Source organism: Photobacterium sp. SKA34 (assembly GCF_000153325.1).
Taxonomy (GTDB): domain Bacteria; phylum Pseudomonadota; class Gammaproteobacteria; order Enterobacterales; family Vibrionaceae; genus Photobacterium.
The window spans coordinates 9,803-53,736 of the sequence record NZ_CH724147.1 but is presented as its reverse complement, the minus strand read 5'-3'; the positions used below and the strand labels follow the sequence as shown (position 1 = coordinate 53,736).

The following is a 43,934-nucleotide window of genomic DNA, read 5'->3' as shown; positions in this document are numbered from 1 at the left end:
AAAAAGACTAACTTTAAAAAGTTTTCCACATATCCCCCGAGTGACTTATGCATCTCGAGGTAAGCCTTTCTCAATAATCCGTACTAAACGTTTTGTTTTAGTCGGTAAAATTTCGAGAGCGAGTTGAGCTTTTCTTTGTTGTTGTTGCGATAGCGCCCAATCTATATGTGTATCAAGTAATTCACAGATCCCTTGACGTTGCTTAAGTACTCCAACAATTTCTATTTGGTAGGGGGCATTACCCAGTGCAATAGTGATATTTCTTAGCCATTGAATGTGGCCTATCCGACGAATAGCTGAGCCTTCAGTATTTTTTAAGAATGTCGCTTCATCCCAAGTATAAAGAGTCAGCAAATCTTGTTGGTATAAACTGTCACGGCAGTGGTAATCGTGCTCTTCTGTTAATTGGCCATGTCTGTTTATGGGGCAAACTAACTGGCAGTCATCGCAACCATAGATACGGTTACCGATAGCACTGCGGTATTGTTCTGGGATTACACCATCAAATTCAATCGTCAAGTATGAGATACAACGACGAGCATCCACGATTCCTTCTTTAACAATAGCACCAGTTGGACAGCTCGTTATACAAGCGACACATTTACCACATTGATCACTACTTGGTTTATCTATTGGAAGTGGAATATCAACTAATAGCTCACCTAAGAAGAACCAAGAGCCTGCCTGTTCATTTAAGATAAGTGAATGTTTGCCTGTCCAACCAAGCCCTGCTTTTTGTGCCAGAGGACGTTCTAGGATTGGCGCTGAGTCAACAAAAGGTCGGCAACCAAACTGCCCTACGACCTGCTCAATACGTTGCCCTAATTGTTTCAGTCGATTACGGATCAGTTTGTGATAATCACGACCGAGTGAATAGCGACTAATAAACGCTTTTTGAGGTTGCTTAAGAGTTTGGGCAAACTCTGCGTGAGGCGGAAGGTAATTCATTCTTACGCTGATCACGCGGATAGTGCCGGGTAACAGTTCAGCAGGGCGCGCACGCATCATGCCATGACGTGCCATCCAGTCCATATCACCGTGATAGCCAGCATCAAGCCAGCGTTGTAATTCAGCTTCGTGTTGTGACAAATCAATATCAGTGATACCCACTTGTTGAAAGCCCAGCTCTTGTCCCCAAGTTTTGATCTGCTCAGCAAGTTGATGGTAATCGATAGTCATAACCGAACTCTTTTATATAGCGCTAAATGAAAGGGGGGGCGCATTCTAGCATATTCTTGTTTTGATCATAGCGGTGAGAATGTGGATTGCTAAGAATATACGTATAAAATTAACACTGTGCATTTTGATTAGTTATAGTTGTTGGACGTTTATTGAGGGCTTTTACCTATGATCACTCATGATATCCCCTTATCGCTCTATACCGCGGAACAAATAAGGCAAGGTGAACAATTACTCATAGATCAACGAAATAGTGTCACGCTTTATCACTTAATGGAACGTGCTGGAGAAGCAACGTTTGATCTTATGGGTCAGCGGTATCCTCAATGCAAAAAATTATTAGTGTGCTGCGGTAAAGGTAATAATGGTGGTGATGGCTATGTGGTGGCACGTTTAGCACATGAGCTGGGTGTAGATGTGACTGTGTGGGAATTCCCCAATGTTGAACATTTACCTGCTGATGCCCGATGTGCTCGTTCTCACTGGTTGCAATGTAATGGTAAAACGATCACTGATACGCCAACCACAAGTTATGAGTTAATTATTGATGCATTATTAGGGATTGGGGTTAAAGGTGAAGTTCGCTCAGAAATTGCTGATCGCATTCGTTGGATCAATCATCAAATGATGCCTGTGATTGCGGTTGATGTGCCTTCTGGATTATGTGCAAATACTGGCGCAACTTTTGGTGCTGTTATTAAGGCCTCACAAACGCTCTCTTTTATTGGTTTCAAACAAGGACTGACAACAGGGCAAGCAGCAGAATACTGTGGGGAACGTTACTTTTCCGACTTAGGATTTGCTCTGCAATTTGCGCAAGTCATGAAACCATCGGCATTACACGTTACAGAATCTCAGGTACAGCCATTACTTTTTCCGCGCTCTCGTGTTGCTCATAAAGGGTGTTTTGGACGAGTGCTTTGTATTGGTGGTGATCTGGGGATGGCAGGGGCTATTCGATTATCGTCAGAAGCCTGTGCCCGTTCAGGAGCAGGCTTAACCGCGGTGATTACACGACCTGACAATGCACTGTCAATTGTGATGATGAGACCTGAGATAATGGCTATTGGTTGGCAAGAATCTTCAAATATACTTGTTGATAAGCTTACTTGGTCAGATGTGGTTGTATTAGGGCCTGGGCTGGGAACCACTGATTGGGGACAATCCCTCTTTGCGCAGTGTCATCATATTGATAAACCTTGCGTTGTTGATGCTGATGGCCTTAATTTACTGGCAAAAGCACCAGACTACCGAGATAATCGAATTATTACACCGCATCCCGGAGAGGCGGCGCGATTGTTGAATGTTTCTATTGATGAGATTGAAGCCGATCGGTTTGCCGCGGTTCAGCGCTTGCAGCAAAATTATGGCGGTGTTGTTGTTTTAAAAGGGACTGGCAGTTTAATTTATGATGGTAAGACATTATGGATTTGTACTTGCGGCAATCCTGGAATGGCAACAGGGGGGATGGGTGACGTATTATCAGGTATTATTGGTGCTTTACTCGGCCAAGGTTTAGCGTTAGTTGAAGCGGCCTATGCTGGAGTCTGGATTCATAGCCGAGCCGCAGATTTGTGTGCGCAAAGCGGAGAGCGTGGTATGCTGGCATCAGATCTCTTTCCGTTTATTCGTCAATTAGTCAATCCAAGATAAAAACATGCAAACATTTGAAACCTTTCTTGCTGATGAGCAGGCAACAGTAGATTTGGGCCTTAAATTAGCTAAAGCCTGTACGCAACAAACAACGATTTATCTTCACGGCGATTTGGGAGCCGGAAAAACAACGTTTAGCCGTGGTTTTATTCGTGCGCTAGGCCATCAAGGGAATGTTAAAAGTCCAACATATACCTTAGTTGAACCTTATGATCTTGCTCCTTGGCAAGTGTATCATTTTGATCTTTATCGCCTTGCAGATCCTGAAGAATTAGAATTTATGGGAATTCGTGATTATTTCACCCAAGATGCTATTTGTTTAGTGGAATGGCCAGAGAAAGGTGATGGGCTATTACCTCAACCCGATCTTGAATTAGAAATGTGTTATCACGGTGAGCAGAGAAAAGTATTGATCCGCGCCAATACGGAATATGGTGCAACATTGATCAATCATTTGGAGTTGAGTTAATTAGGATGGCGTTACGGACGTATTTAAAGTTCCTGATAGTAGGAGCAGGATTAGTGAGTTCTGCTGCCTCTTGGGCAAATGAACTCAAAGGGGTGAGAATTTGGCCTGCGCCAGATGAAACTCGCGTAGTATTAGATCTGCAAAGTAAAGCAGACTATTCTCACTTTTCATTAGCAGGGCCTTCTCGTTTAGTAGTTGATCTTAAAGATACTAAGATCAAAACTAAACTTCCTATTGCTGTTCAGAAAAGTGATATTTTAACCAAAGTTCGCACCAGTACAGCGCCTGCAAAAGGTACAACACGACTGGTGTTTGAAGTTAAGCGTGGTGTAACGCCAAAAATATTCTCTTTATCGCCAACAGGCAGTTATGGTTACCGTTTAGTTTTAGACTTGCCGAATGGAACGTCTAAAACCATTGGTGCTAAAGAAGAGCAGGCAGAAGAAAAAGCGACGGCAAATAATTTAGCGAAAATGCCATCTGGTACGGCTGATATAGTGGTAGCGGTGGATGCAGGTCACGGTGGTGATGATCCAGGCTCTATTGGTCCAACACGTAAATATGAAAAAACTGTCACACTAGCGGTTGCGAAAAAATTGGCAGCTAAGATCAATGCAACAACGGGTATGCGTGCAGTACTAACTCGCCGTGGTGACTACTTTGTTCCATTGGGTAAGCGTTCAGAAATTGCGCGTAAGAATAAAGCCCTTCTTTTAGTTTCTATCCATGCTGATGGCTTTACAAAACCGCAACCTCGTGGTGCTTCTGTATGGGTGTTAAACACACGCCGTGCGAATACTGAAATAGGTCGTTGGTTGGAGCAAAGTGAGAAACAATCTGAGCTATTAGGCGGTGGTGATGTTTTATCGAGTAATACGAAAGATAAATATCTTGGTCGAGCGGTATTAGACCTTCAATTTAGTTACTCACAAAAAGAAGGTTACGATGTTGCCACCCGTGTATTGCATGAGTTACGTAAAGTGGCACGTTTGCATAAAACGGCTCCGCAATATGCAAGTTTAGCGGTATTGAAATCACCTGATATTCCATCGCTATTGGTTGAAACTGGTTTTATTACTAATCCAACAGAAGAGAGATTACTCAATACGACATCACACCAAAACCAATTAGCGAACGCGGTTTACAAAGGAGTGTTGCAGTATTTTGAGGCAAATCCACCTGAAGGTACTTTATTTGCTTCTCGTTTGAAAGGACGTGGAAGTAAGCATAAAGTGACATCGGGTCAGTCATTAAGCGGTATTGCACAGAAGTATGGCGTGTCGATGGCATCAATCAAAGCGGCGAATAAACTGAAATCAAACTCAGTGAATATCGGTCAAGTGTTGATTATTCCAGGTAACATTAAGACAGCATCGGCTTCGACATCAACGAAAGCGGTGAGTACTACATCGAGCCGTGCTACAGTGAAACCTGTTGCTTCAACTAAAGTGATTGTGCATAAAGTTGTGCGTGGTGAGTATTTAGGCAAGATTGCTGGAAAATATGGTGTTACCATGAGCAGTATTCGCCAACTAAACCACCTTCGATCAGACAATGTTATGCTTGGGCAAAAATTAAAAATTGCCGTTCCTGCGCCGAAATATGTTCAACATAAAGTGAAGCGTGGTGAGTTTTTGAGTAAGATTGCTGATAAATATGGTGTATCTGTGGCAAGTATTCGTGCTACGAATAAGCTACGTTCTGATAAACTAGCTGTAGGACAGACGCTAATCATACCAAGAAGTTAATTATGCCGATTCAGATTTTACCCGCTCGGCTGGCTAACCAGATTGCAGCGGGTGAAGTTGTTGAACGCCCAGCTTCTGTAGTCAAAGAGCTTGTTGAAAATAGTCTTGATGCCGGTGCTACTCGAATCGATATTGATATCGAAAAAGGTGGCAGCCGGCTCATTCGTATTCGTGATAATGGAAAAGGGATCCCTAAAGATGAGCTTGCTCTCGCCCTTAGCCGTCATGCGACTTCTAAAATTACTACTCTGGATGATCTTGAAGCGATAGTCAGTCTTGGCTTTCGTGGTGAAGCGCTTGCCAGTATCAGCTCCGTCTCTCGTTTAACGTTAACCTCCCGCACCCAATCGCAAGAAGAAGCGTGGTCAGCGTATGCTGAAGGGCGAGATATGGACGTACAGTTAAAACCTGCAGCCCATCCGGTAGGTACAACGCTAGAAGTTCTTGATCTTTTCTTTAATACACCTGCGCGTCGTAAGTTCTTACGGACAGAAAAAACAGAATTTAATCATATTGATGAACTGATCAAACGTATTGCGTTAAGCCGCTTTGATGTTGCTATTACTTTGCGGCATAACGGTAAGATCATTCGACAATACCGAACGGCACAATCGCCAATTCAAAAAGAACGTCGACTAGCAACTGCATGTGGTTCAGGTTTTTTACAACATGCATTGATGGTTGAATTAGCGCACGGGGATTTGAAATTATCCGGTTGGGTATGTAGCTCTCAAGGCGCTCGCGCACAAAATGATATTCAGTATTGTTATGTTAATGGGCGGATGATGAAAGATAAGCTGATCAATCATGCGATCCGTCAAGCTTATGAATCGAGTTTACGATCCGATCAGTATGCTGCTTACGTACTGTATATTGATGTCGATCCTCACCAAGTTGATGTGAATGTTCACCCTGCAAAACATGAAGTACGTTTTCATCAAGCACGTTTGGTACATGATTTTATCTACCAAGCCTTACAAAGTGCATTGCAGCAAGGGGCATTAGAAGAAGAGCAGCATCAGTATCAATCACCGATACGAGCAAGTGCTCACAGTTTCGAAGTTGATGAAGATGGTGTGGTGATTGAACCAATCAATTCTGTGACGCAAAGGGTCGCTCAAGCGATAGATGCGACACCGGAATACCCTCATAAATCACCGTTATCGGAATGGAATAAGTCTGCGTCGACTCCGTCATATTCAGCAGGATCTCCTTTTGAGAGTGATATGCATGGCTTAGCGGTATCTGCTGAATATGCGGTAAGTGAAGCGACTGAGCATAGTATATCTACTTCTTATTCGGCTTCACCAAACACGAACAATAGAGAGCATCAGTATGATCATAGCCCTTGTGAGCGACAAGACAGTGATCAAACAGTAAATACAACGAGAACCTCTGATGTTTCATCTGGCGCTTCACGTTCACCTAAACCGGAAGGGCCGACAGCTGCTGAGATCAAGGCGTACCAAAAGCTGTTACAAACGGAAGCGCCAACAAAACACGTCTTAGCTGAGCACCCCATAGAGCATGTTGCGGAGCCGCGTAGAGAGTGGCAAGCAATGCCTTCTAACGCGGTTGTTAAACAACATGCGATAGCGGGCAAAGCAATGGGGCTTGGTAAAGCATTGTGTTTAGTGGCTGAGCGTTACTTACTGATGCAGCAAGATACCGATATTGCCTTACTGAATTTAGATCATGCAGAGTTACTGCGCTATGTTGGACAATTGCGTTTAGCACAAACGGAAGGGTTAAAACCTCAACCGCTTTTGATCCCACTATCGGTACCTGTCGAGAGTGATTTAATTGCCTGTGCTGAACAACATGCGATGTTACTTAAACAATTAGGGGTTCAACTGAAACCAAAAGGGAGAAATGGCATAATAATCATGTCAGTATGTATGCCATTAAGACAGCAAAACTTACAACAGTTGATCCCGAATTTGTTAACCTACCTACTTACAGCTTGTGATGATCCTGAAGCGCAAGGGTGGGACAAATTATTATATTGGTTAGCTGAACAATGTGTTGGTACAGTGGCAAGTTATAGCTTGTCACAAGCCATTCAGCTAGTCTCTGAATTAGAGCAGCTATGGGGAGAGAACTTGGCGGATCATGAAAGCCAATTACTTCGACCGGTAGATATGCAAGCAGCAATAGAAGCATTTAAATAATGATAACTAAGCCACAACCTCAAGCCATTTTTTTAATGGGACCAACAGCTTCGGGTAAAACCGATCTTGCAATTCGTTTACGAGAACAATTGCCTGTTGAGTTGATTAGTGTTGATTCTGCCCTTATTTATAAGGGAATGGATATCGGTACAGCAAAGCCTGATGCGCATGAACTTGCATTAGCGCCCCATCGTTTGATCGATATTCGTGATCCAGCGCAAAGTTATTCGGCTGCAGACTTTCGTGCTGATGCACTTAAAGAAATGGCTGATATAGTTGCAGCAGGGCGAATTCCTTTATTAGTTGGTGGTACTATGTTGTACTACAAGGCTTTATTGGAAGGTTTATCGCCTTTACCTGCTGCAGATCTTGAGGTTCGCGCAGGGATTGAACGAGATGCTACTGAGCATGGATTGCAAGTATTGCATGATGAATTAGTAAGGATTGATCCCGTAGCTGGGGCAAGAATTCATCCCAATGATCCACAGCGATTATCTCGTGCATTGGAAGTTTTCCGAATTTCGGGTAAAACTTTAACTGAGTTAACAAAAACTCAAGGTGAATCTTTACCTTACAAGGTTCATCAATTTGCAATAACCCCCATGGATAGGGCTGTACTGCATCAGCGAATTGAGCTTAGGTTCAATAAAATGATCGAGGCAGGTTTTGAGCAGGAAGTACGTGCGTTGCACGAACGTGGTGATCTTCACCTTGAGCTTCCTTCTATTCGTTGCGTTGGTTATCGTCAGATGTGGGAGTATTTGGACGGGAATTATGACTTAGATGAAGCGGTTTTCCGTGGTATCTGTGCTACCCGTCAATTGGCAAAGCGTCAAATCACCTGGCTTCGCGGTTGGAAAGATTTGACCTGGTTGGATAGTAGTGATGTGGATTCCGCGTTACAAACAGTCACAAACTCAGTTAGATGTGATGTTTGATTAACGTGTATACTCTGAACTGCTTTGCGTATTTTTAGTTTTTGTTCGTTGCTAATACAACTACAAACAAATAAGGAAAAGAAATAATGGCTAAGGGGCAATCTCTGCAAGACCCGTTTTTAAATGCGCTGCGTCGTGAACGAATTCCGGTCTCAATTTACTTGGTAAACGGTATCAAACTACAGGGACAAATTGAGTCTTTTGACCAATTTGTGATCCTATTAAAAAACACTGTAAACCAAATGGTATATAAGCATGCTATTTCAACGGTAGTTCCTGCTCGTCCAGTGAACCATCACCATGCAGGTGATCGTCCAGCAGGTACTGGTCCAGAAAAAACTGAAGAATAATTTATTCTTCCAATAAGGAGTTAGTGGCTTGTTTGACCGTTATGAAGCCGGAGAACAGGCGATTCTTGTTCATATTAACTTCACGCAAGATGGGGAATGGGAAGATCTTAGCGAATTTGAAATGCTGGTCTCCTCTGCGGGCGTCAATACACTGCATGTTGTCACAGGCAGTCGTAAGACTCCGCACCCTAAATATTACGTTGGAGAAGGTAAGGCACAAGAAATTGCCGACGCGGTAAGAACAGCGGAAGCTGATATCGTTATCTTTAACCACTCCTTGTCTCCCGCTCAAGAGCGTAACTTGGAGCAAATTTGTCAGTGTCGTGTACTCGACAGAACAGGTTTGATCTTAGATATATTTGCTCAACGTGCACGTACCCATGAAGGTAAGTTGCAAGTCGAGCTTGCACAGTTACGTCATATCTCAACCCGATTGATTCGTGGTTGGACTCACCTTGAGCGACAGAAAGGGGGGATCGGTCTGCGTGGACCTGGTGAAACGCAGCTTGAAACAGATAGACGTTTATTGCGCGATCGAATTAAAACAATTCTACGTCGTTTAGATAAAGTGGCTAAACAGCGTGATCAAGGAAGACGCGCACGTAATCGTGCAGAAATTCCAACGATCTCATTAGTGGGATATACCAATGCTGGTAAATCCACACTCTTTAATCGGATCACAGATGCGGGGGTTTACGCCGCCGATCAACTGTTTGCAACTCTAGATCCTACACTACGTAAAATTGCAGTGGCTGATGTAGGTACAGCTATTTTAGCTGATACCGTTGGATTTATTCGACATCTTCCCCACGATCTAGTGGCAGCATTTAAAGCTACCCTTAAAGAAACACAAGAAGCTGATCTTTTACTTCATGTGGTTGATGCAAGTGATGATCGCTTCCGTGAAAACGTTGAAGCTGTTGAAACAGTACTAGAAGAAATTGATGCGGGTGAGGTGCCTACTTTAATTATCATGAATAAAATTGATAATTTAGAGCATGCAGAACCTCGCATTGCACGAGATGAAGAGGGAGTTCCTCGTCGCGTTTGGGTTTCAGCGATGGAAGGGCAAGGCATTGACTTGTTGTTCCAAGCATTAACTGAACGCCTCTCCGGTACGATGGTAGCACATACCTTACGTGTACCCCCTGAAATGATTGGGCGTATCCGTAGTAAGTTTTATCAGCTGGGATGTATTTTACAAGAAGAATACGAATCTGACGGTTATTTGATGATTGATATTCGTTTGCCTTTGGCGGAATGGTCTCGATTACAAAAAAGAGAAAGTACTTCGTTAGATGACTTTATCGTTGCTTAATGGATTACTAGAGTGATAAAAACTGTCGTCATATCATATTGATGGAGTTCTATAATGGCGTGGAATGAGCCTGGAAACAACGGCGGCCGTGATGATAAAGACCCTTGGGGTAATAATAATCGCGGTGGACGTGAACAAGGACCACCAGATCTCGATGAGGTTTTTTCAAAACTAAGTCGTAAAGTTGGTGGTGTGTTTGGAAATAAAAAAGGGCCGAGTGGCAGCGGGAGCGCTGTTGGCTTGGGGGCTGTTGCCGTATTAGCTGCGGCGGTTTGGGGTTTTTCTGGTTTTTACACCATTGGCGAAGCAGAGCAAGGTGTTGTGCTACGTTTTGGTAAGTTCGATCAAGTTGTAAAACCTGGTCTGAACTGGAAACCAACGTTTATTGATGAAGTTATCCCTGTCAACATTCAAGCGATTCGTTCTCTTCGTTCATCTGGCTTGATGTTAACGAAAGATGAAAATGTCCTGAAAGTTGAAATGGATGTTCAGTACCGTGTTGATAACGCTGAGAAGTATTTATTTAGCGTAACAAATGCTGATGACAGTTTGCGTCAGGCAACCGATTCTGCACTTCGTGCCGTGATTGGTGATTCAACCATGGATCAGGCATTAACGACCGGTCGTCAGACTATTCGTGCGAATACTCAAGCGGCAATTGATAAAATTATTGCAAAATACGACATGGGTATCCGTGTTGTTGATGTGAACTTCCAGTCAGCTCGTCCACCTGAAGCGGTGAAAGATGCATTTGATGATGCAATCGCAGCGCGAGAAGATGAAGAGCGTTACGTTCGTGAAGCAGAAGCTTACAGTAATGACATTTTGCCAAAAGCAACGGGTCGAGCTGAGCGTCTGAAGAATGAGGCAGAAGGTTACTCTGAGCGTGTTGTTAATGGCGCATTGGGTGATGTAGCACAGTTTGATAAATTGTTGCCACAATACTTAGTGGCGAAAGAAGTGACACGTGAGCGTTTGTATCTAGATACCATGGAGAAGGTGTACAGTAACACCAGCAAAGTGTTAATTGATACTAAATCAGGTGGCAGTAATAATATGATGTACTTACCACTTGATAAGCTGATGTCTCAGTCAAATCAAGCTGACAAGAAAACCGATAATTCAGGTCGTTTAAGCGGTATTGAATTAGAAAAAGTAGAAACTCCAACTCCAGTTGCACCTGCTCCTCGTGCTGATACTGGCCGTCAAGGGAGATATTAATTATGCGTAAGTTAATGATCCCAGTAGTAGTGATTTTTATTGCTCTATTATTGATGTCAGTGTTTGTCGTAAAAGAAGGTGAGCGTGGTATTGTGGTGCGTTTCGGTCGTATCTTAAAAGATAACAATACTGAAATTGCCCGTATTTATGAACCTGGCCTACATTTTAAAGTACCAGTGTTTGACCGTGTTCATGATTTAGATGCGCGTATCCAAACCATGGATGATCAGGCTGATCGTTTCTTAACGGCTGAGAAAAAAGACGTAATCATTGATACCTATGTGAAATGGCGGATCAAAGATTTTGGTAAGTACTACTTAGCAACAGGTGGTGGTAATACATCAACTGCTGAAGCGCTATTAAAGCGAAAAGTAGTCGATAGCCTACGTGCTGAAATCGGTTCGAAAGAAATTAAGCAGATCGTATCTGGAGAAGACAGCACTTCAACACCAACTACAGCGTCTGATATTGCAGAGACTAAAGCCGCAAAAGCAGCTCAAGCGGTAATTGAAGGTGTGGTACCGGTGAAGAAAGTTGAAGGCCAGCGTGATAAAATTATGGCTGATGTACTTGAAGAAACGCGTGAAAGTGCGAAAGATTTAGGTATTGAAGTGGTTGATTTCCGAATTAAGAAAATTAACCTACCAGATGAAATCAGTGAGTCTATCTACCGTCGAATGCGTGCAGAGCGAGAATCAGTAGCGCGTAGTTACCGTTCGCAAGGTCGTCAACGTGCTGAAGAGTTACGTGCACGTTCTGAGCTTGAAGTAGCCACTGTTCTTTCTGAAGCAACACGTAAAGCACAGGTTATTCGTGGTGACGCGGATGCAAAAGCGGCAGAGATTTACTCAAAAGCTTATAGTCAAAACCCAGAGTTCTACAGCTTCTGGCGTTCGCTTAAAGCTTACGAGAAGAGTTTCAACTCTAAAAATGATATATTGGTTGTTGATCCTAACAATGAATTCTTTAAGTACATGAATCATTCAGAACTTAAAGCAAACTAAACCAATAACAACAGACATCTGTTATCGTAAAGACAAGGCCGAGGCCTTGTCTTTTTTTATGGGGAAAAGAAAAATGTCACATGCAATTTGGATGGCACTAGGCTTAGTATTAGTGGTTGAAGGTTTAGGGCCATTACTTGCACCTCGCGGATGGCGAGAGATGGTTAGCCAGTTAAGCCAACAAAATGATAATAATTTGCGTCGTATTGGCGGTTGTTTGGTTGTTGCCGGTGCGGTTATTGCGTATATGATGTATAGGAAGATGTAAAATACATAAGCACACAATCGTGACAATTAGCTTGCAGAAATGATCTACTCGACTAAAAAATGACTGCAAGCTGCATGTTAAGGTGCTAGAATCCTTTTTTAACTACTGATAGATGAAGAAAGATGGCAAATAATGTAGTCGTTCTTGGCACCCAATGGGGTGACGAAGGTAAAGGTAAAATCGTTGACCTACTGACCGAAGATGCAAAATATGTGGTTCGCTACCAAGGCGGTCACAATGCAGGTCACACCCTAGTTATTGACGGTGAGAAAACAGTTCTTCACCTGATCCCATCAGGTATCCTACGTGACAATGTTAAATGCATCATCGGTAACGGTGTGGTGCTTTCTCCTGATGCGTTAATGAATGAAATGGGTCCACTAGAAGCACGTGGCATTCCTGTTCGTGAGCGTTTATTCCTGTCAGAAGCTTGTCCGTTAATTCTTCCTTACCACATTGCCCTTGACCAAGCGCGTGAAGCTGCTCGTGGTAAAAAAGCAATTGGTACGACTGGTCGTGGTATCGGTCCTGCTTACGAAGATAAAGTTGCACGTCGCGGTCTACGCGTTGGCGATCTTTTCAATAAAGAAGCATTTGCTGAAAAGCTTAAAGAAGTGATGGCTTACCATAACTTCCAGCTTGAGCATTACTACAATGCTGAGCCTGTAAGCTACGAAGAAGTGCTAGAAAAAGTACTTTCTCAAGCTGATATCCTAACGTCTATGGTTATCGATGTAACTAAAGAGCTTGATGATGCTCGTCTACGTGGCGACAAGATCATGTTCGAAGGCGCACAAGGTACGTTGCTAGATATCGATCACGGTACTTATCCGTACGTAACGTCTTCTAACACTACTGCTGGTGGTGTTGCTGCAGGTTCTGGCTTTGGTCCTCGTCACCTAGGTTACATTCTTGGTATTGCGAAAGCTTACTGCACACGTGTTGGTGCAGGTCCTTTCCCTACAGAATTATACGATGGTCTAGACAAGCAAGATCCAGTAGGTAAGCACTTAGGTGATGTAGGCCACGAGTTTGGTGCAACAACAGGTCGTCTTCGTCGTACAGGTTGGTTCGATGCCGTTGCTATGCGTCGTGCGGTACAAATCAACTCTATCTCTGGCTTCTGTCTAACTAAATTAGACGTACTAGATGGCTTAAAAGAGCTAAAAATCTGTACTGCGTACAAGACTAAGTCGGGTGAAATCTTAGAAGTTTCGCCAATGGCTGCTGACGAGTACGAAGATCTAGAGCTTGTTTATGAAACAATGCCTGGTTGGAGCGAAACTACATTTGGTGCTAAGTCACTAGACGCGCTTCCACAAGCTGCATTAGATTACATCGCACGTATCGAAGAGCTAACTGGCGTTCCAATTGATATTATCTCTACAGGCCCTGACCGTAACGAGACAATCATCAAAGTTCACCCATATGGTGAATAATTATCGCTGATGCGAATTGATTTAAAACCAGCTTTCGGGCTGGTTTTTTTATATTTTGATAAAGTGAATCCAGCCATATACTCGAGCTATAAACACACCTGAAAGCAAATTATCACTCAGTCAGGGAAAGTTAGCTAAAGTCTTTAGATATAATGTCGATAAAAAGACTATCCCTAGTCTGAGATCCAATGATGATGAAGCTTCCTATCTTATTATTGATGAGCCTGTTATTTATATCTTCCGCTTACGCATTGGACAATGTGGGAGATGCTGTTCCCATTTATAGCGATGATGAACTGATACAACTTTTTGAAACGAATCAGCATCTAAAAAAAGTAAAAACCGATGATTGTCAGCTTGTGCAAGATATTAAAGCCCGTGCTGAGCGAGTAGAGTCACCTTCTTATCAGTTCTTATATGGTGATATGTTGGCTTGGGGCGTGTGTGTTGATAAAGATGTTGAGCAAGGTTTGTATTATATGCGAGCGGCTGCGCAGCAAGGCTTACCAGTAGCACTTGAACAATTAGGGCGTTATTACGCTCATGGGGTGTTATTACAACAAGATAAAGAGCGTGCGATCCCTTATTTACGAGAAGCAGCCGCGCTAGGAAATATTAAAGCGCGCCTTCAGTTAGCTGAACTATTAGTGTCAGATCATGGTAGTCCACTCGATTACGAAGATGCTTATCGCTGGCTGTATCAAACTACGACGGTGAATAAATCGTTATATAACCAACTGAGTACGTTACGCCGAAAATTAGAATTACGTATGCCTGAAAATATTATCGCTCGGGCAAAACAACGTTCAAGTTTATGGTAACTCGTCCAAAACAACCCAGAAAACAGATTAACAAAGCACAGCATTTCGCTGTGCTTTGTTATATAAGCCGCGTTAAGTTATAGAACTTTGTGTGGGCCGAAACATTCGTAGTGAATACGATCTTCAGATACGCCTAATGCTAATAGCTGTTTAGCGACATATTGCATGAAGGCAACGGGACCACAGAAATAAAAGTGCATATTGTTATCACTGAGCTGTGATTTTATTGCGCTGAGGTCCATTAGGCCTTGGTAATCATAATCTTCGGCTGGAAGATCGCTATCAAGTGGTGCGTTATACCAAGTGATATCTTGAATATGGTTGTGCTGCTGCGCGAGTGCTTTTACCTGTTTTTTGTAGGCATGATGTGCGCCATTTTCTGTAGCATGTAGCCAGTTAACAGGTGCTTGGTGATCTGTTAGTGATTCAAGCATTGAAAGCGTTGGCGTTAAACCCACACCAGCGGAAAGTAATGTGACGGGTGTGTTTGCTTCAACATCCAAGAAGAAGTCACCGGCAGGGGCGGCAAGCATTACTTTATCGCCAATATTGATATTGTTATGTAAGTAGTTTGAAACTTTACCGTGAGATTCACGTTTTACTGAAATACGGTACTGATCATCTTGTGGTGCTGAAGATAAGCTATATTGACGGATTTCTTGGTTCTCTAATTCGTCAGCATTAAGGTAGATCCCCAGATATTGCCCTGGTTTATAGCTTGCGACCTTACCGTCATCAGTAGGCTTAAAGGTAAAACTCGTTATAAATTCACTGTCTTGTTGTTTGTTGGTTACTACGAACTCACGAGTACCGCGCCATCCACCGACTTTATTCGCATTTTCTTGATAGATTTCTTCTTCACGATTAATGAAAATATTAGCCAGTAATCCATAAGCTTCAGTCCAAGCGTCTAATACGTCTTGTCCTGGCGCTAATAATTCATCAATGGTTGCGATAAGGTGAGAGCCAACAATATTATATTGCTCTGCGGTGATCATAAAACTGGTATGTTTGTGAGCAATCTTTTCTACTGCTGGTAAAAGCACAGCAAGATTTTCGATATTATTGGCATAAGCACAAATGGCATTAAATAACGCTTCTTGTTGGCTAGAAGGTCCGTTGTTTGCACCATTTTTTTGGTGGCTCATGTTAAAAACATTTTTTAACTCAGGGTTGTGGTTAAACATACGCTGATAGAAATGTTGGGTAACCATAGGGCCTGCTTCTGCAATTACAGGAGCTGTTGTTTTAACAATATCGATCGTTTTTTGACTAAGCATGAGCACTTCCTGAAACATGTATTTATAATGTATGTTATAAGTTGTATCTGATCTGTATCTTTTAGTCAATAAGAAGATTAAAATAACAACAGGAGGAGCCATTGTGCAGTTAACTAGTTTTACCGATTACGGCTTACGAGCTCTGATATATCTTGCGTCGCTACCAGAAGGTGAGCTAACAAGTATTACGAAAGTGACAGAAATATACAATGTGTCACGTAACCATATGGTTAAAATAATCAATAAATTAGGTCAATTAGGCTATATTGAAACGGTACGCGGAAAAAATGGCGGGATTCGTTTAGGTAAGTCAGCTGAATCTATTATTGTTGGCGATGTCGTACGCGCAATAGAACCGTTACAGATTGTTAATTGTAGCGTTGATTTTTGCCATATAACACCAGCTTGCCGATTAAAAGGTGTGCTTGCTGATGCAAGAGAAGCATTTTTGGCTGAGCTAGATAAATATACCTTGTTAAACTTAGTTGAAGATAATGCGCCGTTGCTGAATTTATTAAGCAACCCTAACAAGTTATAAAACATCATTTGGTTATACGTTTAATTAGCATATTCCTCCCAAAATTTAGTGGAGCAGCAGTCTTTATAGCGCTGCTCCCGTCTGATCACCTAAAAGCCAGATATACCTCAGGTATAGGTTGGCCTACAGGAAAAATATAATGTCTAAAGGTACTACCGATTTACCGGTCGACCCTTTTCGCGATCGCGAAGCATCTAATTATGAAAACCCGATCCCAAGCCGTGAACACTTACTTGAAGTGATTCGTGGTTTTAGTACACCGGTTAGTCGTGACCAGTTATTTGCTGAGCTAAAGCTAGAAGGCGATGATCACTATGAAGGCTTACGCCGTCGTTTACGTGCGATGGAGCGTGATGGCCAGTTAATTTTCACCCGTCGTCAATGTTATGCATTGCCTGAGCGTTTAGATTTGATCAAAGGTTACGTTATGGGTCACCGTGACGGCTTTGGTTTCTTACGCCCTGAAGGTTCGCTAGGTAAAGACAATGATTTGTTATTACCGCATCACCAAATGCGTGGTGTGATCCACGGTGATTATATTTTGGCGCAAGCGGGCGGTGAAGATAAGCGTGGTCGTAAAGAAGCGCGTGTGGTACGCGTATTAAAAGAAACCACAGCCCAGATTGTTGGTCGCTTTTTCCTTGAAGATGGCATGGGCTATGTGGTGCCAGACGATTCTCGCATTGCTCAAGATATCATTATCCCACAAGACGTTCGCCAAGGTGCACGCATGGGGAATGTTGTTGTTGTCGAAATTAGCCAACGAGCGACGCGTCAGCACAATGCTGTTGGCCGTATTGTAGAAGTACTGGGCGAAAATATGGCGCCGGGTATGGAAATTGATATTGCGTTACGGACCCATGATATTCCGCATGTATGGCCGTCAGAAGTTGATAAAGAAATTCAACATTTGACAGAAGAAGTGCCAGAAGAGGCGAAAAAAGGCCGTGTTGATTTACGTCAATTACCGCTGGTAACCATTGATGGCGAAGATGCCCGCGACTTTGATGATGCGGTTCACTGTGAGCGTACAACATCAGGTGGCTGGCGTTTATGGGTTGCGATTGCTGATGTGAGCTATTACGTCCGTCATAAATCCGCACTTGACAACGAAGCCGTTAAGCGTGGTAACTCAGTTTACTTCCCTGCACAAGTGATCCCAATGTTGCCGGAAGTACTTTCGAATGGTTTATGTTCACTGAACCCGCAAGTTGATCGCTTGTGTATGGTGTGTGAAATGACCATTTCTGATACGGGTGAGCTAACAGGTTACAAGCACTACGAAGCGGTAATGAATTCTCACGCTCGTTTGACTTACACCAAAGTAAGTAAAATGCTTGAAGGCGATGAGGAACTTCGTCAGCGTTATGAACCACTTGTTCCACATTTAGAAGAGCTTTACAGCATGTTCAAAGTGCTGAAAGCTGCACGTGAAGAACGTGGTGCGATTGAATTTGAAACGGTTGAAACCCAGTTCATTTTCAATGCAGATCGTAAGATTGACCGTATAGTGCCGGCTGTGCGAAATGAAGCACATAAGATCATCGAAGAATGTATGATTTTAGCTAACATTGCCTCTGCTCGTTTTGTTGAAAGTGCAAAAGAGCCAGCTTTATACCGTGTACATGATACCCCAGGTGAAGAGCGTCTCCAGGGCTTCCGTGATTTCTTAGGTGAGCTAAGTTTACATCTTGGCGGTGGCTTAGAGCCAACACCGAAAGATTATGCAGAGCTGGCCAATGCGATTCAAACTCGAAAAGATCGCGAGTTAATCCAAACCATGCTGTTACGCTCAATGAAGCAGGCGATATACCAAGGTGATAATATTGGTCACTTCGGCTTGGCATTAACTGAATATGCGCACTTTACCTCGCCAATTCGTCGTTACCCTGATTTAACGTTGCACCGCGCGATTAAGTACTTAGTCGCGAAGCAAGCAGGTCAGAGTGGCAATACAACACCAACGGGTGGTTTCCATTACTCATTTGATGAAATTGATGCATTAGGCGAGCAATGTTCAATGACTGAACGCCGTGCTGATGACGCAACGCGTGATGTCTCTGATTGGCTGAAATGTGAATACATGCAAGATCACTTAGGCGATGAGTTCGAAGGTGTGATTGCCAATGTGACGGGTTTTGGCTTCTTTGTTCGTTTAAATGAATTGAATATTGATGGCTTAGTTCATATTTCAAACCTAGCTAATGATTACTACCAGTTTGATCCTGTAGGTCAACGCTTGGTGGGTGATAGCTCTGGTGTGGTATATCGCTTAGGCGATACCGTAAAAGTGAAAGTGGCATCGATTAACTTAAACGATCGTCAGATTGACTTTGATATTGTTGGCTCTGAACGTAAGCAACGTGGCGCAGGTAAAACAGCTAAGAGTCATGAGAAAAAACAGCGTTTACGTAAAGCCGATGGCCTACGTCGTCAAAGCCTGAAGGTGTACAAATCAGAAGATGGCGTGGAAAAGCAAGAAGAGCGAAGTGAATCAAAACGTGAACGCTCTTCGGTACGTAAAAAGCTAAAAGAAGGCGCTATTCCATTGGCGGACGAGAAGAACAAACCGAAGCCAAAGAAACGCCGTAAGCCGACGGATGAAAAACCGAAAGCTGAGACTAAAAAGAAACCGAAATCGCGCAAAAAGAAAAAGCAACGTGCGGGAAAAGCCGAACGCGCAGCAAAGAAGAGTTAAACCATGAGTAATGATATGATTTTTGGCATCCATGCCGTGAAAGCAGTGCTAGCATCTGATCCTGTTCGTTTTATTGAAGTCTTTGTACTAAAAGGACGAGAAGATGATCGTTTACTGCCGTTAGTCACTGAGCTGCAATCACTAGGGATTACGATCCAAGAAGCAGGGCGTAAAGCACTGGATGACAAAGTTAAGGGGGCTTCTCACCAAGGTATCGTTGCGCGCGTTCGTCCGGGTAAGCAATACAACGAGAACGATCTTGATGACTTATTAGTGGGTAAAGAAAGTCCATTATTATTGATTTTAGATGGTGTCACCGATCCACATAACTTAGGCGCATGTCTACGTAATGCCGATGCTGCGGGTGCAGTTGCTGTTATCGTCCCGAAAGATCGCTCGGCACAACTGAACGCAACGGCAAGTAAAGTTGCATGTGGTGCGGCTGAAATTATGCCATTAGTACGTGTGACTAATTTGGCGCGTACCATGCGTGCACTGCAAGATAAAGGCGTATGGATTGTGGGTACGGCTGGTGAAGCAACGCATGATATTTACCAAAGTAAGCTGACTGGTCCATTAGCGATTGTGATGGGGGCAGAAGGCGAAGGTATGCGTCGTTTAACTCGTGAAACTTGTGATGATTTGATCAAAATTCCAATGGCAGGTTCGGTATCAAGCTTAAACGTATCAGTAGCAACAGGTATCTGTTTGTTTGAAGCGGTACGTCAACGTAGCTAATATGTTACTTAAAAAAGTAAAGAATGTTGCACATTTAACCTTGTGTCAGTAATTCCACACCCTTATTTAGTTTAACTGGATAAGGGTGTTTTTATTGGGATAGACAAACAGTCAAGGTAACTTGCCTGTGGGCAGGAAAAACCTTGGCGTAGAGCACAGAATTTGCTTGCTTCAATTGATCATTCTCTGTACTATCCATCGTCCAAATTCTCGGTTCTTTTTTTAGTTCCTTGCTTCCCCAGGATAACCGAGCCGACAAGGGAAGCTGAATAATCCGTAAGGAGCAACCTATGCGTCATTACGAAATCGTATTCATGGTGCACCCTGATCAAAGCGAGCAAGTTGCTGGCATGATCGAGCGTTACACTGCTGCTATCAAAGATTCTGGTGGTCAGATTCACCGTCTAGAAGATTGGGGTCGTCGTCAAATGGCTTACCCAATCAACAAACTGCACAAAGCACACTACGTTCTAATGAACGTTGAAGCTGAGCAGTCTGTAGTTGACGAGCTTGAGTCAAGCTTCCGCTTCAACGACGCAGTGATCCGTAACATGATCATGCGTACTAAGAACGCTGTTACTGAGCCATCTCCAATGATGAAGGCTAAAGAAGAGCGTTTCACTAAGCGTGAAGATCGTGCAGAAACTGCACAATCTGAAGGCGAAGCAGCTGCTGAGTAATTTGTATAAATGACCAATCGTCTGGAGTTAGTTGGCACTATAGCTAAACAACCCAAACGAAGCCAGTCTCCTGCGGGCATACCTCATTGTCACTTTGTGCTTGAGCATCGTTCGGTTCAACAGGAAGCAGGCCTACCACGCCAAGTATATTGTTATATTAACGTGGTAGTCAGTGGCAAAGGTCAACAAGTACTCACTCAAGATTTAGTTATCGGAAGCAATGTTAAGGTAGGAGGTTTTATCTCTTATCAAACCGGCCGTAACGGCATTGGTAAATTAGTATTGCACGCCGATCACATTGACATAATTTAGATCAGGAGATAGCCCATGGCTCGTTTCTTCCGTCGTCGTAAATTCTGCCGTTTCACTGCAGAAGGCGTACAAGAGATTGACTACAAAGACGTAGCAACTCTAAAAAACTACATCACTGAAGCTGGTAAAATCGTACCTAGCCGTATCACTGGTACTCGCGCTAAATACCAGCGTCAGCTAGCTCGCGCTATCAAGCGTTCTCGTTACCTAGCACTTCTACCGTACACTGACAAGCATCAGTAATCGGTAGTAGTTTTTAGACTTTTATAGAGGACAAGATAATGCAAGTTATTCTACTTGATAAAATCGCTAACCTAGGTAGCCTTGGCGACCAAGTTAACGTTAAAGCTGGCTACGCTCGTAACTTCCTTATCCCACAAGCTAAGGCAGTAATGGCAACTAAAGCTAACGTTGAAATGTTCGAAGCACGTCGTGCAGAGCTAGAAGCTAAAGTTGCTGAGCAACAAGCTGCTGCTCAAGCTCGTGCTGAAACACTAAACGCATTAGAAGCAGTAGTAATTGCTTCTAAAGCTGGTGACGAAGGTAAACTATTCGGTTCTATCGGTACTCGTGACATCGCTGATGCAGTAACTGCTGCTGGCGTTGCACTTGTTAAGAGCGAAGTTCGTCTACCTGAAGGTGCACTACGTACTACTGGCGAATTCGAAGTTAGCGTTCAGCTAAATTCAGATGTATTCGCAACTATTAAACTAAACGTTGTTGCTGCAGAGTAATCGCTTTTAGCTTTAATAGAAAAAACCAGCCTTCGGGCTGGTTTTTTTATGTCTGAAATTTGAGAAGGAAGAACGTTAGCGTCAATCCCCAGCTTTACTTCATACTGTAAATCAGGCTAACAATAGTACTAGAATCAAAGTTTTTCATATTGTTAGGTACCCACGTGTAATAGGTATAGTTAAAGCCAATACTTAATGCGATGTTATCGGTGATCGAGTTGGTCAGTGATAAGTCATTTTGGATCGTCGTGTTACTATTACCTGTCACAATATTAGTTTTATTTTCAAAAGAGAGTGTTTTTAGCGGTTTCCATGTCATGGTTAATGAGCTTTGTAAAACGGCTTCATTCACTACTTCTGGTTTAACAATATCACCATCAATTTCATCAAGGTTTGGATCTTGATGACGAAAACCAGGACCAATATCGACAAGGGTTTGAAACGTTTCATAGCTAAAGAGACGATAACCGATACCAGCAGAAGCTAATGAATCGACATAATATGGACCATAGCGGTCATCAATATAGCTGCCGCTGCCATATAAGTAATAGCCATCACGGATTAGCATTTGTGTTTTTAAATTTGCTGAAATCTTACGTTTATCTTCTTCACCATTCTTTTTCGCCATTAACAGACTAGTATCTGCATCGGTTTTATAACGGCCTTTAATATATTGCAGATCATAATTAGCGTTTAACGTTTGTGAATCTGAATTACCAGCAAGTGCTGTAAACCCTAGCCCCACTTCACTGGTAAAGTGAGAAGGTGAGACATCTTCTTCGATATCTTGATCGTCAGCAGCATAGGCTGCAGTATTGGCAAGCAGCAATAATGTCAGTAGGTATCTTGCCAAAGTTCCTCCCACGGCAGGTATCTTAAATTGAGTGTTATTGATGATAAATATTATGCGCCCGCATTCTAACTCAAATTTGTCAGCTTTTGGTTAGGAATCGTTACGCTTGACTGTTAGTTAATTTAAAAAGGCGCATAATTAAATAACTATCAGGTTTGATGCGAGTCGTAAGTTTATGACTGCTCAGATCCGATTGTATGGGGTATACTGTTATGCCTTGTTCTTGGCTAATACGCAATTTCTATGGCAGATAATAGTAAACCGAAAAAACCAAAAGATAATCAAATGGACGCCATTAAGATGCCGCCTCACTCTTTAGAGGCTGAGCAATCTGTTCTTGGTGGTTTGATGTTGGATAACGAAAAGTGGGACATGGTGGCTGAAAAGGTCGTTGCCAATGATTTCTATAGTCGTCCACACCGGATTATTTTTCAGGCGACAGCGGCACTATTAGAAGCGGGTCAGCCGCTAGATTTGATCACCCTGTCTGAAAACCTTGAGCAATCAAACACACTTGATGATGTTGGCGGCTTTGCTTACTTAGCTGAACTGGCAAAAAATACGCCGTCTGCGGCAAATATCTTAGCTTATGCTGATATTGTCCGAGAGCGTGCACTTATTCGTGACATGATTGGTGTGGCAAATGAAATTGCCGATGCCGGTTATGATCCACAGGGCCGTACTAGTGAAGATTTACTGGATATGGCTGAAAGTAAAGTCTTTGCTATTGCAGAGCAACGTACCAACGATAAAGAAGGTCCACAAAACGTTGATACGATCTTAGAAAAGACTTTAGAACGTATCGAGATTTTATACCAATCGCCACAAGATGGTGTGACAGGTGTATCGACAGGTTTTACCGATCTCAATAAGAAAACAGCCGGCCTTCAAGGCTCAGACTTAATTATTGTTGCGGCACGTCCGTCGATGGGTAAAACCACCTTTGCGATGAACTTATGTGAAAACGCAGCAATGGAGCAGGAAAAACCCGTACTTATTTTCTCGTTAGAGATGCCAGCCGAACAGATCATGATGCGTATGTTGGCGTCACTTTCGCGTGTTGACCAAACTAAAATTCGTACCGGTCAGCTCGATGATGAAGACTGGGCTCGTATTTCATCAACAATGGGTATTCTTATGGAAAAGAAGAATATGTTCATTGATGATAGTTCAGGCTTAACACCAACTGAAGTCCGTTCACGTGCCCGTCGTATTGCCCGCGATAACGGCGGTATCAGTATGATCATGATCGACTACTTGCAATTAATGCGAGTGCCTGGTCTGCAAGATAACCGTACATTAGAGATCGCTGAGATTTCCCGCTCGTTAAAAGCGCTGGCAAAAGAATTAAACGTACCTGTTGTTGCCTTGTCGCAGCTTAATCGATCGTTGGAGCAACGCGCTGATAAACGGCCTGTTAACTCAGATTTGCGTGAATCAGGTGCAATCGAGCAGGATGCCGATTTAATTATGTTTATTTATCGTGATGAGGTTTATCACGAAGATAGTGCCCTGAAAGGGATCGCTGAAATCATCTTAGGTAAGCAACGTAATGGCCCTATCGGTACCGTCCGTTTAACCTTCCAAGGCCAGTTCTCTCGCTTTGATAATTATGCAGGTCCTGCCTACGATGAAGAGTAAGCGTAAGAATATTATTTAGGATTTTGGATGAAAGCTGCAACCGCACATATAGATACTGAAGCATTAGCCCACAATTTGGGGTTGATCCGTCAACACGCACCAAATAGTAAAGTTTTGGCGGTCGTTAAAGCTAATGCTTATGGGCATGGCTTACTTCGTGTTGCTCAAACGCTTTCGAATGTTGACGCTTATGGTGTTGCCCGTATTGAGGAAGCATTAATTTTACGTGCCGGCGGAATAGTAAAACCTATTTTACTATTGGAAGGGTTTTATGCACCGAGCGATCTTCCAGTATTAGTGACCAATAATATTCATACTGTGGTTCACTCGATTGAGCAATTGGAAGCGTTAGAACAAACTGAGCTTGATAACCCAGTGCAGGTATGGGTAAAAATTGATACTGGTATGCACCGCCTAGGCGTACGTCCAGAAGATCTGACGGATTTTATGGTGCGTTTAAATGCGTGTGAAAATGTCGCAAAGCCACTACGTTTTATTAGCCACTTTGGTAATGCTGATGATTTAAGCTCTGATATTACCTTAAAGCAGCTAGATACCTTTTTAGATTTGACTCAAGATTATCAAGGTGAACGTTCATTAGCCGCCTCAGCTGGTATTTTAGCGTGGCCTGATAGCCAGTTAGAGTGGATTCGCCCAGGGATCATTATGTATGGTGTCTCACCATTTAATGAGTCTGTACGTTTTGCTGCTTCTTATGATTTAAAGCCAGTGATGACATTAACCTCTAGCCTGATTGCTGTACGTGATGTCAAACAAGGTGAGCAAGTCGGTTACGGCGGTATTTGGACCAGTGAGCGAGATACCAAAGTCGGTGTGATTGCGATTGGTTATGGCGATGGTTATCCACGTACCGCACCTAACGGCACTCCAGTGCTTGTAAATGGTCGTATTGTACCTATGGCTGGGCGCGTCTCGATGGACATGCTAACGGTTGATTTAGGGCCTGATGCTCAAGACAAAGTCGGCGATACTGCCACATTATGGGGTGAAGGATTACCTGCTGAAGTTGTAGCAGAGCACATAGGCACGATTGCGTATGAATTGGTGACTAAATTAACACCACGGGTTGCGATGGCATATACGTGATGAATTAAACATTGGACGATAAGCTTTTGCTGGTGTTGGTCGTGTCGCTGAAAGTTACAACCTTCCTGAGTTGCATTCAGAGATGAAGTGGAGCGCAGGTGGCACGATACGTTTTCAAGTCGAAGGTGTTGTTGTCCGAACAGAAATAACGTGGGGCAGTGAAGAAAGCACCTCTAGAGTGATGGTCAATCAGCCGTTCTCGTATTAAATATAAAGCACTTAGCCAGCATTGTTTGGGATAAGTGCTTTTTTGTATACTCAATGTGCTATTCGCCTTGAATAGTGATCACGACTTTGCGGGAGCCGCCATGATCACGGTGCTCACCTAAATAAATACCTTGCCATATACCTAATGCTAAACGTCCTTGTGAAATAGGGATCGCGATACTATTTCCTAGCAATGAACTTTTAATATGTGCAGGCATATCATCATCGCCTTCATAGGTATGTCGATAATAAGGCGCACGTTCTGGTACAAAATGATTAAAGTGTTTCTCCATATCATGGCGCACCGTAGGATCGGCATTCTCATTAATGGTTAAGCTTGCCGAGGTGTGTTGGAGGAAACAATGGACTAATCCAACGGTTAAAGGTCGGATCTCATGTAAATGTTGCACTATTTCCTCAGTGATAAGGTGAAAACCGCGCTTTTGAGGAGTAAGATTAATTGTTTTTTGATACCACATGGCTATTTACCTATAGGTTTAACCTTTTAGTTTGATTAGTTATTCGCATTATTACATTGATGCGAAATACAGGTATGATGCATTCCAAGTTTTCGTGATTTACCGCAATGACAATCTTTTTCTTTTCGCGGCATCATCACAAGTGATCAAAATTATAAATAAGCCTGCCATCATAGGCTAATGAGAAAAATCGGGGATCTTTCGCAGACAATGTATTGGTGCGAAAGATAAACATAACAAAATTAGGATATTTTTATGTTGAAGAACATCAACCCAACGCAAACTCAAGCGTGGCAAGATCTAACCGCACACTTTGAACAAGCTCAAGATTTCCAATTAAGCGACTTATTTGCTAACGATAGCGCTCGCTTCTCTAAGTTTTCTGCGCAATTTGGCTCAGATATCCTACTTGATTACTCTAAAAACCTTATCACTGAAGAAACGCTAACTAAGCTATTTGCTCTTGCAAAAGAGACAGAGCTAGATGTTGCTATTGCAGATATGTTCAGTGGCGAAAAAATTAATCGTACAGAAGATCGTGCAGTACTTCACGTAGCGCTACGTAATCGTAGTAACACACCAATTATGGTTGATGGCGAAGATGTGATGCCTGCTGTGAATGCCGTACTTGAAAAGATGAAGTCTTTCTCTGATCGCATCATCAGCGGTGAATGGAAAGGTTACACAGGTAAAGAAATTACCGATATTGTGAACATCGGTATCGGTGGCTCAGATCTTGGTCCTTACATGGTGTCAGAAGCGCTAGGTGCTTATAAAACGCGCCTAAACATGCACTTTGTTTCTAACGTTGATGGCACGCACATTGCTGAAACGCTAAAAGATCTTAACCCTGAAACAACATTGTTCTTGATCGCATCAAAAACCTTCACGACTCAAGAAACCATGACTAACGCGCTATCTGCACGTGACTGGTTCTTAGCAAAAGCAGAAGATAAAGCACATGTAGCGAAACACTTTGCTGCGCTTTCAACAAACGGTGAAGCGGTTGCTGAGTTTGGTATTGATACTGACAACATGTTCGAGTTTTGGGACTGGGTTGGCGGTCGTTATTCATTATGGTCTGCAATCGGGTTATCAATTAGCTTATCAGTAGGTTTTGATAACTTTGTTGCACTACTTGATGGCGGTCATGCAATGGATAAACACTTTGCAGAAGCGCCCTTAGAGCAAAAGCTACCGGTTATCCTTGCACTTATCGGTATCTGGTACAATAACTTCCACGGTGCTGAAACAGAAGCGATTCTTCCTTATGATCAGTACATGCACCGTTTTGCAGCGTACTTCCAGCAAGGTAACATGGAATCAAACGGTAAATATGTTGATCGTGGCGGTAACCCAGTGGATTACCAAACAGGTCCAATTATTTGGGGTGAACCTGGTACCAATGGTCAACATGCTTTCTACCAGTTGATCCACCAAGGCACGAAATTAATTCCATGTGATTTCATTGCTCCTGCGATTAGCCATAACCCATTAGGCGATCACCATCCAAAATTGATGGCGAACTTCTTCGCGCAAACTGAAGCACTAGCATTTGGTAAGAGCCGTGAGAAAGTTGAAGCAGAATTCTTTGCTGCGGGTAAATCACAAGAAGAAGTGAACGAACTAGCAGAATTTAAAGTATTCGAAGGAAACCGCCCAACGAACTCAATCTTAGTGAAAGAAATTACGCCTTATACACTCGGTGCATTGATTGCGCTTTATGAGCACAAGATTTTCACTCAAGGTGTTATTTGGAATATCTTTAGCTTCGATCAGTGGGGCGTAGAGCTTGGTAAACAATTGGCTAACCAAATTCTGCCAGAGCTAAATAATAAAGAAGAAGTATCAAGCCACGATAGCTCGACTAATGGTTTGATTAATGCATTTAAACAATGGCGAGCATAATCTTAGGTTAATGTACTAAGTCATATGTTTGTATAATAAAAACGCCGCTAAATAGCGGCGTTTTTTTATCTTTTCATTGATGCTTATTACAGTGCAATGACTTCGCTAGCTTGTGGGCCTTTCTGACCATCTGTCACGATAAACTCAACACTTTGGCCTTCACGTAAGGTGCGGCGCCCTTGAGCTTGAATAGCACTGAAGTGTACAAACACATCTTTGCCATCCGTTCCAGAAATGAAACCAAAGCCTTTGTCATCGTTGAACCATTTTACGGTTCCAGTCAGTTTACTCATGTACGTCTTTCCCTTTTAGACAAATAATATACAGTCATCTCGCAGTTATAAGTAACATGATGCGTATGACGTAAACTAGTCTAGATCGAAAAAAGAGCGGAGAGTAGTCTTTTATTTAAGAATGGGATTATTAACAAAAGACTTAATAAATAAGTAGATAGCGTCAAGTAAGGCAAAGAATTTATCGTGTAATTGACGCTATAATTTCATTGGAAAAGACGATATCAATCGAAACAAATTTCGATATAGGCTTTGCCATAGTCTGAATCAAATGGCATTAATATGATCGCATTATCACATTTATGGGTAATGGTATGGCCTTTACCAGAAACAACCGCAGGTGTTGCCATATCAAAGTCATACCCATTTTCAGCCAACGCACGTTTTGCACCACCTGTTACCATATTAGTAATTTCACCAACCATATCAGTAACATCTTCATTAATGCCTGCTGGACGTTCACCTAGCATGCGTTGCATTATTTCAAGAGCCAGATCTTGCTCAAACGTGATTGACATTGACCCTTTAGTTTTTGGGCCTATCATACCGATCAAGCCAGATACATCACCACGCGCAATTTCATCTTTCTTTAGTCTTGGCTTTTGTGGTGTCATTGGCATAGATGCCATGGTGTTGAGCACATTAATCAGAGATGCAAGAAAAGGGTTTATAAATTCTGCGCGCATAATTGTAAGACTTTTCGTTGTAGGTTAAATAATAGGTTTATTACCCTGACATTTTTCACAAATACCATGGCTTTCAACAACATGATGATTAATCTTAAAACCAAGTTTTTCTGATTTTTGACGAAGCAGTTTGGCTAACTCATCATCATGACATTCTTCAACACAGCCACACTCATCACAGATCAATAACTGCGAACAGTGATCGGCATGCCCTAGTACACAGCAGGCAATATAGCTATTTGTGGACTCCACTTTGTGAACAAAACCTTGTGCTAAGAGAAAATCTAAAGCTCGGTAAATCGTTGGCGGCTTTGCTTGCGGTTCTGAAATTTTGAGTTGATCTAATAACTCATAAGCGCTGATTGAGCTATGGTGCTCAATAATCAACGCCAACACTTTTAAGCGCTGTGGCGTAAGTCGAACGCCTCGCTCTTCACAGAGTCGTTGCGCCTTTGTTAATAATTGGGCTTGATCCGCCATAAAACCTCAAAAAACTACAATAACCGTTTTATTTTATCACAGCCTATTTGAAACATATCGTAACTTAGCAATTAAGCCGCAATAAGCTGTAGTGTTTCGTGTAGAGGATCACGTAATAAGAGCAATAAGAATAAGTTAGTACTGATTTTTTTCATTGATGCTTGCGGTGACTCGAAACATTCCTTTTAAGTGTTAATCATCGTTTATACGCTTCAAGGAATAGTGGAGTTAAGTAGAAAGATAGAAGGTTGATTAAATCCACCTGCTTATAGTTACTATTTGGTAATAATCTTTTGTTTTTTAGATGCATTGTTGTTTAAAAGGTAATTATTGATAATGCACCCATCGAAACGCATAAGGCGTTCACAAACATAAAGACACAAGGTTTTATTACTCATGAAAACAGTTATTAAAGCAACTATCGTAGCCGCTATCATCGCTATGTCTTACAACGCTTCAGCAAAAGATGGTGCATTCACAGGTAATGTTCAGTTTCAAAAAGCAGCCGCTAGCAACATAAATGCCGCGCATTACCAAAAACAAGGTACCGCAGAGTGTTCAGACTCAGATGTGGTATTTACACAATCAGCATCACAACTCACAATTGCTGGAAAGTTACTGTCTGCCGCTGATAAATAAGCCGCAGATATCGGCAACAGAGATGTTGCTGAAGTCTGCGACATTATTCTGTTCCTTGCCGATGTTACTCAACCAACCATAAACAAGAACAATTAATGAGGATTTATTCGGTTTTAATGAATGGTTATTACTGGGCTTTTTATGTAAATTTTGCATTAGAAAAACTAATTAAAAATAATATTATTTCTCACTTTTAAAAACTGATTAAACTCCTATAATGCCCCACATCGAAACGCGACCCACGCCTTATAAATACTGTGTTTAGGCAAGGTTGTACATTATATAAAACTTGCTTTATTAAGGAATTCACAATGTCACGTATCATTAACAAAGTTGTTAGCTTATACACTCCAGTTTTCGCTTCTATGTACAAAGCGCAAATCAAATAAGCGTTTAAAGAATTAAAAAAAGGGCGTTGAAGGTAACTTCAACGCCCTTTTGCTATTTGGTTAATAGTTAACTCAAAAATATGCTCTTTGATGCTTATTTTTTGTAATTGAAAAAACAGAAGAAAATGAACTTAACCACCGAACCTGTGGATAAAAAAGTCCTATGTGGCCAAGTCACTTACATACCTGAAATGCTAAAGAAGATTCATGGGGTCTTTGCTCATATTGTATCGGTCGAGCTTTATTTGGCACTCTAAATTCTTATTGTGTTTTGATACAAAAGATCTCATCTGTAAATTTATTCTATAACCGTGGTTAAACAGTCTCCCGTGGGAGACTGTTTAATATATGGCATCTAATACGTAGTAACGTCTAGGTATAAAAAGACCGCCACGATAGGCGGTCATTTAACAGTAAAACTATTTGTACGTACTAAGTGTCGTTACGTTAAATCGAACATCAAATAAACATGGATTTTTTCGCTAAAATCATATGGCATTTCCGCAATCGAAAATTATTTATCAACAACTGATAACCACACTTTTGTTGTCTAGAAAGCATTATAGAAAATAAATAAAACTCCCCCCAAAGCACAAAACTTAAACGTTACGTAAAGTGGTTTGTTCCAATTTTTAAACTTTTTCATGTTTGTGCGGTAACTTTTATGAATAGGGGTTATTTTGTTACCAAGCCCTGTCTTGGTTGAATCTATATTATCGACAAAAAACAAGCTGTTAAACGTTTTAGCAAAGTAGTAATACATTTTTTGGATCAACTTACTTCTTAAAGGACGATCAATATCAGACATCAGTATGATTCGCGGTTTATCGCTATCGTTATGTGTATGATGAGCATAAGTTTCGTCGAAAATAATCGACTCACCGTCGCTCCAAGTGTGCCACTGCCCATCAACTGAAATGGCGCAATCTTCCGAGTTAGGTGTACTTAATCCAAGAGAATAACGCAGACTCAAAGCAAATGGGTCGTGGTGTTTACCTATACGCTTACCTGGATTCAAACAAGCAAATAACGCGAGGTTCATACCTGGAACTTGCTCAATAAGCTCCATCGTTTTTGGTGCGAGCTCTCGAGCGGATGGAATATCACAATCGTATACTTTCAAATAGAAACTGGTCCATCGATTATCTTTGTAAAAACTACTGGCCGGTAGATCATTTTTAATTGCTATATGCCCGCTTTCATACAGAGCTAATGCTTCATCTTTGATCTCTTCCCAATGGTCTTGCAAAATATCAAGTTCAGGAAAATGTTTCCTTTCGACAAAAGGAGTTAATGGAATTTTGGATAGCAAGTAGATAGGAATATTCATTGGTACCATAAAGGTCGAAAAGTCAGACATCTGACGTTTAAAACCCAAACGATCTTTATTTCGGATACGAATAAAAACAATCGAACCAACGTAGAGTGATATAACGAAAAAAGCAAAAATTAGCATAATATTTAAGCGAAATTGTGAGAAAAGAAACAAATACCACACTCTAACTAATAAAGAAAACTTTTAAAGTCGACTTTAATTTTCAAATAAGAAAAATAGATGGTCATTATTCCTATTGTGTTACACGGGATAGTTAGCGACTCAATACAATCTTCAGAACGCATCAAACGCTCCTTACTTGGATTTCTGATGGTTTTGTCTTGCGGACACTCCGAGGACAAGTCACACCAGCGAGACGCGACATTCATTGCAAACCACTCCCTTACACCATCACGTTAAAGCGCCTTCGTGTGAAAAGCCGCAATGCAAGCATCGCTCACACCAAAGCAACGTCATGGTGTTGTCGGGGCGGTTTTCCATTTATTCTGCCGCCGGCTTACTTAGGAGCTTATTTCCAATCCCCATCTTGGGGATGTTTACGCTTCGCGCAAACAAGAGCCTTCGCACCGTAATGGCTCACGCTCTTAGGTTTAACAGCTTTTTTTTGTGGTTCGCTATTACCGTGCCTTTGGGTATCGTGGGTGCTGCGCTTCATAATTACGGCTGCTTGTTCCTCGTCCCTCGCTAACAAAGCAGCCTCAACAAAACCTTGGTGTTTTGGTTCTGTTATATGGCCTTAATGATCTCGTATAATCCGCTAAACACACTTCACCACCACAATGTCTTTAATGTCGGTGTAGTAATTCTCTAGCTCTAGCATTTCTATTTCTCCCTGTCGTTCGTGGTAGCTGCGTTGCTGGCATGCAAATCCGATCACGCCTTTACCAAAGCGATCGCTTAATTGGTCGAGGGTGTTGTTTAAGGTGTCTTTGTTATCAAAGCGATTAAATAACTCGAACTGTTTTACTTCGGCATCAATAAGGCTTGGGGCACCTACACCCACTTTGTATATCGGTTGCTTGGCAAGATTGTTGGGGATCAAATCATCGAATAATGCGCGCAGTTGTTGCAGGGCAAAACTGGTATCGGTTAGGCCGTTTTCGAGTGTGAGTTCACCACGGCGATAAAACGGCGGGCAACGGTCGTATTTTGAGGTGCAGACAAATACGGAAAGGGTTTTCATCTCGCTTTTTTGGTCGCGTATTTTACGCATAACTTCGGCGCAGTGGTGAGCCAACTCTGCAAAAAGGTCGTCTCGGTGATGAAGGCGATCACGGTAGGAAGCGGTAGACCATATCTGTTTTTTCTTTTCTCGCTCAACGGAAATGTCTAAACAGGCGATGCCATTAAGCTCTGAAATCACGTTAGCCACGTTGATGGAATAACGTTTGTGATAGGTTTTGGTGTCGCACTGTTTTAGTTGGTAGGCGGTTAAAATGCCTTCTTGTGTCAGGTGTTTATTCAGTTGTCTGCCAATGTTCCAAAGTTTACCTACGGGCATTTGTTTTAAAACCGTGTCGGTTTCTTTCTCGCTTATTAATACACATTGCCCCTGGTAAGGTTGGCAGTTCTTCGCCGCCCACGAGGCAACTTTGGCCAAGGTCAGGGTTTTGCCTACACCAGCGCCTGTCGGTACGCCGGTTTCTTTGTAAATGGCTTTGCGTAGGGCTTGTACGTGTTCATTCAGATCGACGTTGATGCGGTACAGGTGGCTAACATCGTAAAACACTTCATCCACGCTGTAGCGCATGGAACGGGCATCTTGTATATGCTTTTCAAGGGCTGTCATGAAGCGATCTGAATGGTGAGAAAAGGTGTTGAAGTTGGCTTTATACACAATGCCTTTGTGTACCCGTAAGCGGTCTATTTCTTCCCATATTGGGGTGAATTTTGAAATGCCGATGTTAGTGCTAGCACGGTTAGCGGCAATGGAGATCCCTTGGCCTGTTGTTACCAATAACGGGGTATTTCTCAGGGCTGGCTTGTAGGTAATGCAAGATTCGGCGTAAAAACGTGTGCCATCAAGTAAGCAAATCATAAGGTAACAGGGCGGTGTAATCGTAAGCTGTAACGCACCACGCCATGTAAGCGGGTGTAGTCGTCTGGGTTGATCTGGTGTGGCTGAAAACTGGGGTTATCTGAATACAGGGTTCTGCTGTGTAGGTTTACGCGCTTTACGACAAGATCGTTGTTTAACGAAAGTACGATAACGTCTTCGTTCTCGGGGTTTAGGTGGCGCTCTAATACGAGTATGTCGTGGTCCCAAATGTAGGGCAGCATGGAAAGCCCAGCCGCACGGCACAAGATGGTGGAATGCTCTTGGGTGATCACCAGTTGGTGTAGGTCGAGCTCGGTTAAGTCATGGTGCCATGGTAATAACGGCGGTTGCCTGAAGTGATGGATAGAAAGGGTGATCACGCCTATTACGTGTAAGTCGTCCCACTCTTTGCCTGATGCGGCAATGTGTTGGCATAGTAGGTTCCAACGTGCGATGTGGTTGGAACCGTGTTGCTCAAATACAACAAGGTCGCTGTTTAGGGGCTGTAAGGCACTGTCTATGAGTAGCCAATCCCCTTTGGCGATCCCTAGCTTTTTGTAGGTGTTATCGGCGCCCATTATCCGCATAGATGAATGGCTATGTACAAACATGGTTTGTAGGTTTAGCGATTTTTTGCGAAAGCGAATAGTGGGGTTTTCAAAGCCGGTGATCCCCGCCTGTACGTAAGTGTTAAGTGTAATCATGGTTAAAAATACTGTATACATGTACAGTTATTTTAGTGCTGTTTTGGGTGTGTGGCAAGGTGGGAAGTATCGTGGCCGGCGTGTGAATGAGTCACAGTATCAAGATAGTCGGGAGCTGTTAAACCTTGGGCGTCGTTATTCAGAAATACAGCAGAAGCTAGGGTCTAGTGGGGGTGATGTTAGAGAGTGTTGTTAAATTACAGGTATAAAAAATGCCGGCCTTAGCCAGCATTTTTTTATCTATCCGCGAGGATAAATTAGATAGCTACAACGTTTGCAGCTTGAAGACCTTTTTGGCCTTGCTCTACTTCAAAAGACACTTTTTGGCCTTCAGCAAGAGTTTTGAAACCTTCAGAAGCGATAGCACGGAAGTGAACGAATACGTCAGCACCGCCGTTGTCTTGAGTAATGAAACCAAAACCTTTCTCTTCGTTAAACCATTTTACTAAACCAGTAGTTTTGTTAGACATGTGATGCCCCTTATAAATGTGATTAATTAACCGCTAAAATGCGATGTGCTGAGTGGTTAAATTATTAATGATACTGCCAAAACAAGGGAAACACTGAAGTACAAAACGAAAACGTTGATGTAGCTGAAGGTTTAACTGTGACTTGGTGCCGCATTTAATAACTCTCTAAACAACAGAGCGAGACGAATAATAACAGGTGTTTACTTTTTGTACAGTCTTTTTTGCCGAAATATTCGAAATAGATTATTGATACTACTGTATGGATAAGAGAAAGAAGAGTTTTTACATAATATTTATTAAAAAACACGCAGATTCTCTTCTTATAAAGCTTAAAAATAAAAGCATACGAGCATGGTGTGAGTAGTTCTCGCTTTTACTTTATTGCTTCTGCTTTGGCTTAACTACGTTTTAATGTAGAATCCGCTTTCTTCAGAATATACCTCAAGCAACGTCACTTAAGTATTTAGCGATCGTATCTTTTAGATACAACGTAATGAGGGGAGTAAGATTCTGAAATTAAAAGTAAACCAATCCAAACAGGGTATGAAAATGACAAATGTTGTAGACGAGACAATGAAAAATAACTTGTCAACTCAAAGTGTTACAGGCGATTTTCCAATGCAGCGTTTTTCTGTCGCACCGATGCTGGATTGGACTGATCGTCATTGTCGCTACTTTCACCGTTTAATGAGTAAAGAAGCGTTGTTGTATACCGAGATGGTTACAACAGGCGCGATTATTCACGGTAAGGGCGATTTTTTAGCGTATAACGAAGAAGAGCATCCATTGGCGCTTCAACTAGGTGGTTCAAACTCTATTGATTTGGCGCGTTGTGCTAAGTTAGCGCAAGAGCGTGGCTATGATGAAATTAACCTAAACGTCGGCTGCCCGTCTGATCGCGTACAAAACGGTATGTTTGGTGCTTGTCTAATGGGTGAAGCCGAGTTGGTAGCGCAGTGTGTAACTGCGATGCGTGATGTGGTTGATATTCCTGTGACGGTAAAAACCCGTATTGGTATTGATGATCAAGATTCTTATGAGTTTTTAAAAGACTTTATCCACGTTGTATCTGAGAAAGGCGGTTGTGATAATTTTACCATCCACGCCCGTAAAGCCTGGTTAAGTGGTTTAAGCCCGAAAGAGAACCGTGAAATTCCGCCGCTAGACTACCCGCGAGTTTACCAACTAAAGCAAGATTTTGCGCATTTAACCATGGCAATCAATGGTGGCATTAAAACTTTTGAAGAAATGGAAGCGCATCTAAAACATATGGATGGGGTGATGGTCGGTCGTGAAGCGTATCAAAGCCCATACTTAATGGCGGAAGTGGATCAGCGTTTATTTGGTAGTGAACGCCCTGTTATGAAGCGTCGTGAAGTTGTTGAAGCTATGTATCCATATATTGAAAAGCAACTCGCGAACGGATCTTACTTGGGACATATTACACGCCATATGCTGGGCTTATTCCAAAGTATGCCTGGCGCACGTCAATGGCGTCGACATATCAGTGAGAATGCTCATAAACCTGGTGCTGGTATTGAAGTCGTTCAGCAGGCGTTAGATAAAATTCCTGCTCACTTAGATGTTTAATTACTGAATTGCTCTTGGCGAGATCTACGATAAATGAGTGGATTTGGCCAATACAGAGAAAAAAGGCTAATCCTTGTGGGTTAGCCTTTTTTGTATCTAATTGAAAATTAAGTGATAAGTTTTTATGTCACTTGGCGTGATTTGTGCAATTACATCTAATAGCGATATTGAATAGGATCACTTTCAACACGCTTTGTCGGTTTATGTTGTGAACTTGACAGAAAAGCTTATCGTTGAAAGGTAATAATTGGTTAAGGAGAGGGGTATGTTTGAATTTTTATTTTTGCTGACGTTTGCATTAGTGTTAGTTTTTACGGGTGTCAGTATTATTGGCATGATGATAGCCGTTGCGGCTGGTTTTGCGATCATGGCAGTGGTTGGCATGTTGGGGTTAGTGATTAAGTTATTACCTTGGATTGTGTTGATTGCCATTGCAATTTGGTTGGTGAGAGATAATAAAAAAGTACAAGATTACAAAGATCGTCTATCTCGTACGCGTCGTTATTAATCCGCTGATAAATATATTCAAATAAAACATTATTAATAAAAATAGTAGTAGGTTATTTCTGGCAAATTTTGTTAAAAAATACCATCAAAATAGATAAGAGCGGTGTTTTTTTAGGGTTTCTGGTATAGTTTCGTCGTTTAAAATTATTAATGATGAAGAGCGGAGACTCGACATGAAAAAAGTAATGCTTTCAGTAGCAGTGGCAATGGCAATGACTGCCGCTATTCCAGCACAGGCAGATACCCTTCTAGGTGTTAAAGTAGGCGCAGATGCATGGTTTGCAAATGCGAAAGTTGATGGTAATAAAAGTGATGATACATCAGCCTCTTACTACGCATCTTTTGAACACTTTATTCCTCTAGTGCCTAACTTTATGATTCGTTACAACAATATCGATACTGGTAATGTTGCATTTGAACAAAGTGATTTTACAGCGTACTACGAAATCTTGGATAACGATCTAGTCTCTCTTGATCTTGGTCTTACTGCAACCAAATTTGGTAGTGTGAAGCTAAACAGTGATGATCGTTTTAGTGACTGGCAGCCAACTATTTACGGTAATGCGGAAATCGGTATTCCAGCAACACCATTAACAGTATTTGCTCAAGCAAACGCGGGTAAATATGATGGTACTCGTCTATTTGACGGTCAGGCTGGTGTGAAATACACAATCGGTCTAGTGGCGGCAGATCTAAACATCCGTGGTGGTTATCGCATGATGGATTACGATTTCGATAAAGCGAAGAATACTGGCGATGTTGATTTAAATGGTTGGTTCGCAGGTGTTGAAGTCGACTTCTAAGTCTTCTTAAGCTAACTAATTAATAAAAACCACGACACTGTCGTGGTTTTTTTATTGGCTGTTTCTAGGTTTTTGTACCATTTTTAAGTGTATAGATTCCATCTTTTATACTGAACTAATAAAAGTGGCAAAGGATAGGGAGTAAGGCTATGACGCTGACTGAGCTACAACACCTTTATGTTAGCCAAGAATTGGTTGAGGCAGTGGTTGAGCCTTCAATTGGTGATGGTTATATCGTCGAATTTCGTCACCGTCGGGGTGGCTTGGTTCCTTTAACTGACGGGGCTGGCAGTGAACGTTGCTATAGTGATATTGATAGCGCAACTCAACAAGCTTTTGAAGTAGGGTTTCATCAAGTTAGAATTGCTGATGAATACTAAAACTGATCATATTTCCTGCCAATAAAGGCGAGATAATCCTTATTGCTTGATGGCAAAATAACGATTATTTCGCATTCACTTTTCTTCTTAACCTTTAAAAAGGTTATAAAACATTCTTATCTATTCTTTCTTGTTATTACACGAAATGGCTAATCTAACAGTACGCAATGAATAGGGATCGTCGTGTCATGTTAGTGAAGGAATTATCGGCTTTAGCTAGTCCACTTAATGATCAGCAAATAGATCAACTGAAGCAAGCAGCGGCAGAATCGTCGCCACAACAGCTTGCGTGGATCAGTGGCTACTTTTGGGGATTAAGCCAAACCCAGTCTCAATCAGCTGCAGATCCTGCAGTCCAAAATAATGTACTGGCTGCCGCAAAACCAGCCGGTAAACTCACCATCATTTATGCCTCGCAAACCGGTAACGCCAAAGGTGTTGCTGAAGCGTTAAAAGAAGAAGCACAAGCGGCTGATATTGCTGCTCAAGTGTTTTCTGCCGGCGACTATAAAGGTAAAAACCTCGCTAAGGAAACCCACGTGATTATCGTGGCATCAACCCATGGCGAAGGTGAAGCACCTGATGATGCTATTGAATTACATGAGTTTTTACAATCTAAGAAAGCCCCTAAATTGGCAGATCTTAATTATGCTGTGATTGGTTTAGGTGATTCAAGCTACGAGTTCTTCTGTCAAACCGCGAAAGACTTTGATAGCTACTTAGCTAAACTTGGTGGGCAGCCAATGCTTGAACGTTTAGATTGTGACGTTGACTATGAAGTGCCTGCTGCTGAATGGCGTGCACAAGCATTAGTTAAAGCCAAAGAAACCTTATCAACGGGTGAAGCTGAAGTTGTTCAACTCCCTGTAGGTCAAAAGCCTGCGGCTGTTTCTACTTACAATAAACAGAACCCTTACACCGCGAGTCTATTGGTAAGTCAAAAAATAACAGGCCGTGATTCAGGTAAAGATGTTCGCCATATTGAAATTGATTTAGAAGATTCAGGCTTAACGTATCAAGCGGGTGATGCACTCGGTGTGTGGTTTGAAAATGACCCACAATTAGTTGATGCTATTTTAGCGAAACTTAGCTTAGACGCGGACAGTTCTGTTGACGTTGATGGTGCTGCATTAAGTCTACGTGATGCGTTGATCAGCAAATATGAAATTACTGCATCAAATCCACAGTTTGTGACCAAATACGCTGAGTTATCAGGTAGTAAAAAGCTTGAAAAGCTGGTGTCGGATCGTGACAAGCTACGTGAGTACTCTGCGAAAACACAAATTATTGATGTCTTAGCAGAAAAGAAAACAGCATTAACCGCAGAGCAATTAATCGGTCTACTTCGTCGTTTAACACCACGTTTATACTCTATTGCTTCAAGCCAAGAAGAAGTGGGTGAAGAAGTTCACTTAACCGTTGGGGTAGTTGAATTTGAGCAAGGTGACGAACAACGCCAAGGTGGCGCATCAAGTTTCTTAGCTCAGCGTTTAGAAGAAGGCGCTGAAGTGAAAGTCTTTGTTGAAACTAACAATAACTTTAAGTTACCAGCGGATGATAATACCCCTGTGATCATGATAGGTCCAGGTACTGGTATTGCACCATTCCGCGCCTTTGTTCAAGAGCGTGATAATCGTGAAGCACAAGGTAAAAACTGGTTATTCTTTGGCGACCGTACCTTCACTGAAGATTTCTTATACCAAGTTGAGTGGCAAAAATACTTAAAAGATAGGGTTGTTAATCAGATTGATGTGGCATTTAGTCGTGATCAAGCTGAGAAAGTTTACGTTCAACACCGCATCTTAGAACAAGCTGCACAAGTATGGCAGTGGCTGCAAGACGGCGCGCATGTTTATGTGTGCGGTGATGCTAACCAAATGGCAAAAGATGTCCATCAAGCGCTGATGACAGTGATTGAGCAACAAGGGAATAAAACGCGCGAGCAAGCTGAGCAGTATCTAAATGATCTGCGTAAAGACAAGCGCTATCAAAGGGATGTGTACTAATGACTGATCAAAAATTATCAGATAACGAACGTCTAAAACGCGAGAGTAATGCTTTACGCGGAACGATAGAGCAGGATCTTGGCGATCGTATGACCGGTGGTTTTACTGCAGATAACTTCCAGTTGATCCGTTTCCACGGCATGTATCAGCAAGATGATCGCGATATCCGTGCTGAGCGTGCAAAACAAAAACTCGAACCACTACATAACGTGATGTTACGTGCACGTATGCCTGGCGGTATTATTACTCCTAAACAGTGGTTGGAAATTGATAAGTTTGCCGATGAGCATACTTCTTATGGCAGTATTCGTTTAACAACGCGTCAGACGTTTCAGTTCCATGGTGTACTAAAACCTAATATCAAGCTGATGCACCAAACGCTAAATAGTATTGGTATCGATTCAATTGCTACTGCGGGTGATGTTAACCGTAATGTACTGTGTACGACAAATCCAGTCGAGTCAGAGCTTCACCAAGAAGCATATGAGTGGGCGAAAAAGATCAGTGAACACTTGCTACCAAAAACTCGTGCGTATGCGGAAATTTGGCTAGACGGTGAAAAACTAGAAACAACTGATGAAGAGCCGATCTTAGGCAGTAACTATTTGCCGCGTAAGTTTAAAACGACTGTGGTGATCCCACCGCAAAATGATGTGGATGTGCATGCGAACGATCTTAACTTTATCGCGATTGCAGATAACGGTAAGTTAGTCGGCTTTAATGTATTAGTCGGCGGCGGTTTGGCAATGACTCACGGCGATCATTCCACCTATCCTCGTCGCGCTGATGACTTTGGTTTTATTCCACTAGAGAAAACGTTAGATGTGGCAGCGGCGGTTGTAACGACACAGCGTGATTGGGGTAACCGATCTAACCGAAAGAATGCGAAAACAAAATATACCTTAGATCGTGTGGGTAGCGATGTATTTAAAGCGGAAGTTGAAAAACGCGCGGGTATTCAATTTGAAGACAGCCGACCTTATGAGTTTACCGATCGTGGTGATCGCATTGGATGGGTTGAAGGTATCGACGGTAAGCATCATTTAGCACTGTTTATAGAAAATGGACGTTTATTAGATTATCCGAATAAGCCATTAAAAACAGGAGTGGCTGAAATTGCTAAGGTGCATGGCGGTGATTTCCGTATGACGGCTAACCAAAACTTAATTGTTGCGGGTGTGTTAACAAAAGACAAAGACGAGATCGAAAAGATCGCACGCGATCATGGTTTGATTGATGATGGTGTTAGCGAGCAGCGTAAAAACTCAATGGCTTGTGTGTCATTACCAACCTGTCCATTAGCGATGGCGGAAGCAGAACGTTTCTTACCTGAATTTGTTACCGATGTTGAAGGTATTTTAGAAAAGCACGGCTTAGATGATGATGAAAATATCATTCTTCGTGTCACTGGTTGTCCAAATGGCTGTGGTCGTGCGATGTTGGCGGAAATTGGTCTCGTAGGTAAAGCGCCTGGTCGTTATAACTTACATTTAGGCGGTAACCGTAACGGAACACGTGTGCCTAAGATGTACCGTGAAAATATTACTGTTGCGCAGATCATGGATGAAATTGATAGCTTAGTAGGTCGTTGGTCTACAGAGCGTCAAGAGAGTGAAGACTTTGGTGATTTCACTATTCGCACAGGCATTATTGATGAAGTCAAAGTATCAAAGAGAGATTTTTATGGCTAAATTTCAACTGGCTGAGTTACTTGAGCTGCCTAAAGTGAGTCAAATTATTCAGCTGGCTGAAATCAATGCCGAGCTGGAGGATATGACGGCAGAGCAGCGAGTAAGCTGGGCTATCGACAACCTTGAAGGTGGATTTTCACTAGCATCAAGTTTTGGTATTCAATCTGCTGTTATGTTGCATTTAGTTACAACAGTAAAGCCCGATATTCCTGTGGTATTAACCGATACGGGGTATTTATTTCCTGAAACGTATCAGTTTATTGATAGCTTAACGAAACGATTAGATCTTAATCTTCATGTCTACAGCGCAAAACAAAGCGCCGCATGGCAAGAAGCACGTTATGGTCAACTGTGGTTGCAAGGGGTTGATGGCATTAAGCAATATAATTTGCTTAATAAAGTTGAGCCAATGCGTCGAGCATTAGATGAACTGCAAGTGAAAACATGGTTTTCTGGGCTACGTCGTGAACAATCAAACTCACGTGCGACATTGCCAGTATTAGCGATCCAAAATGGGCGCTTTAAGTTCCTGCCATTAATTGATTGGAGTAATGAGCAAATCGATCTGTATTTACAACAGCATGATTTGCCTTATCACCCATTAAAAGCGCAAGACTATCTTTCTGTCGGTGATATCCATACGACAGTTAAGTGGCAACCGGGGATGAAAGAAGAAGAAACGCGATTCTTCGGTCTAAAACGTGAGTGTGGTTTACATGAAGACAGCGACACAGAAGCGGATGGTTCAGGAATTTAACGGATAGCAAGTCAGAAATAGTGTAATTAGGGAAGGGCGAGATCGGTGATCTCGCCCTTTTATTTGTTCAATTAAAGGAGCAATAACAAATTATTTTGCGGCAACAGGTGCAGCTGGTGCCCAAATGTTAGAGAGTGCGCCAAGGAGTTCATTACTTGCGCCTTGCTCACCTAAAAATTGCGTAACAACAGGGACGAATTGATTAACCATTTCAGGCTTCATGCCTAATAAAGAAAAGACTTGGTTGATATTGTCTTTGTTGCCTAATAATTGACCTAAACCTAATGGCATTGAATCTGTAAGCTTCTCTGCACCCGGAATTAATTTGGTTAATTCTTGGCTTTGAGGACCTGTTAGCTCACTGGCAGCCATCGCTAATAGTGCACCTGCACCGCCAGCTGCTTGCTCTGGTTTTACACCAAGATCAGACACTAGTACTTTTGTTAATGGGTTTTCTGCAATCTGTGTTGCAACCTGATCACTTTTTTCTCCCCCAAAAGCATTCGCGACATCAGATAGGCTGAATGCATGGCTCATTGCACTTGATGATAATAAAGCAACGGCGGTAAGTGTAGTTAAGATATGACGCTTTTCCATGGGGTTCTCCTTAATTTAACTATTATCTATCCTAGTGTAGATATTTATTTTTGTAATACATTTTATTGATAAAACACGATAGCTGATGATTTAACTAGCAGGATTTATTAGTTTGAGAGAATGGATCGTATTTTTTAACCATAAAAAAAACGGCGCCGGAGCGCCGCTTTTAAAAAGAGAGCAATATCTTATAGGATATCTAGTAGCTCAACTTCAAATACTAGTGCTGCATATGGAGGGATTGCAGCACCTGCGCCGCGCTCACCGTATGCTAGGTTTTGTGGAATGCTTAGCTTCCACTTAGAACCTACAGGCATCATTTGTAGTGCTTCAACCCAACCAGCGATAACGCCAGTTACTGGGAATTCTGCAGGTTGACCACGAGAAACAGAGCTGTCAAAAACAGTGCCGTCTGTTAGCATACCGTGGTAATGAACACGTACTTGCTTGTCAGAAGTTGGAATTTCGCCGTTACCTTCAACTAGTACTTCGTATTGAAGACCAGAATCAGTTACTGTAACTTCTGCACGCTTTGCGTTTTCAGCTAGGAATGCTTCGCCATCAGCTGCAGCTAGTTTAGCTTGCTCTTGACGTGCTGCGTCTGCTGCAGTGTGAAGCTCACGTAGTGCATTGTTGATTTCATCAACTTCGATTTCTGGCATTTCGCCAGCAAGAGAAGCTGCGATACCTTTAGCAATTGCTGCTACGTTTAGGCCTTCAAGACCGCTTTGTGCAAGTTGTTGGCCCATTTGTAGACCAATACCGTAACTTGCTTTAGTCTCAACTGTATCTAGTTTAACGTCAGACATTATTG

At 42.2% G+C, this 43,934-nt stretch carries 43 protein-coding genes and 1 pseudogene; 31 read left to right on the top strand and 13 right to left on the bottom strand.

From position 1 onward, the window contains the following. Positions 1–45: 45 nt before the first annotated feature. Entirely contained in the window at positions 46–1,179 is a 1,134-nt protein-coding gene (gene queG, locus SKA34_RS22255; RefSeq protein WP_006647746.1) for a tRNA epoxyqueuosine(34) reductase QueG, read from the bottom strand. Positions 1,180–1,347: 168 nt separating this feature from the next. Between queG and SKA34_RS22250 the strand changes: the two genes are divergently transcribed. The 12 genes from SKA34_RS22250 to SKA34_RS22195 all read left to right on the top strand — a co-directional run bounded on the left by SKA34_RS22250 (position 1,348) and on the right by SKA34_RS22195 (position 14,579). Beyond that, complete coding sequence (locus tag SKA34_RS22250; protein WP_006647745.1) at positions 1,348–2,832, top strand: NAD(P)H-hydrate dehydratase; 1,485 nt, start codon at positions 1,348–1,350, stop codon at positions 2,830–2,832. A gap of 4 nt (positions 2,833–2,836) precedes the next feature. Beyond that, on the top strand, positions 2,837–3,301 hold the full coding sequence (tsaE, locus tag SKA34_RS22245) for a tRNA (adenosine(37)-N6)-threonylcarbamoyltransferase complex ATPase subunit type 1 TsaE (RefSeq protein WP_005372826.1): 465 nt from the start codon (positions 2,837–2,839) through the stop codon (positions 3,299–3,301). Positions 3,302–3,306: 5 nt separating this feature from the next. Beyond that, a complete protein-coding gene (locus SKA34_RS22240) occupies positions 3,307–5,049 on the top strand; it encodes an N-acetylmuramoyl-L-alanine amidase (RefSeq protein ID WP_050764815.1) in 1,743 nt (580 codons plus the stop codon). A 2-nt stretch (positions 5,050–5,051) separates the two neighbouring features. Next, a complete protein-coding gene (mutL, locus tag SKA34_RS22235; protein WP_006647743.1) occupies positions 5,052–7,220 on the top strand; it encodes a DNA mismatch repair endonuclease MutL in 2,169 nt (722 codons plus the stop codon). A 2-nt stretch (positions 7,221–7,222) separates the two neighbouring features. Continuing rightward, positions 7,223–8,158 (top strand): tRNA (adenosine(37)-N6)-dimethylallyltransferase MiaA, encoded by a 936-nt coding sequence (gene miaA / locus SKA34_RS22230; protein ID WP_039861141.1) that lies wholly within the window; start codon positions 7,223–7,225, stop codon positions 8,156–8,158. Positions 8,159–8,244: 86 nt separating this feature from the next. Next, on the top strand, positions 8,245–8,508 hold the full coding sequence (gene hfq / locus SKA34_RS22225; RefSeq protein ID WP_006647741.1) for an RNA chaperone Hfq: 264 nt from the start codon (positions 8,245–8,247) through the stop codon (positions 8,506–8,508). A 28-nt stretch (positions 8,509–8,536) separates the two neighbouring features. Then, positions 8,537–9,826 (top strand): ribosome rescue GTPase HflX, encoded by a 1,290-nt coding sequence (gene hflX, locus SKA34_RS22220; RefSeq protein ID WP_006647740.1) that lies wholly within the window; start codon positions 8,537–8,539, stop codon positions 9,824–9,826. 54 nt (positions 9,827–9,880) lie between these two features. Next, positions 9,881–11,047, top strand: coding sequence for an FtsH protease activity modulator HflK (gene hflK, locus SKA34_RS22215; RefSeq protein ID WP_006647739.1), 1,167 nt, complete (start codon positions 9,881–9,883; stop codon positions 11,045–11,047). 2 nt (positions 11,048–11,049) lie between these two features. Then, the gene (gene hflC / locus SKA34_RS22210) at positions 11,050–12,051 is read left to right on the top strand and encodes a protease modulator HflC (RefSeq protein WP_006647738.1); all 1,002 of its coding nucleotides are present in this window, start codon (positions 11,050–11,052) and stop codon (positions 12,049–12,051) included. Between the two features lie 73 nt (positions 12,052–12,124). Further along, a complete protein-coding gene (locus SKA34_RS22205; RefSeq protein WP_006647737.1) occupies positions 12,125–12,319 on the top strand; it encodes a DUF2065 domain-containing protein in 195 nt (64 codons plus the stop codon). Positions 12,320–12,441: 122 nt separating this feature from the next. Further along, positions 12,442–13,758 carry an adenylosuccinate synthase gene (locus SKA34_RS22200; protein WP_006647736.1) on the top strand — a complete coding sequence of 439 codons (1,317 nt, stop codon included), beginning with the start codon at positions 12,442–12,444 and terminating at the stop codon, positions 13,756–13,758. Between the two features lie 194 nt (positions 13,759–13,952). After that, the gene (locus SKA34_RS22195) at positions 13,953–14,579 is read left to right on the top strand and encodes a tetratricopeptide repeat protein (protein ID WP_039861140.1); all 627 of its coding nucleotides are present in this window, start codon (positions 13,953–13,955) and stop codon (positions 14,577–14,579) included. A gap of 77 nt (positions 14,580–14,656) precedes the next feature. Here the strand turns inward: SKA34_RS22195 and hmpA are convergent, their stop codons facing one another. Continuing rightward, entirely contained in the window at positions 14,657–15,859 is a 1,203-nt protein-coding gene (hmpA, locus tag SKA34_RS22190) for an NO-inducible flavohemoprotein (protein ID WP_006647734.1), read from the bottom strand. A gap of 103 nt (positions 15,860–15,962) precedes the next feature. Here hmpA and nsrR point away from each other — a divergent pair, with 103 nt between their 5' ends. The 7 genes from nsrR to rplI all read left to right on the top strand — a co-directional run bounded on the left by nsrR (position 15,963) and on the right by rplI (position 21,559). Further along, on the top strand, positions 15,963–16,397 hold the full coding sequence (nsrR, locus tag SKA34_RS22185; protein WP_006647733.1) for a nitric oxide-sensing transcriptional repressor NsrR: 435 nt from the start codon (positions 15,963–15,965) through the stop codon (positions 16,395–16,397). Positions 16,398–16,536: 139 nt separating this feature from the next. Further along, positions 16,537–19,095: a ribonuclease R gene (rnr, locus tag SKA34_RS22180; protein WP_006647732.1), complete on the top strand. Its 2,559-nt coding sequence runs from the start codon at positions 16,537–16,539 to the stop codon at positions 19,093–19,095. A gap of 3 nt (positions 19,096–19,098) precedes the next feature. After that, positions 19,099–19,833, top strand: a complete 735-nt coding sequence (gene rlmB / locus SKA34_RS22175; protein ID WP_006647731.1) for a 23S rRNA (guanosine(2251)-2'-O)-methyltransferase RlmB — start codon at positions 19,099–19,101, stop codon at positions 19,831–19,833. Between the two features lie 290 nt (positions 19,834–20,123). Continuing rightward, positions 20,124–20,513, top strand: a complete 390-nt coding sequence (rpsF, locus tag SKA34_RS22170) for a 30S ribosomal protein S6 (protein ID WP_006647730.1) — start codon at positions 20,124–20,126, stop codon at positions 20,511–20,513. Positions 20,514–20,522: 9 nt separating this feature from the next. Then, entirely contained in the window at positions 20,523–20,825 is a 303-nt protein-coding gene (priB, locus tag SKA34_RS22165; RefSeq protein WP_006647729.1) for a primosomal replication protein N, read from the top strand. Between the two features lie 15 nt (positions 20,826–20,840). Continuing rightward, positions 20,841–21,068 carry a 30S ribosomal protein S18 gene (gene rpsR, locus SKA34_RS22160; RefSeq protein ID WP_002539422.1) on the top strand — a complete coding sequence of 76 codons (228 nt, stop codon included), beginning with the start codon at positions 20,841–20,843 and terminating at the stop codon, positions 21,066–21,068. A gap of 38 nt (positions 21,069–21,106) precedes the next feature. After that, positions 21,107–21,559, top strand: coding sequence for a 50S ribosomal protein L9 (rplI, locus tag SKA34_RS22155; RefSeq protein WP_006647728.1), 453 nt, complete (start codon positions 21,107–21,109; stop codon positions 21,557–21,559). A 94-nt stretch (positions 21,560–21,653) separates the two neighbouring features. Here rplI and SKA34_RS22150 read toward each other — a convergent pair whose 3' ends face one another. Further along, positions 21,654–22,412 carry a YdiY family protein gene (locus SKA34_RS22150; RefSeq protein WP_006647727.1) on the bottom strand — a complete coding sequence of 253 codons (759 nt, stop codon included), beginning with the start codon at positions 22,410–22,412 and terminating at the stop codon, positions 21,654–21,656. 243 nt (positions 22,413–22,655) lie between these two features. Between SKA34_RS22150 and SKA34_RS22145 the strand changes: the two genes are divergently transcribed. The 3 genes and pseudogenes from SKA34_RS22145 to SKA34_RS23945 form a co-directional block, all read left to right on the top strand. Then, positions 22,656–24,053 (top strand): replicative DNA helicase, encoded by a 1,398-nt coding sequence (locus SKA34_RS22145; RefSeq protein WP_006647726.1) that lies wholly within the window; start codon positions 22,656–22,658, stop codon positions 24,051–24,053. A 27-nt stretch (positions 24,054–24,080) separates the two neighbouring features. Next, entirely contained in the window at positions 24,081–25,160 is a 1,080-nt protein-coding gene (gene alr, locus SKA34_RS22140) for an alanine racemase (protein WP_006647725.1), read from the top strand. A gap of 22 nt (positions 25,161–25,182) precedes the next feature. After that, positions 25,183–25,368, top strand: a pseudogene (locus tag SKA34_RS23945) (hypothetical protein); the annotation flags it as partial. 58 nt (positions 25,369–25,426) lie between these two features. On the opposite strand, the gene SKA34_RS22135 reads toward SKA34_RS23945, so the two are convergent. Continuing rightward, complete coding sequence (locus SKA34_RS22135; RefSeq protein ID WP_006647723.1) at positions 25,427–25,846, bottom strand: secondary thiamine-phosphate synthase enzyme YjbQ; 420 nt, start codon at positions 25,844–25,846, stop codon at positions 25,427–25,429. 255 nt (positions 25,847–26,101) lie between these two features. On the opposite strand from SKA34_RS22135, the gene pgi reads away from it, so the two are divergent. Next, positions 26,102–27,754, top strand: coding sequence for a glucose-6-phosphate isomerase (pgi, locus tag SKA34_RS22130; protein ID WP_006647722.1), 1,653 nt, complete (start codon positions 26,102–26,104; stop codon positions 27,752–27,754). 86 nt (positions 27,755–27,840) lie between these two features. On the opposite strand, the gene SKA34_RS22125 is transcribed toward pgi, so the two are convergent. From SKA34_RS22125 to zur, 3 genes are all read right to left on the bottom strand, one after another. Further along, positions 27,841–28,047 carry a cold-shock protein gene (locus SKA34_RS22125; RefSeq protein ID WP_005372779.1) on the bottom strand — a complete coding sequence of 69 codons (207 nt, stop codon included), beginning with the start codon at positions 28,045–28,047 and terminating at the stop codon, positions 27,841–27,843. Between the two features lie 224 nt (positions 28,048–28,271). Next, positions 28,272–28,733, bottom strand: a complete 462-nt coding sequence (locus SKA34_RS22120; RefSeq protein ID WP_005372777.1) for a chemotaxis protein CheX — start codon at positions 28,731–28,733, stop codon at positions 28,272–28,274. A 24-nt stretch (positions 28,734–28,757) separates the two neighbouring features. Next, complete coding sequence (zur, locus tag SKA34_RS22115; protein WP_006647721.1) at positions 28,758–29,213, bottom strand: zinc uptake transcriptional repressor Zur; 456 nt, start codon at positions 29,211–29,213, stop codon at positions 28,758–28,760. A 396-nt stretch (positions 29,214–29,609) separates the two neighbouring features. On the opposite strand from zur, the gene SKA34_RS22110 reads away from it, so the two are divergent. Continuing rightward, positions 29,610–29,852: a hypothetical protein gene (locus tag SKA34_RS22110; protein ID WP_006647720.1), complete on the top strand. Its 243-nt coding sequence runs from the start codon at positions 29,610–29,612 to the stop codon at positions 29,850–29,852. A gap of 939 nt (positions 29,853–30,791) precedes the next feature. Here the strand turns inward: SKA34_RS22110 and SKA34_RS22105 are convergent. The 4 genes from SKA34_RS22105 to SKA34_RS22080 form a co-directional block, all read right to left on the bottom strand. Then, positions 30,792–31,601 carry an aspartyl/asparaginyl beta-hydroxylase domain-containing protein gene (locus SKA34_RS22105; RefSeq protein WP_232284297.1) on the bottom strand — a complete coding sequence of 270 codons (810 nt, stop codon included), beginning with the start codon at positions 31,599–31,601 and terminating at the stop codon, positions 30,792–30,794. A 733-nt stretch (positions 31,602–32,334) separates the two neighbouring features. Then, positions 32,335–33,615, bottom strand: a complete 1,281-nt coding sequence (locus SKA34_RS22095; RefSeq protein WP_006647717.1) for a Y-family DNA polymerase — start codon at positions 33,613–33,615, stop codon at positions 32,335–32,337. Continuing rightward, on the bottom strand, positions 33,612–34,319 hold the full coding sequence (locus SKA34_RS22090) for a S24 family peptidase (protein WP_039861121.1): 708 nt from the start codon (positions 34,317–34,319) through the stop codon (positions 33,612–33,614). Before SKA34_RS22090 ends, SKA34_RS22095 begins: the two co-directional genes overlap by 4 nt. A 257-nt stretch (positions 34,320–34,576) precedes the next feature. After that, complete coding sequence (locus SKA34_RS22080) at positions 34,577–34,789, bottom strand: cold-shock protein (protein ID WP_006647715.1); 213 nt, start codon at positions 34,787–34,789, stop codon at positions 34,577–34,579. A gap of 573 nt (positions 34,790–35,362) precedes the next feature. On the opposite strand from SKA34_RS22080, the gene dusA reads away from it, so the two are divergent. The 7 genes from dusA to SKA34_RS22045 all read left to right on the top strand — a co-directional run bounded on the left by dusA (position 35,363) and on the right by SKA34_RS22045 (position 42,523). Then, positions 35,363–36,379 (top strand): tRNA dihydrouridine(20/20a) synthase DusA, encoded by a 1,017-nt coding sequence (gene dusA, locus SKA34_RS22075; RefSeq protein WP_086004129.1) that lies wholly within the window; start codon positions 35,363–35,365, stop codon positions 36,377–36,379. 265 nt (positions 36,380–36,644) lie between these two features. Further along, positions 36,645–36,887 carry an envelope stress response protein PspG gene (gene pspG, locus SKA34_RS22070; protein WP_006647713.1) on the top strand — a complete coding sequence of 81 codons (243 nt, stop codon included), beginning with the start codon at positions 36,645–36,647 and terminating at the stop codon, positions 36,885–36,887. A 172-nt stretch (positions 36,888–37,059) separates the two neighbouring features. Further along, positions 37,060–37,689 carry a TIGR04219 family outer membrane beta-barrel protein gene (locus SKA34_RS22065; RefSeq protein ID WP_006647712.1) on the top strand — a complete coding sequence of 210 codons (630 nt, stop codon included), beginning with the start codon at positions 37,060–37,062 and terminating at the stop codon, positions 37,687–37,689. Between the two features lie 149 nt (positions 37,690–37,838). After that, positions 37,839–38,069, top strand: a complete 231-nt coding sequence (locus SKA34_RS22060; protein WP_005372743.1) for a hypothetical protein — start codon at positions 37,839–37,841, stop codon at positions 38,067–38,069. A gap of 188 nt (positions 38,070–38,257) precedes the next feature. Continuing rightward, a complete protein-coding gene (locus SKA34_RS22055; protein ID WP_006647711.1) occupies positions 38,258–40,075 on the top strand; it encodes an assimilatory sulfite reductase (NADPH) flavoprotein subunit in 1,818 nt (605 codons plus the stop codon). Next, positions 40,075–41,766 (top strand): assimilatory sulfite reductase (NADPH) hemoprotein subunit, encoded by a 1,692-nt coding sequence (gene cysI, locus SKA34_RS22050; RefSeq protein WP_006647710.1) that lies wholly within the window; start codon positions 40,075–40,077, stop codon positions 41,764–41,766. Before SKA34_RS22055 ends, cysI begins: the two co-directional genes overlap by 1 nt. After that, positions 41,759–42,523, top strand: a complete 765-nt coding sequence (locus tag SKA34_RS22045; protein ID WP_006647709.1) for a phosphoadenylyl-sulfate reductase — start codon at positions 41,759–41,761, stop codon at positions 42,521–42,523. The genes cysI and SKA34_RS22045 overlap by 8 nt, the downstream gene beginning before the upstream one ends. A 90-nt stretch (positions 42,524–42,613) precedes the next feature. Here SKA34_RS22045 and SKA34_RS22040 read toward each other — a convergent pair whose 3' ends face one another. Both SKA34_RS22040 and SKA34_RS22035 read right to left on the bottom strand, forming a co-directional pair. After that, positions 42,614–43,120: a DUF2780 domain-containing protein gene (locus tag SKA34_RS22040; RefSeq protein ID WP_006647708.1), complete on the bottom strand. Its 507-nt coding sequence runs from the start codon at positions 43,118–43,120 to the stop codon at positions 42,614–42,616. Between the two features lie 188 nt (positions 43,121–43,308). Then, positions 43,309–43,929 (bottom strand): FKBP-type peptidyl-prolyl cis-trans isomerase, encoded by a 621-nt coding sequence (locus SKA34_RS22035; RefSeq protein ID WP_039861116.1) that lies wholly within the window; start codon positions 43,927–43,929, stop codon positions 43,309–43,311. Positions 43,930–43,934 lie beyond the last annotated feature (5 nt).

Coding starts and splice junctions, on each gene's coding strand:
- cysI (WP_006647710.1), top strand. CDS start 40,075: ATGACTGATCAAAAATTATCAGATAACGAACGTCTAAAACGCGAGAGT.
- pgi (WP_006647722.1), top strand. CDS start 26,102: ATGTTGAAGAACATCAACCCAACGCAAACTCAAGCGTGGCAAGATCTA.
- SKA34_RS22055 (WP_006647711.1), top strand. CDS start 38,258: ATGTTAGTGAAGGAATTATCGGCTTTAGCTAGTCCACTTAATGATCAG.
- SKA34_RS22110 (WP_006647720.1), top strand. CDS start 29,610: ATGAAAACAGTTATTAAAGCAACTATCGTAGCCGCTATCATCGCTATG.
- rpsF (WP_006647730.1), top strand. CDS start 20,124: ATGCGTCATTACGAAATCGTATTCATGGTGCACCCTGATCAAAGCGAG.
- hmpA (WP_006647734.1), bottom strand. CDS start 15,859: ATGCTTAGTCAAAAAACGATCGATATTGTTAAAACAACAGCTCCTGTA.
- SKA34_RS22195 (WP_039861140.1), top strand. CDS start 13,953: ATGAAGCTTCCTATCTTATTATTGATGAGCCTGTTATTTATATCTTCC.
- SKA34_RS22095 (WP_006647717.1), bottom strand. CDS start 33,615: ATGATTTGCTTACTTGATGGCACACGTTTTTACGCCGAATCTTGCATT.
- SKA34_RS22250 (WP_006647745.1), top strand. CDS start 1,348: ATGATCACTCATGATATCCCCTTATCGCTCTATACCGCGGAACAAATA.
- SKA34_RS22125 (WP_005372779.1), bottom strand. CDS start 28,047: ATGAGTAAACTGACTGGAACCGTAAAATGGTTCAACGATGACAAAGGC.
- SKA34_RS22135 (WP_006647723.1), bottom strand. CDS start 25,846: ATGTGGTATCAAAAAACAATTAATCTTACTCCTCAAAAGCGCGGTTTT.
- SKA34_RS22240 (WP_050764815.1), top strand. CDS start 3,307: ATGGCGTTACGGACGTATTTAAAGTTCCTGATAGTAGGAGCAGGATTA.
- SKA34_RS22035 (WP_039861116.1), bottom strand. CDS start 43,929: ATGTCTGACGTTAAACTAGATACAGTTGAGACTAAAGCAAGTTACGGT.
- SKA34_RS22120 (WP_005372777.1), bottom strand. CDS start 28,733: ATGCGCGCAGAATTTATAAACCCTTTTCTTGCATCTCTGATTAATGTG.
- queG (WP_006647746.1), bottom strand. CDS start 1,179: ATGACTATCGATTACCATCAACTTGCTGAGCAGATCAAAACTTGGGGA.
- SKA34_RS22145 (WP_006647726.1), top strand. CDS start 22,656: ATGGCAGATAATAGTAAACCGAAAAAACCAAAAGATAATCAAATGGAC.
- mutL (WP_006647743.1), top strand. CDS start 5,052: ATGCCGATTCAGATTTTACCCGCTCGGCTGGCTAACCAGATTGCAGCG.
- tsaE (WP_005372826.1), top strand. CDS start 2,837: ATGCAAACATTTGAAACCTTTCTTGCTGATGAGCAGGCAACAGTAGAT.
- SKA34_RS22205 (WP_006647737.1), top strand. CDS start 12,125: ATGTCACATGCAATTTGGATGGCACTAGGCTTAGTATTAGTGGTTGAA.
- SKA34_RS22200 (WP_006647736.1), top strand. CDS start 12,442: ATGGCAAATAATGTAGTCGTTCTTGGCACCCAATGGGGTGACGAAGGT.
- SKA34_RS22040 (WP_006647708.1), bottom strand. CDS start 43,120: ATGGAAAAGCGTCATATCTTAACTACACTTACCGCCGTTGCTTTATTA.
- rnr (WP_006647732.1), top strand. CDS start 16,537: ATGTCTAAAGGTACTACCGATTTACCGGTCGACCCTTTTCGCGATCGC.
- dusA (WP_086004129.1), top strand. CDS start 35,363: ATGAAAAATAACTTGTCAACTCAAAGTGTTACAGGCGATTTTCCAATG.
- SKA34_RS22060 (WP_005372743.1), top strand. CDS start 37,839: ATGACGCTGACTGAGCTACAACACCTTTATGTTAGCCAAGAATTGGTT.
- pspG (WP_006647713.1), top strand. CDS start 36,645: ATGTTTGAATTTTTATTTTTGCTGACGTTTGCATTAGTGTTAGTTTTT.
- hflC (WP_006647738.1), top strand. CDS start 11,050: ATGCGTAAGTTAATGATCCCAGTAGTAGTGATTTTTATTGCTCTATTA.
- rlmB (WP_006647731.1), top strand. CDS start 19,099: ATGAGTAATGATATGATTTTTGGCATCCATGCCGTGAAAGCAGTGCTA.
- rplI (WP_006647728.1), top strand. CDS start 21,107: ATGCAAGTTATTCTACTTGATAAAATCGCTAACCTAGGTAGCCTTGGC.
- hflK (WP_006647739.1), top strand. CDS start 9,881: ATGGCGTGGAATGAGCCTGGAAACAACGGCGGCCGTGATGATAAAGAC.
- rpsR (WP_002539422.1), top strand. CDS start 20,841: ATGGCTCGTTTCTTCCGTCGTCGTAAATTCTGCCGTTTCACTGCAGAA.
- zur (WP_006647721.1), bottom strand. CDS start 29,213: ATGGCGGATCAAGCCCAATTATTAACAAAGGCGCAACGACTCTGTGAA.
- hfq (WP_006647741.1), top strand. CDS start 8,245: ATGGCTAAGGGGCAATCTCTGCAAGACCCGTTTTTAAATGCGCTGCGT.
- SKA34_RS22065 (WP_006647712.1), top strand. CDS start 37,060: ATGAAAAAAGTAATGCTTTCAGTAGCAGTGGCAATGGCAATGACTGCC.
- priB (WP_006647729.1), top strand. CDS start 20,523: ATGACCAATCGTCTGGAGTTAGTTGGCACTATAGCTAAACAACCCAAA.
- SKA34_RS22080 (WP_006647715.1), bottom strand. CDS start 34,789: ATGTCTAACAAAACTACTGGTTTAGTAAAATGGTTTAACGAAGAGAAA.
- SKA34_RS22105 (WP_232284297.1), bottom strand. CDS start 31,601: ATGTCTGACTTTTCGACCTTTATGGTACCAATGAATATTCCTATCTAC.
- SKA34_RS22045 (WP_006647709.1), top strand. CDS start 41,759: ATGGCTAAATTTCAACTGGCTGAGTTACTTGAGCTGCCTAAAGTGAGT.
- SKA34_RS22090 (WP_039861121.1), bottom strand. CDS start 34,319: ATGATTACACTTAACACTTACGTACAGGCGGGGATCACCGGCTTTGAA.
- alr (WP_006647725.1), top strand. CDS start 24,081: ATGAAAGCTGCAACCGCACATATAGATACTGAAGCATTAGCCCACAAT.